The organism is Nitratireductor lacus, from assembly GCF_056431025.1.
On the sequence record NZ_JBWKMB010000025.1, the window covers coordinates 1 to 54,941 of the forward strand.

A 54,941-nucleotide genomic window follows, 5' to 3' on the forward strand; every position below is an offset into this window, starting at 1 on the left:
CGCAGGCACTCGACACTGGGCTATCTGAGCCCCGTGGAGTTCGAGGAGCGAGCTATGTTAGCTTAACCTCGTGTCCGAAAAACCGGCAGCAGGCCATAATGGAGGGCTATAGCGTAGACATAGTTCTCATCATCACCCGGTGCGGCGCGCCAGATACCGCCGATTACCCTCCGCAGTACACCATAGCCACCGAACCTACGCCCGCGCGAGGAACGGGAGACAGCGCCTGTATAAGAAGCGCAGAAACGGCGGGAGCGGACCTGGAAGTGCGTTGACTTACTTTAATCATCCATTATTTATACGATGTATAATTTGGAGGCTTAAATGATCACCGGACACGTATTCATCGCCACGAGCCTCGATGGCTTTATTGCCCGTGAAAACGGGGATATCGATTGGTTACTCGAGCACGATCAAGCGGGGGAGGATTATGGGTACGATGACTTCATTCGGGATATCGACGTCATTGTGATGGGGCGGGGCACCTACGAAGCGGTCCGGAGCATGGGCGCGTGGTTTTATACCCGGCCGGTACTGGTTCTGTCGGAACGGCTTGCGCGAGAAGAGGTGCCAAACGAGCTCCGCGGAAAGGTTCGCTTTTCGGACAAGTCTCCCGGAAGCGCGATGGCGATGCTGACGTCCGAGGGCGCTCGACGCGCCTATGTGGATGGCGGGCGTATCATTCAATCGTTCCTCGAACGCAACATGATCAGTGACATGGTGATCACGAGAGTGCCGATCCTGCTCGGTACTGGGCGCCCTCTTTTTGGCGGCGGTCGTCGCGATGTGGCCCTTGCGCATAAGGGCACAAGGTCCTTTCCTTCTGGATTGGTCCAGTCTCAATACGAAGTCATAAAATGACGGCAAGGGGGCGAGGTCGGCCACCAGCGGGCGGAATGCCGGTTTCGCCGGAGAGCATTCTTTCCGAGGCTTTGGGCATACTCGATGCCGACGGTCTCGACGGCCTGAGCATGCGCGCATTGGCAACACGTGTGGGCATTAATCCCATGACAATCTATCACCACTTCAAGGATCGAGATGGACTTATCAAGGCGCTTGCTGAACTTGTATATGCGGACGTCGCGGCGCCTGAAACGGGCGAAGCGCTTGCGCGAGTCCACAGTCTCCTCACAGCTTACTACTCGAAAGTTGTTCTCTATCCAGATTTGACCTTGGCCATATTTGCGCGGCCAGCGATTTTCCCCGATCATGCCTTGAGGATCACCAACGAGCTGACCCGCTTGTTGAGTGAGCGCAACAACGCCGTTCGCTGGACGCACATACTGGTCGACTACACGCATGGTGCAGCTCTCGCCGTGGCGAGCCAGGACGGAAACGAAAGGCGCCGGCGCTCACATGAAATCATGCTCAACGAGTATGAAATCGGACTTGCAGAACTGCTGGAGGCGTTTGGGAATTCTCCCGATCGCCGTAGCGCATAGATCGAGCGCATCAGCCTTCGAGATGACCGGTGCAAGCGATTCCCGAATGCAGTGGACTGCGCGCAAAAGCGTGAGCGGACGGAAACGCCGCTCCACTCTGTCCGTCCGTTTTCCGCAATTACGCGGATGTCAGGTGGTTCCACCTGACCGCAAGATATTCGTGCGGGTCGTCGATGGTGCGATGGCGCGCGCCTGCCAAAGCCATCGCCTTAAAGCTGCCGACATCGGCTGCGTCGCAGAGCAGCAGCGGCGATCCTCTAACGTGCAATCTGGCAAAACGCACGGCTGTTTCTTTGCTGCTCATGTCGCATTCTCCTCCTGCAGCATTTCCAGTGCCGGATGCATTCCGCGCCATCATTTTCGGATCAGTTCGAAGTCGGGAACCTGCGCGCTCAATGCGTCAAGAAAGTCGCCTGCCTCAAACACTGCGCCCGGAGCCCGGGCGCCGCTGCCGCGGCTTCTTCCGTCCAGCAGACGCTCGACGGCTTCGCAGATCAACGGTGCGGAAAAGGCGTAGATATCGCGGCCCCGTGCCGCAATCCGGCGCGTTTCGCCGCCCTTTCGGATAGCAGCGTCTATGGTGAATTGCTGCGGTGAACGGCCGGTTTCGTCGGTGGCCTTCGGGGCCGGGGTCGCGGCGTCACGGACATCGCGCAGCGCAGTCCGGTTCAGAAAGGAATGCAACTCGCGCGGCCGTAGATGGCGGGTAATGACGGGAATTTCGGAAAAGGGCAGCGCGACGACGTTCTGTCGGCCGAACGGCTCAGGAAAGTCCATTTCGAGATCGTCTGCGGCGGGTACGAGCGGCACCAGGCTGCCGTTTGAAACGACCAGCCGCTGCGCCGTGTTGCGCTCGCCCGTGATCCGCGTGCCTTTGGTCGGATGCCAGGTGTCGAGGGCGATGGCGATGCGAATGTCGTCCACATCCGTCCAGCCTCCGGCGGCAGCGGTCACCAGCAGATCGCCAAAACCGCCATAGAACCCCATTGCGGGAAGAATGAGCACACCCGCATTGCGCGCCGCTTCGTCGAAGGTCTCAAAAGTCGCCATTGCGCTCGGCTGCTCCGCGGTCACATCCAGATAATGCGCACCCGCACGAATGGCCGCTGCCGCGACAGGCCCTGCCGTATCCAGGAAAGGACCCGCGCAGTTGATCACCGCGTCCACGCCGGCAAAGGCGCGGTCGAGCGAGGCGTCGTCGTCGATGCCGGCTTCACGTATATCGACCTCTGGACCGAAGACGCCTTCCTGCTGGAGCGTCGCGGCACTTCGCACGACGGCCATTGGCGCGATGCCCCGCCGCGTCAGCTCCGCCATCACGAAACGGCCCGTATGACCGCCCGCCCCGAAAACGGCCACCGCCTTCGCCTGACCGCCCTTCACCGTATTTTCCTCAACGGTTTCCACTTGCCTGATCATTTTCCCGCTCCACGCTACAGACCTGTTTGTATCGACACAGTACGTACAGGTCTGTAGCGCGTCAAGCGCGATTGTGTTAGGGTCCTCTCGATGGAGGTGCCCGAATGGCGAAAACAGGCAGCAGCGTACCCGAAACGATAGCAGTAAACGGCACGGATGTCCGTGAACGGGTGCTGGAAACAGCCTCGAAGCTTTTTTATGCGCGCGGTGTCCACGCGGTCGGGGTCGATCTCGTTGTGGCGGAAGCCGGGGTCGCCAAGACCAGCCTCTACCGGCATTTCCGCACCAAGGATGATCTGATCGCCGCCTTCCTCAGACGCGAAGACGAAGACTTCTGGAGCACCTGGGACGCGGTGGCGCACGAAAACGCTGCAGATCCGGCCGCTGAACTGGATGCGCATCTTGCCTGGATCGGCGAACGCGCCGGTCGGCCGAATTACCGCGGCTGCCCGCAGATCAATGTCGCCGCCGAGTTTCCGCAAGCCGATCATCCGGCACGCAAGGTCGCGCACGATCACAAGGCGGAAATGCGCCGCCGCCTGACTGTCCTCGCCGAACGCCTTGGAGCAGGAAAGCCGGAAGAGCTCGGCGGACAGCTCGCCGTGCTCATCAACGGCGCTTTCGTCAGCTCCGGAATGCTCGATGGCCGGGAAGCGATCCCCCTATTGCAGCACATGGCGCGGGCACTGGTGGCCGCGAGCTGCGCATAGGTAGAAAGGACGAGGGCGACTTCCATTCCGTGCAGCTTTCGGCGATAGCGGGGGATGCTGCACACGCTTTCCCGACGCTTCGTCAGCGCTCACGCGGCCATGTGACATGCATGTCGTCGATGACATAGGCATGGGCATGGCGGTGGCCGTGCCCGGCGTCGGCAAGATGGGGATGATCTTCTGGAAGGTCGTCATGGGTGTGCTCGATGACCACCGGGTCGTCGGCCGGCCAGATCGCCAGGGCGATGCCGATGGCGATGGCGGCCACGGCGGCAAGGATGACCGCGGTGAACGGCAGGCCAAGCGCTGCACCCGCCCAGCCGGCAAGCGGATAGGCGATCAGCCAGCAGGCATGCGAGAGCGCGAACTGTGCCGCGAACAGCGCCGGGCGGTCCTCTGGATTGGCCGAACGCCTGAGAAGCCTGCCCGAAGGCGTCTGCGCGGTCGAGTACCCGATGCCAAGCACAAACCACAGCGGGAGCATCCAGCCATAGCCGGGCAGCACCGCAGCCAAGACTGTGCCGGCGGCCAGGAGCGAAGCCCCTGTCAGCATTGCAGTGCGGTCCGGCACGGTGTCCAGAAGCCGCGGCAGCGCCAGCGCCGCCGCCATCGAACCGCCGCCGAATGCCGCAAGCGCCAGCGCCGTCGCCTGGTTGTCGAGGCCGAAGGCGGCCTGCACATAGACCACCGTGTTGACGATCACCAGTGCACCTGCCGAGGCGACGGCAAGGTTGACCGCGAGAAGCCCGCGCAGGCGCGGCGTTGCCAGATAAATACGGATGCCGCGCGTCGTGCGGTCGTAGATGCCGCGCGGCCGGGCAGGCTTCGGGCTCGGCAGCGCCACCGACACGACAAGCGCGGCCGAGGCGAGAAACCCTATCACAGTTCCGGCGAACAGGCTGTGAAAGGTGATGAAGGAGAGCAGCGCCGCCGCCAGCATCGGGCTCACCACACTTTCCAGATCATAGGCGAGACGCGAAAGGGAAAGCGCGCGCGTATACGCTTTCTCATCCGGAAGGATATCTGGAATCGTGGCCTGGAAGGTGGGCGTGAAGGCCGCTGAGGCCGATTGCAGCATGAAGATCAGGATATAAACCTGCCAGATTTCCGTGACGAAGGGCAGAAACACCGCGACGCCGGCGCGCACCAGGTCGAGCACCACCAGCATGGCGCGGCGCGGCACCCTTTCTGCGAACGCCGAAGCGATGGGCGCAACGCCCACATAGGCGATCATCTTGATCGCCAGCGCCGTGCCCAGAACGGCGCCTGCGTTCTCGCCGGCCAGATCGAAGGCGAGCAGACCGAGGGCCACCGTCGCAAGGCCGGTTCCCACCAGTGCGATGATCTGGGCAGCGAAGAGATGACGGTAGGTGCGGTTTTTAAGGATTGCCAGCATCAAAGATACTTCGCTATTTCCCTGAATTCATCGATCGACTGCCGCCGCTCGCGCGTCATGGGGCCGACCACCGCCTCCAGACAATGATCGAGATGATCCTGAATCAGCGTCTTCTTTGCCTGGGCGATGGCCTTTTCGACGGCATGGAGCTGCTGGGCGATGTCGAGGCAGGGCCTGCCGGCTTCGATCATGTCAATGACACCGCGCAGATGCCCATCGGCGCGCTTGAGCCGCTTGACGATCTGGGGGTGGGTTTCGTGCAGATGGGGTTTTGTGTCCATTTGGATATGCTATCCCCCTGTAGAGGATATGCCAAGACATTGCGCCGGCAGACATTCGACCCGTAAGCATGCGCCCCGCCGAGCGACCCGCTCAGGTGCGACGCTCCCAGCCATGCCCAGGCGGCACAAAAAGCCGTACTGCACGTCATCCCTGCGTTGGCGCATCGCTGTATCGGTGCGGGGCCGGCTGCTACGCCGCGCTCCGCATGTTCTGTCGCCAGCGCCCGCATTTCCTGGAATTGCCCTGAAGAGCCGGACCGGCAATCCTGGCCGATCCGGTCCTCAACCATGTCGGCCGCGGGATCACCGGCTCGTTCTCCGGCTGGATCAGGAGCCTGAACATGTTTCAAATCGTTTCGCCACGAACGGCACTGTCGGCCCCGGCATTTTCCGCCAGGTCCGGCCCGGTATCGGAGAGCCGCGCCCATATCGCCCTGGCGACCGGCCCCAGCGCCTGATCGCGGCGTCGAATGGCAAAAAGTTCAGAGCGACGCGGTGGAAACGCTTCGACAGTCAGCGGCACCAGCGTTCCTGCGGCAATCTCATCCCTGATCAAGTGATCCGGCATGCCGCCCCAGCCCTGCCCGCTCAGGATAACCTGTTTCTTTGCAGCGAAGTCCGACACCGTCCATTTGCGCCCTCCTGGCAACAGGTCACGGCTTTGGTCGCCTTCCGGTCCCCCGGTACCTGCAACGACAATTTGCGGAATGGCCTGCAGCCCCGCCGCCGACTTTGCATCAGACCCCAGCCGGTCGGCCAGAAGCCGGCTGGCCACGGGGCGGATGGTGACTTCAGCCATGCGCCGGGTTTCCACCGCATCCATCGGCACGCCATCCAGCGTCGCCACGGCAAGATCGGCGTTGCCTTCCATCAGCCGTGCGATCGCACCGCCCATCATTTCAGTCGAGAGGCGCAGGTGCGTGGCGGCAAACCGTCGCCCGATTTCTTCAAGCAGCGGCAGGAGCCGCTCCAGCGGCAGGGTGGCGGTCACCGCGATCCGCAGTTCGGCTTCTTCGCGCGCCCTGAGCCGCGCCGCGATCTCGCCAAGCGCCTGCATCTGCGCCAGAGCGCGGCTGGTTTCACGAAAAAACACCTCCCCCTGCGCCGTCAGTTTCGGCCGGTAGCCATCACGAGAAAAGAGCCTCAATTCCAGTTCGTCCTCCAGCTGCCGGATCGCGTGGCTCACCGCACTCTGGGATTTGTTCAATCTCTCGGCGGCCTTGCGGAACGTGCCGGCCACAACGATCGCATCGAAAGCGAGAAGCTGGTCGTATTTCATGATGATCTATTTTATGCATCAAACTGTTTAAATCTTGATATTATCATTAGATCGAATTCGCGGCTAGAGAGAGTCATCCTGTCAACCGGAGACTCCAGAATGAAGCTTTATTACAAACCCGGCGCCTGCTCTCTGGCGAGCCACATCGCCCTTTATGAGACCGGCGCGGATTTCCAGATCGAGCGGGTGGATACCGAGGCCGGACGCACCGAGACCGGCAGCGACTATCGCGCAATCAACCCGAATGGCTACGTGCCCGCCCTGCACCTCAACGACGGGAATATCCTGAGTGAAGGTGCCGCCGTGCTTCAGCTCATCGCCGACCGTCACCCCACGGCCGGACTGGCACCGCAGGCGGGCACCTTTGAGCGATCCCGCCTGCACGAGGCGCTCAACTGGGTGGCGACAGAGTTGCACAAGGCGTTCGGACCTCTTTTCCGAACCGGCGCAAGCGTAGACGAGAAGGCGGACGCCAGGACGGCCGTGGCCACCAGGTTCGACCGGGTCGAACAGCAGCTGGCCAATGGCGGCGAATGGCTGGTGGCGGACCGGTTCTCGGTGGCGGATGCCTATCTCTTCGCCGTAGCCAGTTGGGCGAAGGTCACGGAGATCGACCTTTCCCCCTGGCCCTGTCTTGAAGCCTTCATCGAGCGCGTCGCCGCGCGCCCTTCCGCGCAGAGCGCCATGAAAGCGGAGGGCCTGATCCAGTGACCCCCGCCGATCACAGCGAAGTGGTGGCGCTGATGGCGTCCTATTTCGAGGGACTTTACCGGGCCGACAGCACGCTGCTGCGCGACGTTTTCCATCCGCGTCTTGCGTATGTCTGCGCAACGGAGGGAGACGAACTCTACCTCGACATCGACGCCTACATGGCCCGCATCGACAGGCGCGAACCACCGGTCAAACGCGGGGACCCGCGCGATGAAGCCATTCTCGAGATCACGTTCGGAGGCGATCGCATCGCCCGCATCACCGCGAGAATGAGCATGATGGGACGCGATTATCTGGACTATCTGACGCTCGTCCGGCACGCTGGCAAGTGGCGCATCGTAAGCAAGACCTTCTCTTACATTCCCCGAAAGGACTGACCCCATGCCCTATGTGAACATCAAGATCACGCGGGAAGGAGGTCCGGGCGGCACCGGCCCTTCAGCCCGGGACAAGGCCCGCCTGATTGCCGGCGTTACGGAGTTGCTCCGGGAGACACTTGGAAAGCATCCCGCGACAACCTTCGTCGTGATCGACGAGGTGGAGCTCGAGCACTGGGGAATCGGCGGGCTGCCCGTGGAAGACTACAGGGCAAGGCAATGAGGACCCGGCTTACGGAACGGTTCGGCCTCACGCTGCCGCTGATCCAGGCGCCGATGGCCTTCGTTGCGGGAGGCGCGCTTGCTGCAGCCGTCTCCCGCGCCGGCGGCCTCGGGCTGATAGGCGGCGGGTATGGCGACAGGGGCTGGATTGAAGATCAATTCGCCATTGCCGGCGATATGCCGGTCGGATGCGGCTTCATCTCCTTTGCCCTGGATGATCAGCCTGACCTGCTCGAAACGGTGCTGATGCTTCAGCCCCGTGCGCTGTTTCTGTCCTTTGCCGATCCTGCCCCGTTTCTTGCCACGGTGCGGAAAGCCGGCGTACCGGTGATCTGCCAGGTTCAGACCTTTCGCGATGCCTGTCATGCCATTGACCTTGGCGTTGATGTGGTGGTGGCCCAGGGGGGCGACGCGGGCGGGCACGGCCAGAGCAGAGGCACGATGGCCTTCGTTCCTGAAGTGGCCGATGAGATTGCCCGTCGCCGCAGCGAAACGCTTCTCTGCGCTGCCGGCGGCATTGCCGACGGACGTGGTCTCGTTGCCGCGATTGCGCTTGGTGCCGACGGCGTGGTGGTCGGGACGCGTTTCTGGGGCGCGGCAGAGTCCCTGGTCGACAGGAGGCTGATCCAGACGACCCTCGCACATACAGGCGACGATACGGTCCGAACCCGCGTGATCGACACAATCCGCCGCATCGACTGGCCCGAACGCTATTCAGGCCGGGTGTTGCGAACCGCCTTCGTGGACCGTTGGACCAATGACGAAGCCGGGCTCAGACGAGCGCTGCCGACAGAAGAGCAGCGCTGGCAAACCGCCGTTGAAGCCGCAGACACGTCAATTGTCGCACCTTTCGTCGGGGAGGCTGTCGGCCTTGTCGATACCGAGCAGAGCGCCTCGGATATCATCGCTTCGATAAGCGCTGAAGCGCAGGGAATTCTCGACCGCAGGCTGGGTCTCTCCTAGAAATGTCGACTGATGCCAGAGCACCGCACCGAAACGTGAAATCCGGTTTTCGGGTTGTTCCGTTGCTCCATCAATAGCCTGGATCGCCGTGCCTCCGAATGGACGCACGACGATCCAGGCCGCTGACCTGTCACGAGTGGCTGTCTCCGGCACCCATTGGCTTCATCAGCATTGGCGGCTGGCCTCTCGTGCGCTCGCCGATTCCGCCGCCCCTGCCATTCTGCGCCCTGCATAGGCGGCACGATTTACCGCCCAGCCGCTCCGGCTGCTATAGGGGGCAAAATCCCCCACTGCACCAAGCAGAGCCCCCATCACGGCAGCGCCGTCCTGTGATTGTCGTGCCTGTCCGCACGCGTCTTTCCGCGACGCATACTGAGCCGCACCCTTCTCGCCGGAGGCGGAAACGCTCCTCCCCGGGCCGTCCGATGTCGAACTGCAGGCTGCGATAGAAAGACAGAGCAAAACAGCCAAAATGATCTTCACAATACCCTCCAAGAACTTTCAGCCATCCTCGCGATAGCTGCCTTGTAAGGGGTTCATCACAGCAAAGTCGGGAAATCTACCTGTACAGGTGTACTATGCAGGGATGGGAACTCGTTCAAACCCGAGAGATCACTGCTGCTACGAGCGCGATAGCTGACAGACAATCGGAAGCGAGGCAATCGGATCGCGTTGCGCCTGCCGAATCTCCTGAGGGGCGCGTTGAGCGAACCGGAGCCACCTGGCAGAGCAGGCTTCGAACGCCGTATTCCCTGACCTCAAAACCGGTGCGCGGCATAGCGCAGAAAAATCAATGAAATCGAAGGCCGAAATTCAAGGTGGCGATCCCGGCAGGATTCGAACCTGCGACCATCGGCTTAGAAGGCCGGTGCTCTATCCAACTGAGCTACGGGACCGACGCGTGAACGCCGAATTCAGTGCGTCCACGGGGTCTTGCGGTCATAGCGGAAATTGTCCGCGTAGGAAACCTGGCGCCGCTTGGGCTGGTGCGGTTCTTCCACACGGAAGGGAATGCCGTTCCGCTCCGCGTAGGCCACGGCCTCTTCCCTGCTTTCAAAGGTCAGGCGAACCTGGCTCTTCATGTCGGAAGAAGACGTGTAGCCCATAAGCGGGTCGATCTTGCGCGGCACCTCGGGATCGAACTCCAGTATCCAGAGGCCGGTCTTGGCCTTGCCGGACTGCATGGCCGTCTTGGCCGGGCTGAAAATGCGCGCAGACACGTCGTAAACCTCGTTTCCAGCAGGCGTAAAAACGCCGAAACAGGCAGCATGCCGCAGTTCATGCGACATGCGGAAAGATGGTCGGAGCGGCAGGATTCGAACCTGCGACCCTCTGGTCCCAAACCAGATGCGCTACCAGGCTGCGCTACGCTCCGAGCGAGAGAACCCCTATAGTCTCAGAATTTTCCGCGCAAGCCCAAATTCATGATTTCCGCATGAAGCGCGACAACAAGTGTGGCTTCGCCCCGAGACGGCGGGCGACGGGAGGCATTATTGGGCTGGCTCGGGCGTCTCGATGATAACTTTCTCTGGCACATCGATATTGATGCCGCTGCCCTCGCCTCCTCCCAGGGCACCGCCGAAAAGCAGGAAACCTCCGATAATCAGGGCGACAATCAGCCCTCCGGCTATGAACCAGCCGGCCCCACCGCCGCCTGAAGTCACCACTGTGGTCCGTTCCTTGCGCTCATCCGTCATCATGCACTCCTTTGCCGCTTGTCTGGCCTGTGGAGAGCAAACAGAGACAGGCGCAATTGGTTCCCGGCAACCAACCGCGCAGCCGCGCAGCCGATTCGCGATACCGGTCAGCGGCTAATTTTCCGCAGGGTTTTCACCCGCTTCGAGTGCCGTCACCACCTCTGCCGCCAGGGGCCGGGTGATGCGCGTCTTGCGCTCGAGTGCGGCACGGTCGATGGCGTCCACCACCCGGATCGCGCTCGACAGAGAACGCTCGATGCGGCGCACGAGAAACTGCACCACATGCGGTTCCACATCCACCTGACGGTCGGCGAAGAGTTTCGTGATCACGCCGGCGAGCAGCATGTCGTCGGGTTCGTCGATCTCCACGGTCGCCGCGGCCTTGAGGCGCGACAGGAGATCCGGCAGTCTGACGCCCCAGGCGCCGGGAAAACTGCGCGCGGTCAGGAGCATGGGCTGGCCGCCGGCGCGCGCGGCGTTGATCAGGTGGAAAAGGCCGTTCTCGTCGATCGACCCGCTGTCGACATTGTCGATCAGGACCGGCCGCAGCCCCGCTTCTTCGATCGCCGCCGCCTCGATCCCGTCGCAGGCTATTTCGGCTGCGCCCGCTTCCTCGCGCCAGATGGCGGCGAGATGCGACTTGCCGCTGCCGGCGGGGCCGGCAAGAATGACCACCGGCGCCGGCCAGGAAGGCCAGTTTTCGATCAGGGCGGCTGCGCGCGCATTGGCCGGCGTCACCACCAGATCGTCGCGGCTCAGCGCTTCTCCCGGGGCCAAATCGAACGGTAGCTGGCGCGACGGCATGGCTTCAGCCCCGGGATTTCGGCGTTTTGGCCGGCGTTTCCGCGTGCCCGCTATAGAGCGGCGACGCGAGATACTGGTTGATGGCGAAGCGCACCAGAACCGCAACGGCCGCCGCCGCCGGAACGGCGATCAAAAGCCCCGCAAAGCCGAACAGATAGCCGAAGGCGAACAGCGCAAACATCAGCCACACCGGATGAAGGCCCACGCTCTTGCCCACCAGTTTCGGCTGCAGGATGTTGCCTTCCAGAAACTGACCGGAGAAGAAGATCGCCGCCACCGCGAGCACCCACCACCATTCGGGCCAGAACTGCACCAGCGCGATGCCGATCGACAGGCCGAAGCCGAGCAGCGAGCCCACATAGGGGATGAAGCTGATCAGCCCCGCAAAAAGCCCGATCAACAGCCCGAAATTGAGCCCGACCAGCGACAGGCCGACGGCATAAAAAATGCCGAGAATGAGACACAGCGTGCCCTGCCCGCGCACGAAGCCCGCCGTTGCGACATTGATGTCGCGGGCGATCTGGCGCACCGTCTCCACATGGTCGCGCGGCACCCAGCTATCCACCTTCTCCACCATGTGATCCCAGTCGAGCAGCATGTAGAACGCCACCACGGGCGTCACGACAAACAGGCTCGCCACGTTGACGATCGCCACGCCCGAACTCCAGACCGATTTGAAGAGCGTGCCGAGAAAGCCCGTCCCCTGCGCCAGGATCGAGCTCAGATTGTCGCGCACGGCGTCGGTCTCGCCATTGATGAAACTGTCGAGCCATGCCGGTTCGAGCCGGTTCGCAAGTTCCTGCAACCGTGTCAGATAGTCCGGCAGACGGCTTGCGAAGTCGGCTAGCTGGGTGCCCAGCACCGGCAGCACGATCATCAGGCCGAGCAACACCGCGATAATAAAGCCGATCAGGATCACAACGGTCGCAGCGATGCGCGAAAGCCCCATCTTCTCCAGCCGGTCGGCAACGGGATCGAGGAAATACGCCAGCACCATGCCCGCCAGGAAGGGCAGCAGAATGGAACTGAAGACGTAGAGAAACAGAACAAGCCCCAGCCCCGCCAGGCCCCAGAAGGCGATATGGCGCGCCAGCGTCGGACGGGCGATCACCGGCCCGGCCCCGTTTTCAGCGTCCTTCGGCGTCACTTTCGGCATAACCACTCATATGCTTGATCCAGGCGACGAGATAGGCCGCTCCGGAAGCCACGGTCAAGAGGCCGGTGGCGATGATCAGCGCAATCCGCACCGCCCCCGAACTGTATCCGAATGCGAGTTCGGCCAGAACCAGCAGCGCCAGCAATATCTGCGCCAGCGTGTTCGCCTTGGAGACGAAGAGCGGCTTCATGGCCACCGGATGCCCCATCACATTGGCCAGAAGCACGCCACCCACGATCAGCGCATCGCGCGACACGACCGCGATCACCAGCCAGAGCGGCAGTTCCATCATATAGCCGAACACCACGAAAACGCTCACCAGAAGCAGCTTGTCGGCGATCGGATCGAGATAGGCGCCAAGCTCGGTGCGCTGGTCGAAATGGCGCGCGATGAACCCGTCCACACCGTCGGAGATGCCCGCCGCCAGAAATCCGGCGAACGCCCAGCCATACTCCCCCGTCAAAAGGGCGAACACCACGCCCGGCACAAGGAAGAAGCGCATCAATGTGATGATGTTGGGTATCGTCAACGGATAATCTCCACCCTCGCCGCCCACTGCCCTGCCCTTTTCGTTGCGGTCGGAGGCATTTTCGGGACACACTTATCGCAGGCTTTGACACATTGGGGGAGAGCGGCGCGCTTTCAATAGGCCAGCCTGTTGATATCTCCCGCCTTGCGGAAGCGCCCCCTTCATGTCAGAAGCCCAAAAAAACGCGGCGGCGAGAACGAAATGGCTCAGGAACGTAAAAACGGCCTCACCTATGCCGATGCGGGCGTCGATATCGATGCCGGCAGCCGGATGGTGGAAAAGATCAAGCCCATGGTGCGCGCCACGCGCCGACCGGGCGCTGACAGCGAGATCGGCGGTTTCGGCGGCCTGTTCGATCTGAAAGCAGCCGGCTTCACCGACCCGATCCTCGTGGCCGCCAATGATGGCGTCGGCACCAAGCTCAAGATCGCCATCGACGCGGACCGGCACGACACGGTCGGCATCGACCTCGTCGCCATGTGCGTCAACGATCTTGTCGTTCAGGGCGCCGAGCCGCTCTTCTTCCTCGATTATTTCGCAACCGGCAGGCTCGATCCCGATCAGGGTGCGGCCATCGTTTCGGGCATTGCCGAGGGCTGCCGGCAGGCCGGATGCGCGCTGATCGGTGGCGAGACGGCGGAAATGCCGGGCATGTATCACGGCGAGGATTACGACCTGGCGGGCTTCGCCGTGGGCGCGGCAGAGCGGGACCGTCTTCTGCCCACGGGCGACATTGCCGAGGGTGACGTCCTTCTGGGCCTCGCCTCCTCCGGCGTTCATTCCAACGGTTTTTCGCTGGTGCGCCGCATCGTGTCCGATGCCGGCCTCGGCTGGGGCGACAAGGCCCCCTTCGCGCCGGGCCAGACACTCGGTGAAGCGCTGCTCGAGCCAACCCGCATCTATGTCAAACCCCTGCTCGCCACATTGAAGGCCGCCTGGGGCATCAAGGCGCTTGCTCACATCACCGGTGGCGGTTTTCCGGAAAACCTGCCGCGCGTGCTGCCCGATCATCTGGCCGCCGAGATCGACCTCGACGCAATCGATGTGCCGGCGGTCTTTTCCTGGCTCGCCAAGACGGGCGGTGTTGCCGAGAGCGAAATGCTCTCTACCTTCAATTGCGGCATCGGCATGGTTGTGGCGGTTGCCGCCGACGAGGCGGCACAGATCGCGGCAATCCTCCAGCAGGCGGGCGAGCATGTCACCATGCTTGGCCAGATCGTCCCGCGCCAGGCCGCCGGCGTCACCTATCGCGGTTCTCTCGCCCTATGACGCGCCGGACACGCAAAAGGGTCGCGGTCCTCATCTCAGGCCGCGGATCGAACATGGCGGCCCTCATCGCCGCCGCAATCGATCCGTCGTTTCCAGCAGAGATCGTCGGTGTGGTCTCCAACCGCGCCGATGCCCGTGGCCTTGAGATTGCCGCCACGCACAGCATCCCCACAAGAGTGGTTTCATCGCGCGATTATGATGGACGCGAGGCGCATGATGCGGCGATCCACAAGGCGCTGACCGAGCTCAAGGCGGAAATTGTCTGTCTGGCTGGTTACATGCGCCTTCTAAGCCCGGATTTCGTGCAGAAATGGAAAGGGCGTATGATCAACATCCACCCTGCCCTCCTGCCCAGCTTTCGCGGGCTTGATACGCATGCCCGCGCCCTTGCGACTGGCGTGCGCGTCCACGGATGCACCGTGCATTTCGTCACGCCGGAGATGGACGAGGGCCCGATCATCGCCCAGGCCGCCGTTCCCGTCCTCACCGACGACACGGAAGAGACGCTTGGCGAGCGGGTTCTCAAGCTTGAGCACCGTCTTTACCCGCTGGCACTCCGCCTTCTGGCTGAGGGTAGCGTGCGCATGTCCGACGGCGTCGCCGTCTTTTCCGGCGTCGATGACGAACGCCGCGACATTGCGATTGTCTCCCCCGGCGAACGCCGCGATTGAGGGGGAAGCCCCCACCTTCGTCATCCTCGGGCTTGACCCGAGGATCCATCCCGTAGCGCCGGGGATAAACCGCCGCCCTTCAAGGCGACACGCAATTTTTCTCACCCGCACCCCGTCACCACCGCAAAGGCATGGATCCCATGGTCAAGCCATAGGATGACGAGGCGGATGAAGCACATTCCCTACTCGCTATTCGCTACTCCCTATTCGCTCTTTTCTCCCCACCCCCAGAACTTCCGCTACACTCCCAGCCATCGCCCCTGTCGGGAACCGGGTCCGGAGCCGGGGATCAGGAGGGGCGACGGCAGCCTCCCCCTCGGGTTCGGTGACCCGGGGCCTGTGAGGGCCCGCGAAAGGCCGGCGGCCGGCATCATGTCGGTTGCGGAAAAGCCGCTAGGGCACAGATCGCCCGAGTGACCGGTCGGCAGACGGGACAGCGGCCGGCGGGGCGCGCTTTTCGCGCCACTTCAATTCCCAACAGAGAGGCACGAAAAACGCGCCCTGTTTCCCGAACGATCCAAACCCCGGCGGCAACCCCGCGCGGCAACGATGGAGCCTGCCTTGAAATGCCCACTCCCGTTATCCCGGGCCTGACCCGGGACCCATTGGCAGAACGTGCAAGAGCACGGCCCGGTTCTCGTCCATGCTCCGTTTGATGAGTGCACACCAACACCAAACGCCCCCTTCTCCCCGCGAGCGGGGAGAAGGTGAGGATGAGGGGCGAGCGCCATCACCTGCAAGGAAACCGACAGAGGTGGAGAAGACCGCAAGGCATCGCCCGCCCCTCATCCCCCTGCCGGGACCTTCTCCCCGCCCGCGGGGAGAAGGAAGCCGTCATCCCGGGCCTGACCCGGGACCCATTGGCAGAATGCGCAAGAGCACGGCCCGGTTCTCACCCCGGCACCACCGACGCCACCCTCTGCGTACACCGGCCGCGCCTCTCAATGGGTCCCGGCTCTCGCTCCGCTCGGCCGGGATGACGACGATGAGAACATCACCCCACCCCGTCATCCCGGAAGCCGCAGGCTATCCGGCCCCCAATAGCAAAACGCGCGAGCGCACGGCCCGGGGCTCACAAAGCGCGCACCCACACCTTCGTGTCGTGAAAGGCCGCGCCACCATATGGCGCGATGGAATCAGCACCCGTCAGCACATTGATGCCCTCACCGCGCTCATGCGCGCTGTTCGGCCAGATGCCCTCTGCGATCACCACACCACGTCGCACACCGTCGAAGAGCTTCACATGCAGAACCACCGCGCCACGCTGATTGCCGATCTCCACGCGATCGCCGGCCTGAAGCCCGAGCTCTGTCGCATCGTCTGGATGCAGCATCAGTTCGGGCCGCCCTTCCCGTTTCACCGAGCCCGGTGTCTCCGTAAAACTCGAATTCAGGAAGGTGCGCGCCGGCGAGGTCGCCAGCCGGTAGGGATGCTCCGGATCCGCCACTTCGATAAAATCCATATGGTCGGGAAAGTCCGGCATGCGCGCGTGCGGCCCCTGCAGGCCGATGGAGGCCGGCGGGCGGTTGGGCGCAGGCGTTCCCGTCCAGTCCGGCCGGAACCGATACCTGCCATCAGGATGACCGAAACCGTCGACGAAATGAGCGGTGTCGAAATCCGGCTGTACATCGGCCCAGCGATCGGCCTTGAAGCTTTCGAACGTACCAAGCCCGCGCTTCTCCAGCATGAATTCGACATGCTCGCGCGCCGTCAGGCCAAAACCGCCCTTGTCGGCAACGCCGAGACGCTCCGCAAGCTCCTCGATCACGAACAGGTTTTCGCGTGCTTCACCAGGCGCATCCACCAGTTTGGGGCCGAGAATGATGTGCTGGTGACCGCCACCTCGATAGATGTCGTCATGTTCCAAAAACATCGTCGCCGGCAGAACCACATCGGCAAGCTTCGCCGTGTCGGTCATGAACTGCTCGTGCACGCAGGTGAAAAGGTCCTCGCGCAGAAAACCCTTCTTCACCAGCCGCTGTTCCGGAGCGATGTTGGCCGGATTGGTGTTCTGGATCAGAAGTGCCGTGACGGGCGGGCCGCCATGCAGCGCTTCGTCGTCATTGGTCAGAATGCGCCCGATCTGCGCCTGGTCGAGCGAACGGATCGAGGGATCGCGCAGCGCACTGCCCTCGATCTGCGACTTGTCGAGGCGAAAAATGCCGGAATTGGAGTGAAACGCCCCTCCACCCTCATATTGCCAGCAGCCGGTAACGGCGGCAATGGAGAGGGCGGCGTGCATGTTCACAACACCGTTGCGATTGCGCGTGAACCCATAGCCCAGCCGGAAGAAGGTGCGCTTCGTCTCGCCCACCAGCCTGGCAAAGCCCTCGATTTCGTCAACCGAAAGGCCGGTGATGGCAGACGCCCATTCGGGCGTACGGGTCTTGAGATGCGCTTCAAGTCCCTTGGGGTCGTCCGTGTATTTGTCGAGAAATGCCCAGTCGGCCAAACCATCGCGGAAAAGGACATGCATGACCGCGCAGGCAAGGGCCGCGTCCGTACCCGGCTTCAGAACGAGGCCAAGATCGGCCTGTTTCATGGTGGCATTGTCGTAGACGTCGATGACAATGATCTTCGCGCCACGCTCCTTGCGTGCCTTGATCGCATGCGTCATCACATTGACCTGGGTCGCAACGGCGTTGGTGCCCCAGATCACCACGCAGTCGGACTTGGCCATCTCGCGTGGATCGGGCCCGCGCAGATCGCCCGCACCCATGACAAAGCCGGTCCAGGCGGCATTGGTGCAGACTGTGCCGAAAAAGCCGGAATAGCGTCTGGCGTGCCGCAGCCGGTCTATGGAATCGCGCTGCACCAGCCCCATGGTTCCGGCATAATAATAGGGCCAGACGGTCTCGGTTCCGTATTTTTCCTCCGCCTTCAGGAAGGCTTCGGCCACACGGTCGAGCGCGGCCTCCCAGCTCGCCTCCTTCCACTGCCCCTCACCCTTGGCGCCGGAACGGACCAGCGGCTTGAGCAGGCGGTCAGGGTGGTGGATGCGTTCGGCATAACGGGCGACCTTGGCGCAGATCACACCGGCGGTGTAGCTGTTGTCCTTGGCACCATGGACGCGGCCAATGCGGCCGTCCTTTATCTCGACATCGAGGGCACAGGTCGATGGACAGTCATGTGGACAGGCCGAATGGCCGATATGGATGTTTGCGTGTGTGTTCATGGCGGGAACACTAGCGATTTTTCGCGCGGACGCGTAGAGCCAGTGAGCAGAAAATCAGGTGCAGACCTCACCGAAGCGGGAAACATGAATTATCGCCACGCCTATCATGCGGGAAACTTCGCCGATGTGGTCAAGCACGCCATCGTGGCCCGCATCGTTGAATATCTGAAACGCAAGGACAAGGCTTTCCGCGTGATCGACACCCATGCGGGAATCGGTCTTTACGACCTCAGTTCGGAAGAAGCGCAGAAAACCGGCGAATGGCGCGACGGGATCGGCCGTCTCGTCGAGGCTTTCCTCGATGAGAAAAAATCGAACCTTTTGAATCCCTTGCTGGAAGCGGTTGAGAAAGAGAATCTCGGTCCGGGCATCCAGCATTACCCCGGTTCCCCGCGCCTCGTTCGCCATCTCTTGCGCAAACAGGATCGCCTGACAGCCATCGAACTACACCCACAGGATGCCGCGCGGCTGAAGGAAATTTTTGCCGGCGATTTCCAGACACGGGTCATCGAACTCGATGGCTGGCTGGCGCTGGGCGCGCATCTGCCGCCGAAAGAAAAGCGTGGACTGGTGCTGATTGACCCGCCCTTCGAGCAGGAAGACGAATTCGGACGGATTGTCACGAAACTCGAAAAGGCGCACCGGCGCTGGTCGGGCGGCATCTATGCGGTCTGGTACCCGATCAAGAACCATGACGCGGTTCAGGATTTCCGCAGACGCCTAGCCGAAAGCAGCATTGCCGATGTGATCGACATCCGTCTCGAATTGCGCCCACCCTCCAGTGAACCGCGCCTCGACGGGACCGGCATGATCGTGGTCAATCCACCTTTCGTGCTGCGCGAGGAGATGGAAACGCTGCTTCCGGTTCTTGCCGGCATTCTCGGCGAAGAGGGCAAGGGGCGCTGGGCACTCGAAAGGCTTACGGCAGAATAGCGTGACCATGCTTGACCCAAACCGCTCACTGGCGCAAAACTTCAACCCACCGCACCGCAACAATCCGGGAGACAGACCTATGGCGCGCTTTTTGGCTCTTGCAGCCGGCCTCACCGCATCGTTCCTTTCGATGCAGGCGATGGCAGCCGATCCGGTCGGCGTTTATGGCGCGGTGGACGATGTCTGCGCGGATGCGCGCGTTCATTCGACCATTCAGAAGCGCTTCCGCTATCAGGTCACCCATGTACCGAACCTGCCCGATGTCGACATCGTCGATTTCTACGGGTCCTACCAGACACGCTACAGCCCGTCCTCCTATGACAGCCCGATCGAGCGGCGCTATTGCCGCGCCACGGCGCGCCTCTCCGATGGGCGTGACCGCACGATCTGGTACCTGATCGAGTATGGCCAGGGCTTTGCCGGGCTCGGCAACAATGTTGAATTCTGCGTTTCCGGCTTCGACCGCTGGAACGTCTATGACGGCCACTGCCGCGTCCTGCGCTAGACGACGCGATTGCGGGGCGCGGACCATGCGTATCGCAAAGCGGCTTTCCGCCGCCCTTCTGGCATGTCTTGTGACATCACCTGCCCCGGCGATTGCCGGCGAGCGCGGCGCGCCGGCGGGTGAGTTCGATTTCTATGTGCTGTCGCTAAGCTGGTCGCCCAGCTACTGCGCCGCCGAGGGCGCGGAGGCCAACCGGCAGCAATGCGGACGCGAGCGCCCCTATGCCTTCGTGGTCCACGGGCTCTGGCCGCAATATGAGAAAAGCTACCCGGAATATTGCCAATCCAAGCGCCCGCAACGTGTGCCAAATGCGCTGGTGGAGCAATTCCGCGATATCATGCCGTCAGCGGGCCTGATGGGCCATCAATGGCGCAAGCACGGCATGTGTACGGGATTTGCACAGGAGGACTATTTCGCCCTCTCCCGCAAGGCGCGCGAGCGTGTGGAAACGCCGCCCGAGTTTCGCCGGCTCGCAAAGCCGGAGATGGTTTCGCCGAAACGTGTCGAAGACGCCTTCCTTGAAGCCAATCCCGGCCTGCCGAAAGACGCCATCGCCGTCACATGCGACAATCGCTATCTGCGCGAAGTGCGCATTTGCATGACCAAGGACCTGGAGTTCCGGTCCTGCGAAGCCGTGGACCGAAAGGACTGCAGGCGCGAGCGGGTTCTGATGCCACCGGCGCGGGGCGGATAAAGAAAAAGCCGGACACGGGGCCCGGCTTTTCCATTTCAGTCTGTCGCTTCGATCAGAACTGCATACCAAGGCCGAACATGACCTTGTTGGAGCTGTCGCTGACGTCCTGCGCACCACTGCCGGTGTTGAACGCTTCGTCACCGAACTTGGTGTAACGGTATTCGACGCGGCCGAAGACCTTGTCGGTCAGCTTCGCATCGACGCCGGCACCGGCCGTCCAGCCGAGCATGGTGTTGGTGTCGGAGCCGGCCGCATCCGTGATCTTCAGACGCTGCGCAGCGCCACCGGCCGTGCCGTAGATCAGGATGTTGTCGGTCGCGGCAACGCCGAGACGGGCGCGCAGCGTGCCGTCGACGCCGTGCTTGGATTCGACACCGGCATTGGTGCCCTTCATGCCGTTGTAGCCGACATCGCCTTCAACACCGTAGACGAAGCTGCCCGACTGGAAGTTCCAGCCGGCGAAGCCGTTGCCGACGAAGCCATCGGTGCCGATGTCATTGCCTGCGACCGGCTGATTGGCTGCGGTCTCACCGGAGAAGCCATAGCCAAGCGCGATACCGGCATAGCCACCTTCCCAATCGTTGATCGGGGTGGAGATCACCGGCGCGGCAGGCGGTGCGGGCGGCTGCTCCATGACTGCGTCAGCAGCCTGTGCGGCACCGGCCGCTGCAACAAAACCGACGGCTGCGGCCGCGGAAAGAATGACGTTCTTATGGGCTTTCATGGTCCATACTCCTTAAGCCACTAGCATTTTCATAGCTGTGGGCGCCCCTCTTGGCATCATGCCCGTTCAAACGCACCACGCTGGCGAGACCGGTCATCCTGGGAGGAAGCGGGCCGATCTCGCATGAGACCTATCTGGGCGCGAAATGAGGCTGAACGTGCCCGAAAAATGGGTCTTTCAGGGGCACCAATAAGGCGGAAAATTGACGTTGCAAAAGAGCAACATGCCGGGGCGGAGACCTTGGGGGCCGGCATTCGAGCACCTATATTCCGGCGGCTGTTCCGATTCTCACGAGGTTTCTCATGCTTTTCAGCCTGCTCATACTCGCGGCCGGTGTCGCCCTCCTAGTGGTGGCCGGTGACATATTCGTCAAGGGCGCTGTGGGACTGGCGGAAAACCTCGGCATCTCTCCGCTGATCATCGGTCTGACAGTGGTGGCCTTCGGAACGTCTGCGCCCGAACTCTTCACCTCCATCCAGGCGGCCCTTTCGGGCGCGCCTGGTCTGGCGGTCGGCAATGTGGTCGGCTCCAACATCGCCAACATCCTGCTGGTGCTTGGTCTGCCGGCGATCATCTATCCGATCGTATCGGACGGCAAAGGGCTGCGGCGCAATCTGGTGGCCATGCTCGTCTCGACCGTCATCTTCATGTGGATGCTTACGGGTGGCATCATCACCCGGATCGAGGGCGCAGTGCTTTTCGCGGGTCTCTGCGCCTTCATCGCGTGGCAGGCGCGTGATGCGGTGAACGGCAAGACACCGGCCGGCCACGACTTCCATGAAGAGATCGGCGAGGCCCCGCACGACCGCAAACGGATCACCGCCTACCTGATCGCCGGCGTGATCGGACTGCCGGTCGCAGCCCAGCTGACCGTGGCCGGTGCCGTCAGGATCGCCGAGAGTTTTGGCGTGAGCGATGCCGTCATCGGCCTGACGATCGTTGCCATCGGCACCTCGCTTCCCGAGCTCGCCACGAGCCTGGCGGCTGCATTGAAGCGTCATTCCACCGTTGCGCTGGGCAATATCGTGGGATCGAACATCTTCAACATCGCCTGCATCATGGGCCTGACGGCGTTGATTACGCCAATCGCCGTGGATCCGCGTATTGTATCCATCGACATGTGGGTGATGCTCGCCGCCGCCTGTGTGCTGGCACTTCTCGGCTTCCTGCGCATCGCGTCAGGCAAGCTCATGGGCAGCGCAATGCTTGCCGGCTTTGCAGGTTACATCGCCACGGTCTTTTGATCCTGCGCGAAAACCCGGTAGCGGAAAAAAATCGTGCACCTGTCAGCAGTGAAGGGTCGAACGCTCTGCGGGCTTGGACGTCATGGGCATTGGGCTTAAACAACGTTGTTGAATGCGATGACGCTTGGCGTCAGGATTCGCAGCTGAGTTGAACAAGACGGGAAAGACATGGCTCAATCGAGAGCAACGGCACTGATCACCGGAGGTGCGAAGCGCATCGGCGCGGCCATTGCGCGCGATCTGGCAGAGCATGGGTTCGCCGTTGCCATTCACTGCAGCCGTTCCCGCGAAGCTGCCGAGAACCTGGCCGATGAGATCGTCAGGACAGGCGGTGAAGCCCATGTGGTGCAGGCTGATCTGCAGGATGGCGCGGCCACCCGCGACCTGATCGGCCACACACGACGAGTGCTTGGCGTGCCATCCATTCTCATCAACAACGCCTCGGTATTTGAAGATGACGGAATTGCCGACTTTACCGACGAAAGCTGGGATGCGCACTTCGACCTGCATGTGAAAGCGCCGGCACTGCTCGCACAGGCCCTAGTGGGAGCGCTCGAGGACAATCAGGAAGCGTTGATCGTCAACATGATCGATCAACGTGTGTGGCGCCTCAATCCACGCTTCTTCAGCTACACGCTTTCAAAGTCGGCCCTCTGGACAGCCACGCGAACCATGGCGCAGGCGCTCGGGCCGAACATACGCGTCAACGCGATTGGCCCCGGCCCCACCCTGCCGAACCAGCGCCAGGAGCAGGCGGATTTCGACCGCCAGACGGACGCCCTTATTCTGGAGCGCGGCCCCGACCTGGCGGATTTCGGCCGCACCATCCGGTATCTGTGGGAGACACGCTCGATTACCGGTCAGATGATCGCACTCGACGGCGGGCAGCATCTGGCATGGGAAACGCCGGACGTGGCGGGAGTGCCCGAGTGAGCGCCAAAATCACATTGAAAGAGCCGGCGAACCTGGCGCTCGAATGGGACAGCGGCGAGACAACGGACGGTGTTGTGGGCATTGAGGTCATCCAGTCGGCCGTCAAGCGCCTGCCAAACGCGCCCGGCGTCTACCGCATGATGAATGCCGAAGGCGATGTCCTGTATGTGGGCAAGGCGCGCAGCCTCAAGAAGCGCGTGACCAATTACGCGCAGGGCCGCGGCCATACAAACCGTATCGGCCGCATGGTGCGCGAGACGGCGTCCATGGAATTCGTGGTTACGCGAACGGAAACCGAAGCGCTGCTTCTGGAAGCGAACCTCATCAAGCGGCTTCGGCCACGCTTCAATGTCCTTTTGCGCGACGACAAGTCGTTTCCCTACATCCTTCTGACCGGCGACCATCCGGCGCCCGGCATCTTCAAGCATCGCGGCGCACGTTCGAAGAAGGGCGATTATTTCGGCCCGTTCGCCTCGGCGGGGGCCGTCGGGCGCACGATCAATTCCCTGCAGCGCGCCTTTCTCCTTCGTACCTGCACCGATTCGGTGTTTGAAAGCCGCACGCGACCCTGCCTCCTCTTCCAGATCAAGCGCTGTTCCGGGCCCTGCACGGGCGAAATCAGCGAGGACGACTATGCCGAGCTGGTTTCGGAGGCCAAAGCCTTTCTTTCGGGCCGTTCCAGCAAGGTGAAAGCCGAAATCGCCCAGTCGATGCAGGAAGCCTCCGAGGCGCTGGATTTCGAGCGTGCCGCGATCTACCGCGACCGGCTTTCTGCCCTGAGCCATGTGCAAAGCCATCAGGGCATCAACCCGCAGGGTGTCGAAGAGGCCGATGTGTTCGCCATTCATCAGGAGGGCGGGCAGAACTGCATACAGGTCTTCTTCTTCCGGACCGGACAGAACTGGGGCAACCGGGCCTATTTTCCGAAGGCCGATCCGAGCCTTGAAGCGCAGGAAGTGCTTGGTGCCTTTCTTGCCCAGTTCTACGACGACAAGCCCTGCCCCCGCATGGTGCTCCTGTCGCACGAAATCGAGGAGCAGGATCTTCTGGCCGATGCACTCGCCACACGGGCGGGCAGGAAGGTGCAGGTCTCCTGCCCGCAGCGCGGCGAAAAGAAGGATCTGACCGATCACGCCCTGCAAAACGCCCGTGAGGCGCTGGGGCGGCGGCTGGCCGAGACCTCCTCGCAGGCGCGGCTGATGGAAGGGTTTGCCGAAACATTCGGCCTGGATGGCGCGCCGCGCCGTATCGAGGTCTACGACAACTCGCACATCATGGGAACCAACGCGGTAGGCGGCATGATCGTTGCCGGAGCCGAGGGGTTTGCGAAGAACCAGTACCGGAAGTTCAACATCCGTTCGACCGAGATCACGCCCGGCGACGACTACGGCATGATGCGCGAAGTGATGCAGCGGCGCTTCTCACGGCTGATCAAGGAGAACGGGCTGCCGGGCTCCGCGGATGCGCCTGACATCGATACGCAGGAAACGGATGCGGCGGAGATGCCTGCCTGGCCCGATGTCCTTCTCATCGACGGCGGTCAGGGCCAATTGGCTGCGGTCACGCAGGTTCTGGAGGAACTCGGGATTGCCGGCCTGGTGACGGCCATCGGTGTCGCCAAGGGTGTTGACCGAGATGCCGGGCGCGAGCGGTTTTTCATGGCAGGCAGAAACCCGTTCAGCCTGCCCGTGCGCGATCCGGTTCTCTATTTCATTCAGCGGCTGCGCGATGAAGCGCACCGGTTTGCCATCGGTTCGCACCGTGCCCGGCGCAAAAAGGAGATGGTGAAGAACCCGCTCGACGAGATCGGCGGCATCGGCCCCGGCCGCAAGCGCGCGCTTCTGCACCATTTCGGCACCGCCAAGGCGGTGAGCCGCGCCGGCATCGAGGACCTTACGGCGGTGGACGGCATTTCCGAGGCCATCGCACGCCAGATCTACAACCACTTTCACGAAAACGGCTGAAGCGGCGTTGTTTCGTCGCGCCCCGCAAGGTTGGCGCTTGCCGTGGGCGCCGGGTTCTGATTTGACAGGAGGTGATTGGCACGCCGCCGGTTCAAGCTGGCAGCGTCGAATTCAACAGACTGGGGCGCCCGCGGGTGCTCCGCGGCAGACCGGAGCAGGATTGCGCTTCATGGCCAGACGTAGCACACCGGCATTCAACATCCCGAACCTCCTGACCTATGGCAGAATTCTCGCGGTGCCGGCGATTGTCCTGTGCTTTTTTCTGGAAGGCAGGCTTCAATCGAGCGATTTCGCACGATGGTCAGCGCTGGCGCTGTTCATTGCGGCCAGCATCACTGACTATCTGGACGGCTATCTGGCCCGCATCTGGGAGCAGACTTCGAACATCGGCAAGATGCTCGATCCCATCGCCGACAAGCTGCTCGTTTCCACCTGCCTCCTGCTTCTTGCAGCCGACACGGACCGCACCATCGCCGGGTGGACGCTGTGGGCAGCCATCATCATCCTTTGTCGTGAAATTCTCGTTTCGGGTCTGCGCGAGTATCTTGCAGCCCTCAAGGTCAGCGTTCCCGTTACGCAGCTCGCAAAATGGAAGACCACGATCCAGATGGTCGCGATCGGCTTTCTGCTCGCAGGTCCCGCCGGTGACAAGGTCCTGCCCTACACCACGCAGCTCGGCATCGTGTTGCTCTGGATTTCCGCCATCGTCACGCTTTATACGGGCTATGACTATTTCCGCGCCGGGCTGAAGCACATCGTGGAGGAATGACGATGAAGCTGATTTATTTTGCATGGGTGCGCGAGCGCATCGGCCTGCCTGAAGAGACGGTGGACCTGCCTGCCGACGTCAAGACGGTGGCAGACCTGCTCAACTGGCTGAAAGAACGCGGCGAAAACTACGAGACCGCGCTGGAGCGCCCGGACATCATTCGCGTCGCTATCAACCAGGAGCATGCGGACCATGCGGCTCCCCTGCCCTCCAATGGTGAGGTTGCGCTCTTCCCGCCGATGACCGGGGGGTGACCATGACATCCGTCTGCCAGCCGCTGGTACGCGTTCAGGCCGGTGATTTCGACCTCGCCACGGAAACCCGGCGACTGACCGACGGACGGCGCGACGTGGGCGCCATCGTGAGCTTCACCGGGCTCTGCCGCGATGACGGCGGCCGGCTGGAAGCGCTTGAGCTGGAACATTATCCCGGCATGGCCGAGGCGGAGATTGGCCGCATTGCCGATGAGGCGGCGCAGCGCTGGCCGCTTACCGGCCTGACGGTTATCCACCGTTTCGGCAGGATCGCACCTGGCGAAAACATCGTCCTCGTGGTCGCGGCCTCCGCCCACCGGCGCGCGGCTTTCGAGGCCGCAGACTTCCTCATGGACTATCTCAAATCGCGCGCACCCTTCTGGAAGAAGGAACATGCCGCGGGCGAAACCGAGGCCGGCTGGGTGGAAGCCAAAGACCGTGACCAGGAAGACATGAAGCGCTGGAAGCGTTGAGGCCGGCGGCCTTTACGCCTTGCTAACGATAGCGATCATTTCTCTCAAGACTAGACGTTTCGACAAACCATTCAGGGTTATAGCTTCCTCAAGGTAACGCCGGTGGGAGAGCAATGTCGGAACCTTTCCAGACAATGCTGGTTGCGGGAGCACATCCCGCCTGGTTGATTGCGGCAGCAGGCATTCTGGGATGCCTGGGGCTTGGTTTTCAGTTGTTTCGCGTTAGCCGGCGCTATCGCGGCGTGCGCGACGAGCAGAAGAACCACCACGACCTGATCGAGCATCTCTCCGAAGGCATCTACCGGTCATCACCGGACGGGCGCCAACTGAGCGCGAACCCGGCACTTGTGCGCCTGAACGGCTACGGAAGCGAGGCCGAACTGCTTGCCGGTGTCAAGGACATCGCCAAGGAATGGTATGTAGACCCCACCCGGCGTGAGGCTTTCCGGGCCGAGCTTGAGACCAAGGGCAAGGTCGAGAACTTCATCTCGGAAGTCTATCGCCACAAGACACGGGAGCGCATCTGGATCAGCGAATCGGCACGCCTCGTGCGCGACCGGCGCACCGGCAAGGCGCTCTACTATGAAGGCTCCGTGCGCGAAATCACGGAGACGATGAAGCGCCTGAAACTGCAGGACATGTTCGAGAAGCTGACATCGCAGCTGCCGGGCGGGCTTTTCCAGTTGCTGCGGCGGGCCGACGGGGAGTTTTCCGTTCTCTACGTGTCAAAGGGCTTCCGCCACCTGCTCGGGTACGACGACCGCACCGTGCCGGAAAACCCGAACACGGTTCTCCACATGGTCCACAACGACGACCGCGCGCACTATCTGGAAACGTTGAGAGAATCGGGCACAAGGCTCGAACCCTGGGAATGCGAGTTCCGCATCCATGCAGCGGACGGGACGGAAAAGTGGCTGCGCGTTGCGGCCATGCCCGAAACCACCACTGAAGGCATTGTCTGGCATGGCTATCTTGCCGACGTCTCCCTGCGCAAGAAGAATGAAATGGAGATCGAGCGCCTGGCGTTCTACGATCCGCTGACCCGGCTCCCCAACCGGCGACGGCTTTTCGATCAAATTGGCCGGCAGATGGCGATGTGCTGCAAAGACGGGCACCGCGGGGCGATCCTCTTCATCGACCTCGACAACTTCAAAACCCTCAACGACACGATGGGACACGATGTCGGCGATACCTTCCTCAAGCAGGTTGCCGACCGCCTGCAGGCCGCCGTCGGCCCTCAAGATTCCGTAGGTCGAATCGGTGGTGACGAATTCGTCATTGTGCTGTCCCTGAACGACACCACTGCCGCAAGCGCGACCCGCAATGCGATCGTGGCCGCCAACCGGGTGCTTGCGGCACTGCGGCAGGAGTTCGTACTCGGGCAGATGATCCATCACACTTCGGCAAGTGTCGGCGTGCTCGTTTTCGACGGCCGCGAAAAGGGGCCCGAAGTCCTGATGAAAAATGCCGACATGGCGATGTATCAGGCCAAGAGCCTCGGGCGGAACAATGTCGCCCTGTTCGACCCGAAGGTTCTGCAGAAGGAACGCAGGCGCTTTCGCCTGTTGAGCGACATGCGCAGCGCGCTGGTCGACAACAATCTGGAACTGCACTACCAGCCGCAGGTCAATGCCGCCGGCCATGTGGTCGGCGCGGAGGCGCTGCTGCGCTGGAACCACGCCGAGCACGGGGCGCTTTCGCCAAGCGATTTCGTAGGGCTGGCAGAACAGCACGGGCTTGCGGAACTGCTCGGGCGCGGGGTGATCGAGACCAGCGTGCGGACGCTCGCGCTATGGAACCAGAACCCGCGCCTTGCGGACCTGCGGATGGCGGTCAACATCAGCCTCAAATCGCTGCGCGACCCGGATTTTCTCGATTTCCTGCACGACCGGCTCAACGCGCATGGCCTCGACCCGCAGCGTCTCACCCTGGAGATGACGGAACGGGTGCTGACCAGCGACCAGATGCAGATCACGCGGCGGATGAACGAGTTGAAGGCGCTTGGCGTGCGGCTTTCGCTGGACGATTTCGGGACAGGCTATTCGTCCATCGCCTATCTGAAGAAACTGCCATTTGACGAACTGAAGATCGACGGCAGCTTCATCACCGACATCGAAGGCAGCGAAAACAACCGCGCGCTTGTTCAGACCATGCTCGACATGGCGTCGACACTCGGCCTCTCGGCGGTGGCCGAGCATGTACAGACACCGCAGCAGGAAGCGCTTCTGAAATCGTCAGGCTGTGCGTATTTTCAGGGTTGGCTCTATGGCCGCGCGATGACGGGCAAAGACTTTTCCAAATTCGTCCTCGAGCGAAATCCCGCCTCGATACTCAAGTTTCCGAACTCGCGGCAGGGTGCATGAAAAAACCGGGGCCGAAGCCCCGGTTTCGAAAAGCAGCGTTCGATGAACGTTTGCTCTCAGCCGACGATTTCCGTGTCGGAGAACCAGTAGCGGATCTCCTCGGCTGCCGTCTCTGGTGCATCGGAACCGTGAACAGAGTTCTCGCCGATCGAGGTGGCGAACTCCTTGCGGATCGTGCCTTCGGCCGCTTCGGCCGGATTGGTGGCACCCATGACTTCACGGTTCTTCAGGATGGCGTTCTCGCCCTCGAGAACCTGAACGACGGTCGGGCCGGAGGACATGAACTCGCACAGCTCATCGAAGAACGGACGCTCCTTGTGCACGGCATAGAAGCCCTCGGCCTGACGGCGGCTCATCCACACGCGCTTCGATGCCACGACACGCAGGCCGGCATCCTCGAGCTTCTTGGTGATGGCACCGGTCAGGTTGCGCTTGGTGGCATCCGGCTTGATCATGGAAAATGTGCGTTCGATCGCCATGGTCTGTCCTTCGATTGTCTGGATTGAGAGCGTGAGCTCATTCGTGGAGATGGCGCGCTCTATAGCGGTCCGGAACGCACATGGGAAGGCCCTTCCCTTCAGGCGGCGGCGGGCACAGTCCGGCCGAGACCATCGTGAAGGTCCAGGCAGCGCCCGAACCACGCGGCGACCGGATCATCCGGGGAAAGAAGCTGGAATGGCGAGATGACGCGGGCCCACTGAAAAATGCCGGCCACGATATAGTCGGCGAAGAGGGGTCCCTGCCCGCCGATGAACGGCTGATCGGAGAGCATCAGGCGCAGCGGCGCCAGGCTCGCCCGAAAACCCTCAAGCCGATCCTCACGGCCCTTCGCCGTTTCCTCCAGGGTGCGCCCGAAACGTTTTTCACGGCTTTCGCGGAAATAGGCCTGATCGGCAGGCTCAAGTGCTGCATGGATCTCTAAAAGCAGGGAGGGGCCGATATAGCCGACAAGCGCGGTCTGCGCCCATTTTTCGATGAAGCGCGAAAGAGACCTGCCGCCTTCGCCGGCAAAAAGCGAGGGCCGGTCGGGATAAGTCTCCTCGAGATAAAGTGCGATCTGGAAGGAATCGGTCAACGCCCGCTCTCCATCCCGAATGACCGGAACGGTCCTGAACTCTCCAGCCTCGATGCCCGCGATCTGGGTGAAGCGCACGGGAACCGACCTGAAATCGAGCCCCTTGTGGGCCAGCGTAAAGGCAGTTTTCCAGCAATGCGGACTGAACGGACGCGTTTCGTCCGCGCCCACGAGATCGTACAATGCAATCGTCACGCTTGGTCCTTTCGGTTACGGGTGAGACCTGACAGGGTGCGTACGATTGCACATTCGGTTCATATGACAATGCGCCAAATGCAGGATTTCCTGCTCCAGATTCCGGACAAGAGACGATGAAACAGCACTTCGAAATGTTCGCTTCCTACAATCACTGGGCCAATGCCAGAATTTACGAAGCCGCACAGGCACTGGAAGCGGAGGCGCTCAACCGCGACGTGGGTGTCTTTTTCAAATCGCTGATGGGCACACTGAATCACATTCTGGTGGCCGATCTCATCTGGATGAAGCGTTTTACAGGTGAAGGGGCAGCCCCCGGTCGTCTCGACACGATCCTGCATTCAGCGCTGCCGGCCCTGCGCATTGCCCGGGAAGGTGAAGACCAGCGCATCATAAACTGGGTCGAAAGCCTTGAAGAAGAAGCTTTTTCCGGACGCTTCACCTATGTGACCGTTACCGATGTAAGAACCGTTTCCCAACGCCTTGCACCCGCATTGAGCCATTTCTTCAATCATCAAACGCACCATCGGGGGCACGCCCACGCCGCACTCTCCATCCTCGGAGCGGAAGCGCCCTCGATCGACTTGATTTATTTCCAGCGAACGAAGGCAGGCTCCCGATTTGGGTAAATGCACTTCCATTAAAACAAACAAAATGAGAATTACAATATTTTTATAAATAAGTTCTCTTACTTATTCGATAAACCATATCGATAATGTAAGTATTTATCAGAAAAGAAAACCCCTACCTTCCTCCTTGTTTGAAATATTTCGATCCGCAAGGAGGACGATAATGAATATTATACATAGAAACATACTCGCCATCATGGCGAGCGGAGCGATTGCACTCGCGATGGCACTGCCGGCTGCCGCAATCGACATTGGCGGCGTAAGCGTTGGCGGGAATGACAATGGCGGCGTCAGCGCCAGTGTCGGCGGCGTCTCAGCGTCGGTGGGAACCAGCGACGGCGTATCGGCCAACGTAGGTGCAGACCTCGGATCGACCTCAGCCAGTGTCGGCGCTTCGGTCGGCGGAGGCGGCGGCCTGGCTGACGTCAGCGCAGACGCGAATGTCGGTGGAGCTGTCAGCGCCACGAGCAGCACGACGGTCGGTGGCGGTGGCGGCCTCCTCGGCTCAAGCACCTCTGCATCCATCAACGGCGGCAGCGGCCTGAATGCCAATGTCGGCGCAAACATTGGAAGCGGCGGCGTGAATGCGGGCGTCGGTGCGAATGTCGGGACCGGAGGCCTCGGCGCACTTTTCAGGTTCGGCCTCGGCAGGCGCAACAACCCCGATGACAATGGTCCGAATGCAGGCAATCCAGGCGGACAGAACCCGGGCAATGGCGGCGGCATCTCTGGCGGCGGCAATCGCGGCAGCAAGAACTTTGGACGCCGCTCTCTCAGCGGCCTCAGCGATCAGCAGCTCGCCGTCTACCGCAAACGCTGTGTGAACATTCTGCGCGATCCGAACGCGTGGGACTACGATCTCGTGCAGTTGTGCAAATTCCTTCGCCAGGCTGCAGCCCGGTGAGGAGCGCGAACAATAGCGGTGTGGCCCATTTTTCCTGGGCCACACCTGTCTGCTTTCGGCAACACCAGACATTTTCCGACACGGCACGGCATCAGCTTTGACGGTCGCGGCTTGCCAGGCCGGCGGCGAGCCGTCAAAACGCCGTCATGTTGACGATTTCAAACCTATCGCTGCGCATCGCAGGCCGACTTCTGATCGACCAGGCGTCGCTTACCCTCCCCGCTGGAACCAAGGCTGGCCTTGTCGGCCGCAACGGCACCGGCAAGACCACGCTTTTTCGCGCCATCACCGGGGACCTCGTTTCAGAGACCGGTACCGTCAGCGTGCCGAAAGGAACCCGGATAGGCCAGGTTGCACAGGAAGCGCCGGGCACGGACGAACCGCTGATCGATATCGTGCTGCGGGCGGACACCGAACGCGAAGCTCTGTTGAATGAGGCCAAAACGGCAACAGACGCTCATAGAATTGCGGAAATCCAGACGCGATTAACCGATATCGACGCCCATTCGGCAGAGGCCCGGGCAGCATCCATCCTGTCCGGCCTCGGTTTCGACGCGGACGCGCAGAAGCGTCCCGCATCTTCGTTTTCCGGTGGCTGGCGCATGCGCGTGGCGCTGGCGGCCGTGCTCTTTACCCAGCCTGACCTCTTGCTGCTCGACGAACCGACGAACTATCTCGACCTCGAAGGCACGCTCTGGCTCGAGAACTATCTTTCGCGCTATCCGCACACGGTTCTTCTCATCAGCCACGATCGCGATCTTCTGAACCGGGCCGTTTCGTCCATCGTGCATCTGGAGCGCAAGAAACTGACCTTCTGGCGCGGCGGTTACGACCAATTCGCCCGGCAATATGCCGAGAAGGCGGAGCTTCAGGAAAAGATGCGCGTGAAGCAGGACGCGCAGCGCAAGCACATGCAGTCCTTTGTCGACCGCTTTCGCTACAAGGCTTCGAAGGCTCGCCAGGCACAGTCACGCCTGAAGGCGCTGGAACGCATGTCGCCCATGGCCGCGGTGGTGAACGAGACAGTGCTGCCGTTCCGCTTTCCCAATCCGGAGAAGGCGGTCGCCTCCCCGATCATCGCGCTCGATGGCGGCGCCGTCGGCTATACGCCCGGCAAGCCCGTTCTGCGCGGGCTTTCGCTGCGCATCGACAATGACGACCGGATCGCGCTTCTTGGCGCGAACGGCAACGGCAAGTCGACATTCGCAAAACTGATTGCCGACCGGCTGACGCTGGAAAAGGGCTCAAAGACCGTCGCGCCCGGGCTGAAAGTCTCGATCTTCGCCCAGCATCAGCTTGACGACCTGCGCCCGGACGAGGATGCCTATCAGCACCTGAGACGGCTGATGCCCGACGCGCCAGAAGCGAAAGTGCGGGCACGGGTGGCGCAGTTCGGCCTGACCACCGAAAAAATGTCGACGCCTGCCCGCGACCTGTCAGGCGGCGAGAAGGCACGGCTTCTGATGGGGCTCGCCACGTTCGAGGCCCCGCATCTGCTCATCCTTGACGAGCCGACGAACCACCTGGACATCGACAGCCGCGAGGCGCTTGTCGAGGCGCTGAACATGTTCGACGGGGCCGTGATCCTCATCAGCCACGACCGCCACCTGATCGAGGCAACGGCCGACCGGCTGTGGATCGTCGGTGACGGGACGGTCTCGTCTTACGATGGTGACATGGACGACTATCGCGCCCGCATGACGGGCGGGGCGAGCCGCAATCGGGAGAAGCGGGAAACGGACAAGGCCTCCAAGGCGGACAAGCGCAAGGAGGCGGCGCGCAAGCGCGCAGCCCTCGAGCCGCTTGCCAAGGAAATCAAGGCAACCGAGGGGTTGATCGAGCGGACACGCAAGCGGATCGATGCCATCGAGGCGCGGCTTGCCGATACGAGCCTTTACGACAAGGAGCCGAAAAGGGTTTCGGAACTGGCCAAGGAGCGCTCCGATCTTGCCACCATGCTGGCAAGGCACGAAGATCGGTGGCTGACGCTTTCCAGCGAATATGAGGAAGGAATGGCCTGATGGCACCGCCGCTCACCATTGGCTTCGACGCGGACGACACGCTCTGGCACAATGAGCGCTTCTACCGCCTGACCGAGGCCCGTTTTGCCGAACTTCTCGCCGATTTCGCCGACGCCGGGCACCTGACCGAGCGGCTTCTTCAGGCCGAGAAGCGCAATCTCGGCAAATACGGTTTTGGCATCAAGGGGTTTACCCTCTCCATGATCGAGACCGCTGTCGAGGTGACGGACGGGCGTGTGCCCGCCGCGACGATCCGCGACATTCTCGACGCAGGCCGCGAAATGCTCGATCATCCCGTCGAGACGCTGCCCCACGCAAAGGAAGCGCTGGAAGCGCTTTCCGGGCGCCATCGGCTGGTGCTGATCACCAAGGGCGACCTTTTCGATCAGGAACGCAAGCTGGCGGCTTCGGGTCTTGGCGATTATTTCGATGCCGTCGAGATCGTCAGCGACAAGTCGCGCGGGACCTATCAGCGGATTTTCGCGACCCATGGCGACGGGCCGGACCATGCGATGATGATCGGTAACTCGCTCAAGTCCGATGTGATCCCGGCAATCGAGGCAGGCGCCTGGGGGGTGTTCGTGCCGCACGACCTGACCTGGTCGCACGAGCACGCGGACGAACCGGACACCGCACCCCGCTTCCGAAAAATCCCACATTTGGGTGAAATCGAAGCGGTTCTGGCGGAAATCGGTTAGCGATTTCGGTGGATTGGCGGTGCGGGCGCCCTCGCCCTTCGACAAGCTCAGGGTGAGGGTTTTTTTGTAAGGCAGGGCGCTGACGCGCCGAAAGCCAGTCGTCCGCCTACGCCTTTTTCTGCCAGCGTCTGTCCGGCCCCTGCTGCCAGTAGGTGACGGCATGGCCTGCAGATTTAAGCGCTTTCCAGTGTCCGCGCGCTGCATCGAGCTGGGAAGCATCGTGGCCGTCGAACATCACGACGGCACGTTCATATCCGTCCACACCGGTCGGATCGGCTCCGTCAACGAAAAAGCGGATCTGCGCGCCATTCGGATTGGATGCGGCATCGGTCAAAAGCACGGGCTGATGCCCGGGATGCGCGTCACGGTCCGTGCCATGAGCGAGGAAGGCTTCCTCGCGCCATGTCCACAGCCAGTTATCGAGCGCGTCGCAACGCTCGCGGGTGCCCGTCTGGATCACCACCCTCCACCCCCGCTCGAGGCTTTTCTCCACCAGAGGCGGCAGCGCCTCCTCCAGGGTCGATTCGGTCAGGTGGTAGAAGAGGACATCCATCGGCCTATTCGTAGCTGTCGGCCACCAGGCGGTCGAGCAGGCGCACGCCGAAGCCCGAACCCCAGGACCGGTTGATCTCATCGAGCGGCGCGCCCATGGCCGTGCCGGCGACATCCAGATGCGCCCAGGCACCGTCCTTGACAAAGCGCTTCAGGAACTGGGCCGCGGTGATGGAACCGGCCATGCGGCCGGCGGAGTTCTTCATGTCCGCATTCTTGGAATCGATCTGCTTGTCATATTCCTCGCCAAGCGGCAGGCGCCAGACCTTCTCGCCCGTTGCCTCACCGGCAGAGAAAAGCCGCTCGGCCAGCGTGTCGTCATTGGAAAACAGGCCCGCCCGGTGGTGGCCGAGCGCCACCATGACGGCGCCGGTAAGCGTGGCGAGGTCCACCATGAACTGCGGCTTGTAGCGGTCGTTGCAGTACCAGAGCACATCGGCCAGGACGAGACGCCCTTCCGCATCGGTGTTGATGACCTCGATGGTCTGGCCCGACATAGAGGTGACAATGTCACCGGGGCGCTGGGCATTGCCGTCTGGCATGTTTTCGACCAGGCCGATCAGGCCGACGACATTGACCTTTGCCTTGCGGGCGGCGAGCGCGTGCATGACGCCGACGACGGCGGCGGCACCGCCCATGTCGCCCTTCATGTCTTCCATACCGCCAGCCGGCTTGATGGAAATGCCGCCCGTGTCGAAGACAACGCCCTTGCCAACGAAGGCGACCGGCTTTTCCTTCGCCTTGCCGCCGTTCCACTCAATGATCGCCAGACGCGGCGGGCGCACCGAGCCCTGGGCAACACCCAGAAGCGCGCCCATGCCGAGCTTCTTCATCTCCTTCTCGGTCAGAATCTCGACCTTTGCGCCTAGCTTTTCCAGTTCCTTCGCCTTCGCGGCGAACTCGACCGGGCCCAGAACATTGGCTGGTTCGTTAACGAGGTCACGCGCAAGCACGACGCCATTTGCGACAGCCTCGGCGCGTGCAAAGGCCTTTTTCGCCGCCGACGGATCGGCACACTGGACGGAAATCTTCAGCTTCTTGGCCGGCTTGTCGTTTCCATTGTCGCGATTCGTGGTCTTGTATTTGTCGAAGCTGTAGGCACGCAGAAGCATTCCAAGCGCGATGCCGGCGGCTGCTCCGGCATCGATTTCGGCACCGTCAACATCCGCCACGACGGTGATCTCGGAAGCGGACTTGCCGGCGGCCAGCGCCGCACCACCGATTTTCAAAAGCGCCTCTTCCGCGAGCTCATCAGGCTTGCCGACGCCAACGGCCGTCAACCGGTCGAGCTGCGAGCCGGAGGGCGCCAGAACTTCGACGCTCTTTGCCAGTTTGCCCGAAAAACCCGACACCTCGAAAGCCCGCGCGAGAACCCCCTCCGGATCGCAGACCTTCGCGTTTTTCCCCAGACCGCCGCCTTCGGACGCCAGAACGATGACGGTGCCCTTGCCGGGCATTGCGAATTTGGCGAAGGAGACGGTCGGTCTGTCGGTCATGATATTTCCCAGATTTCCGTGATTGGTCGATAGAAGGCGCCGGCGATCTTGGAGGTTTTATGCGAATTGGCAAGGCCCGCACGCGGGGGCGTCCGGATTTTTCACCGGTGCGTGCGATCCGTGCGACGTGGTTATCTCTCCGTAAGCAAGCTGTTAACCGCGTTTGTTTCGCATTTTCTAACCAATCCCACCCAAAGTCTCGCAAGGGACAAGAAATGGTGGGCCGCCCTTCAAAGCCGGCAGTTGCGCATTGTGCGCGCGCGTCAGGACCGTTAGGTTCGCGCGCGCCTTTAAAGGGCTGTTCCAACGAAACGGATTGTCGATATCCATGCGGGTGATCGAACTTTACATCATGCGTCGCACCTTCGCGCTTTTCGCGGCGGCGTTGCTGTGGGTGCTCGCACTGGTGTGGACGACGCAGGTGCTGAACCGGATCGACCTCGTGACCGACAGTGGCCAGTCCGCCGGCACGTTCTTTTTCGTTGCCGCCCTGGTTCTGCCGTCCGTGATCCCCATCGTGATTCCCTTCGCACTCGGGATCGCCATCGCCCAGACGCTGGCGACGATGAATTCCGATTCCGAGCTGGTGGTCATCAACGCGTCGGGCGCGCCGCGCGCCACCATCATCCGCCCGATCCTCATCATCGCCATCGGCGCCAGCCTTGCCTCCTTCCTGATCAACAACACGCTGGAACCGGCCTCACGGCAGGCTTTCCGGTCGGTGCTCGCCAACGCCCGCGCGGACCTGATCACCACCGTGCTGCAGGAGGGGTCTTTCCAGAAAGTGGATGACGGGCTTTTCGTGCAGGTTTCGGAGCGCCTGCCCAACGGGCTGCTCGGCGGCATTTTCGTGGCCGATTCGCGCGATGAGAACACCAAGCTCGTCTATCACGCACGAACCGGCGCTGCCGTGGAGCGCGAAGGCGGTTCCATTCTCGTGATGCAGGACGGCATGGTGCAGCGGCAGTCGGCCAATGGCGACGTGTCGACGATCCGTTTCGATTCCTACGCGTTCGATCTTTCGCAGTTCTCAAGCGGGGGTGGTGGAGAACCCACCCTGCACCCCAAAGACCGGTCGCTTGCCTTCCTGATGAACCCGGATGTGAACGACAGTTTCTACAAGAAGTCACCGCAGATCATCCGCGCGGAACTGCATATGCGCCTTTCCGAATGGCTCTATCCGCTCGTTTTCGCCATGGTGGCGCTGGCGGTCGCGGGCGATGCGCGGTCGTTCCGTGAAGCGCGGCTGCACCCGATCGTCACCACGATGGCGATTGCGCTGATCGTTCGGTGGGTCGGGTTCTATTCGGGTACGGAAGCCGAAAGCTCCCCATTCTTCTCCTTCGTGCTCTATGCCGCTCCGCTTTTGATGATTGGACTATGTGCGGTGTTCATCGCCACCAATCGCGTGATGGAACTGCCAACGCACTGGGTCGAGAAGCTGAACGCGCGCATGCAACGACTGACCGACGGTATGACGCACTGGCGCGTCCGGTTCGCGAACAGGCGGGCCCCGGCCGGGAGGCGCGGATGATCGGTCTGACCCTTGGCGGCTACTTCTTCCGCCGATACGCCTCGATAGCGGCATGGAACTTCTTCGGCATCGGCCTGCTGATCTTCATCGTGACGTTCGCAGAAGTGTCGAGCCGTTCGGCCGGATTGCCCGGCTATACGGCACAATGGGCTTTTTCACTCGCCGCGCTGCAGACGCCGATCATCCTGCTCCAGGCGATTCCCTTTATCGGACTCATCGCGGCAATGGCGACGCTGATCAGCCTGAACCGCAAATACGAGCTGGTGGTGGCGCGGGCCGCCGGTGTTTCGGCCTGGCAGTTCCTGACGCCGATCGCGTTCGGCTCCTTCCTGTTCGGTGTCCTTGCCGTGGCGGCGCTCAACCCGCTGGCGGCCAATGGCTTCGCCCAGGCACAGAGCGTCGAAGCCGAAGTGCGCGGGGCCAAGAGCAGCACCAATTCCGAAGCCGAGCAGTGGATCAAGCAGCGCTCGGGCGACGAGGAAACCATCATCGGATCGAGTGCCGTTCTGAACGGCGGCCAGGTGCTGGTGCGCCCGACCTTCTTCCGAATCGATGCCGAGGGCAGGATATTCGAGCGCCTCGACGCAGAGCGGGCATTCCTGCGCGACGGATACTGGGATCTGCAGGCCGTGGCACGTCGACGCGGTACCGCTGCGGCAGAAAAAATCGAGAGCATCCAGATCGAGACCAACCTGCAGCCGGAGTTCGTCGGCGAGCAACTCGCCCGGCCGGAAGCGACATCGATTTACGCACTGCCCGGGAAGATTGAAGTTGCCCGCTCCTTCGGGCTTAAAGCGAACGCGTTTGCCACGCATTTTCATTCACTTGTGGTGTTGCCCCTGCTCTTGGTCGCCATGACCCTGATTGCCGCTACGGTATCGATGAGATTTACCAGAATGGGACAGTCAGCAACGGTGATTCTGGGTGGAATCCTCGCCGGGTTTCTGCTTTATGTGGTTTCGGTCCTGGTCAAGGCGTTCGGCAGCGCCGGAGTTGTTCCTCCGGTTGTGGCTGCTTGGACGCCTGTGGTCGTGGCGATGTTCTACGGGGTGACTTTCCTATTGTACAAGGAGGACGGTTAGTGGGGGTTGCGGCAAACAGAGCCGGCATGTCCGCATGGTTAGCGCATTTGATGGGCGCGACCGCGCTGGCAACCTTGTGCACCTATACATTGCTCCCGCAGGCCCCTGCCCTGGCGCAGACGGGTGGTCTGGACGTTGCCGATCTGCCGCAGGACGCCCAGATGCTCCTGACGGCCGACAATCTCATTTACGATAACGATCTCAACACGATCACCGCCGCAGGCGGCGTGCAGATTGAATATGCCGGCAACAGCCTTGTCGCAGACCGCGTCGTCTATGATCGCAGGACGTCGCGCGTGGTGGCGCGCGGACGCGTGCAGATCATCGAAGAAGATGGCAACAAGATTTTTGCCGACGAAATCGATGTGACCGACGATTTCCGCGATGGATTCGTCAATGCCCTGCGAATCGAGACCGTCGACAAGACCTACTTCGCTGCTGAAAGCGCGGAGCGTTCAGGCGGGCAACTGACGACCTTCAACAATGGCGTCTATACCGCGTGCGAGCCCTGCCGCGAAAAACCCGGCAAGCCACCGATCTGGCAGATCAAGGCCCAGAAGATCATCTGGAACGGCGAATCGAAAACCGTCCGGTTTGAAGGCTCGCGCTTCGAATTCTTCGGCATGCCGATCGCCTACCTGCCCTTCTTCGAAGTCGCAGACCCGACGGTGAAGCGGAAGTCCGGCTTCCTCATTCCCGGCGCCTCCTACAAAAAGGAAATGGGGGTTGGCGTCAGCGTCCCCTACTATTTCGCATTCTCCCCTACCTACGACCTGACCGTCACCGGAACCTACTACACCAGGCAGGGCTTTCTGGGCGAAGCCGAGTGGCGCCAGCGCTTCGACAACGGCCAGTACAGCATCAAGATCGCGGGCATCAAACAGCAGGAACCGGAAGCCTGGGGCGCAAACAGCGTCAATGGCAGCGAAACCGGCCGCGGCATGATCGGTTCGAAAGGGCAGTTCCGCATCAATCCGCGCTGGACATTCGGCTGGGATGTCCTGGCGCAGACCGACAAGAATTTTTCGCGCACCTATGGCATCGATGGATTTTCCGACACGGTTCAGACATCGCAGCTCTACCTGACGGGCCTCGACGACCGGAATTTCTTCGACCTTAGAGCCTATCATTTCGACATTCAGGAAGATGTTCTGGATACCTCGCCCAACGCGCGGAACGACAAGCAGCCCTGGGTGCTGCCGAGCTTCGATTATTCCTACACACCGGATGAGGCCGTTGCCGGCGGCGAGCTGAATTTCGATGTGAACGTGCAGAACGTCTATCGGGACAGCCTTAGCCAATCGATCGTCAACGGAGATTCCACAAGAATCGACGGCGTCGAAGGGCTGGCCAGCCGCATGACGGCCGAGGCCGAGTGGAAACGTTCCTTCGTCAGCACGGGCGGTCTGGTGGTGACGCCGATCCTTCAGGCACGCGGCGACGCCATCTATACCGACTATGATGCGACGACCGTCAACGGCGTCACGAGTTTCGAGCTGAACGGAACCGCCGTCGGCAGTGACGTGCGCTCTTCCTACTACCGTTACATGGCGACGGCCGGTCTCGAGGCCCGCTGGCCGATCCTCTTCTCCACCTCGAGCGCCAGCCATGTTCTGGAGCCGATGGCGCAGATTTTCCTGCGCCCGGACGCCCCCTATCAGGACAGGCTCGGCATTCCGAACGAAGACGCCCAGTCGCTTGTCTTCGACGCAACGACGCTGTTCGAGCGCGACAAATTCTCCGGTTATGACCGGATCGAAGGCGGCACGCGCGCCAATGTCGGTATCCGCTATTCCGGCAGTTTCGCCAATGGATGGACCACGCAGGGGCTGTTCGGCCAGTCGTATCATCTGGCCGGCGCCAACCCGTATGCCCAGACGGATCTTGTTCACGCCGGCGCCTATTCCGGCCTGGAAACCGATGTCTCGGATTTTGTCGGCATGATCGGCATTGCCAGCCCGAACGGATTCGCGTTTTCCGCCGGTGCACGGTTTGACGAGAAAACATTCGACATTCGCCGCACCGACCTGAAAACGGCCGCCACCTTCGGGCAGCTCACAACATCGCTGCAATATGCATATATCGAAGCGCAGCCGCTCTACGGCTTCGAAGATGATCGTCAGGAAGTCACCGGTGTGGCCAAGGTTCGCTTTGACGAAAACTGGAGCGGCTTTGCTTCGGGCACATATGATATCGAAAGCCAGACCCTGGTGAAAAACAACTACGGGTTCTCCTACGGGGATGAGTGCTTCATCTATTCGATGACCTATTCGCGCAGCAAGAACCGCGACACGCAGGAAGTCAGCCAGTCCTTCGGCTTCCGTATATCGTTGCGCACGATCGGCGACTTCGGAACGAGCAGTGGCGATCTGAACACCAGCTTCTAGTATTTTTCTGAAAGGCCCCGTTTGATCGACGGGGGCCGCCTTCATGACCGTCTATGACCTGCCGCGGCGTCAAAGGTCATGTTTTTGCCCCACGCGCTGTCGATAAAAACAGCCTAAGGGACTGTAGCTCCCGTGCATTTGCTGTTATCTCAGTCGCAATTGCGGGGTGCAAAGATGAGAAAAATGACGATGTTTAGCAATTGCAGACGCTTCCTGCGCACAGGCGTTCTGACGCTGGCCATGGCGGCGGCAATGCCTCTGTTCAATGGGGCCGGCGCACTGGCGACGGAAATTCGCTACGTGGTGAACAACGTTCCGATCACCAGCTACGATATCGACCGCCGCGTGGCGTTTCTGAAGCTTCAGCGTGAAGGCGGCAATCTGCGCCAGAAGGCTACGGATCAGATGATCGAGCAGACGCTGAAGCTGCAGGAAATGCAGCGCCGCAATGTCAACATTCCCGACGAGATGGTGAATCAGGCCTATGCCCGCTTTGCCAACGGCAACCGGATGTCGACAAGCCAGCTGAACACCGTGCTTGCGCAAAGCGGTGTGACTTCCGATCACTTCAAGGAGTTCATCCGCTCCCAGATCGGCTGGGGCCGTGTCATGCAGGCCCGCACCAGCTCGACCGGCCGCATGAGCGAGCAGGATGTCGTCGCCAAGATGCTCGAGCAGGGCGGCAGCAAGCCCAGCGCGACCGAATACATGCTCCAGCAGGTGATTTTTGTCGTTCCATCAGGCGAGCGTTCGAGCCTGCTTGGCAAGCGCAAGCGTGAGGCGCAGGCAATGCGCGACCGGTTCCAGGGCTGCGACAGCACGCGCCAGTTTGCCAAGGGGCTGATCGACGTGACGGTGCGCGACCTGGGTCGTGTTCTTGAGCCGGAACTTCCCACGGACTGGAAAGACCAGATCAAGAAGACCTCCCCCGGCAATGCGACGGGTGTGCGCGAGACCGATCGGGGTGTCGAGTTCATCGGCGTGTGCAGCACGCGCGAGGTCTCCGACGACCGGGTTGCGCAGATGGTGTTCCAGAACGAAAATTCCGGGAACGACGCCATGGAAAAGGAAGCGCAGGCGTATCTCGCCGAGCTGCGCAAGAACGCACGTATCAGCCAGCGCTGATCAGTCGAGGGCCCGGACTGACCAGGCCCCTTTCTTTCAACCAGATGTTTCTCCAGGAGGAGATGGCTCGTGCTTCCGCTCGCGCTCAGCATCGGCGATCCTTCCGGGATAGGCCCCGAGATCATCCTTCAGGCCTGGCTTGAGAGGAACAGGCTCGGGCTGCCCCGGTTCTATGTGCTGGGCGATCCCGGCCTGCTCGCAGCGCGTGCACGCCGCCTGGGGCTCGACGTTCCGCTCTCAGAAGCAGATCCGGAAGCGGCTTCCGCCGTCTTTTCCGAGCGTCTGCCCGTGTCGCCGCTCCAGAACAGGCTGGCAGACAATCCAGGGCATCCCGAAACGGTGAATGCCGCAGGCGTGATCGAGGCGATATCGCGCGCCGTCGACGACACGATGCAGATGCGCGCGGCGGCTGTCGTCACCGCGCCCATCGCCAAGAAGCCGCTCTATGACGCCGGTTTCCGTTTTCCCGGCCATACCGAGTATCTCGGCCATCTCGCCGAGGAGATCACCGGACGCGCGGCCACACCCGTGATGATGCTTGCCGGGCCTGAACTGCGCACCGTGCCTGTCACCGTGCATGAGGCTCTGGCGGGTGTTCCCGCGACCCTCACGCAATCGCTGGTGGAAGAGACGGCCCGGATTGCGGCGCGTGACCTCAGGGAACGCTTCGGCATTTCCGCACCCCGTCTTGCCGTTGCCGGTCTCAACCCGCATGCGGGCGAAGGCGGAGCGATGGGAACGGAAGACCGCGATGTCATCGCACCGGCAATCAACGCATTGCAGGCTGAGGGCATCAACGCATTTGGCCCCCTGCCCGCCGATACGATGTTCCACGCACGTGCGCGCCAAGGCTACGACGCAGCACTGTGCATGTATCACGATCAGGCACTGATCCCGGTCAAGACGATCGCCTTCGACGAGACGGTGAACGTCACGCTTGGTCTTCCCTTCATCCGCACCTCTCCCGACCATGGCACGGCCTTCGACATTGCCGGGAAGGGCATCGCAAGGGCCGAAAGCATGATTGCGGCGATCAGGCTCGCGCGCGAGCTGGCGGACAATGCCGGTGGCGCGCGATGAGCGCGGACGGGCTTCCGCCGCTGCGCGAGGTGATCTCCCGCCATGGCCTTGCGGCGAAGAAATCGCTCGGCCAGAATTTTCTACTCGATCTCAATCTGACGGCCAAAGTGGCGCGTGCCGCCGGCAATCTCGAGGGTGCGACGGTGATCGAGGTCGGGCCCGGCCCCGGAGGGCTGACGCGTGCATTGCTGATGGCGGGCGCGGAGCGGGTTATCGCCGTGGAGCGTGATGAGCGCTGCCTTGACGCGCTGGCGGAGGTCGCCGCGCGCTATCCGGGACGGCTCGACGTTGTGAGTGGCGATGCCATGGAGACGGATTTCGCCGCTCTGGCTTCGAACGCGCAGGGCGAGGTGCGGATCGTGGCGAACCTGCCCTATAACATTGGCACCGAGCTTCTGGTGCGCTGGCTTACGCCCGAGAGATGGCCACCCTTCTATGCGTCGATGACGCTGATGTTCCAGCGCGAAGTCGCGCAACGCATCGTTGCCAGTGCCGGCGACAAGGCCTATGGCCGGCTTGGAGTTCTGGCCGGGTGGCGCACCGAGGCAAAGATTGCTTTCGACCTGCCGCCACAGGCCTTTACGCCGCCGCCCAAGGTAACCTCGTCGGTGGTGCATATCGTCCCGCGCGCGGCGCCGCTGGCCGTGGAGCCGGCGAAACTGGCGAAGATCACCGAAGCAGCCTTCGGGCAGCGCCGCAAAATGCTGCGCCAGAGCCTGAAATCGCTCGGCGGCGAGACGCTTCTGGCACGGGCGGGCATCGATGCAACGCGCCGGGCAGAAACGCTTTCGGTGGCGGAATTCGTGGCGCTTGCAAACAACACCTGAGTGTCAGCTTGGTTCTTCCGCGAGAAGCCCCGCCACGAAATCAAACAGGCCGGGACGCCGGTCGCGGCGCAGACGCTCCGCCTCGACAATGGAGCGGACGGCCGAAAAGGCCGGGTCGAGCTGTTCGTTGATGACCACGTAGTCGTAATCGATCCACTTCTCGATCTCGGTGCGCGCGTTCCTGAGACGGGTCTGGATGATCTCCGGCGTATCCTCGGCCCGGCGTGTCAGGCGACCGAGAAGCTCCTTCATCGTCGGCGGCAGGATGAAGATGGACACGACATCTCCGCGCATTTTCTCGCGCAACTGCTCAGCGCCCTGCCAGTCGATGTCGAACAGCATGTCGCGGCCCTCGGTCAGCGCCTTTTCAACCGGCGCACGGGGCGTGCCGTAAAAATTGCCGTGAACCTCTGCCCATTCGAGCAGGTCGTCATTGTCGCGCATGATCTCGAACTCGCGCTGCGACTTGAAATGATAATGCACGCCCTCGATTTCGCTGCCGCGGCGCGCGCGGGTCGTCACGCTGACGGAAAGCTCGAAACCGGGAACCTGCGCCAGAAGCGTGCGCGCGATGGTGGATTTTCCGGCACCCGAGGGCGAGGACAACACCAGCATCAGGCCGCGGCGTGCGACGTCTGTCAAAACGGCAGGAGATGTTTCCGAGGACATGGTCTACTCCAGATTTTGCACCTGCTCGCGAAACTGATCAACCACGGCCTTCAACTCAAGGCCGATGGCCGTCACCGTTGCCGCGTTGGATTTTGAGCAAAGCGTGTTGGATTCGCGGTTGAATTCCTGGCCCATAAAATCAAGCTTTCGGCCGATGGGACCGCCGGACGCGATCAGGGCCCGCGCGGCTGCAATGTGCGTGCGCAGGCGATCGATCTCCTCGCGGATGTCGGCCTTGGCGGCAAGGATGGCGGCTTCCGCATGCAGTCGGTCCGCATCGAAGCCGGTGGTCGCATCCATGAGACGGGCCACCTGCTCCCGCAGACGCTCCCGGATGGCCTCCGGCGAGCGCGAGCGGTCGGCCTCAACCTGATCAGACAGCGTTTCGATGCGCGACACCTGATCGAGCAATATGGCTTCCAGTGCGCCACCTTCCGCGCAGCGGGCTTCTTCAAGCCCCCGGAGAGCATCGTCGAGAGCGGCGAGAATCGCCTCGTCGAGGGAGGCGCGCAGGTCTTCGTCAGCCACGGGATCGGCAAAATCGAGGACCCCGCGCAGGGCAAGGAGCCCGTCGGCTGTCGCCGGGGCCGCGCCGAACTGCTCATGAAGCCGGCCGGCAAGTGCTGCAACCTCTTTCAGGAAATCCTCGTCTACGACCGGACGGCGCAGGGCATCGCTCTGCTTAAAGGTCAGGGAAGCCTGTACATTTCCACGGGCAAAGCACTTTTGCAGGCGTTGGCGGGCCATCGGCTCGATACGCTCGAACCCAGGCGGCAGACGAAAACGGGCTTCAAGGCTCCGTCCATTGACCGACTTGATCTCCCAGACGATGCCGCCGGCCTCATGATCACGCGCGGCGCGGGCAAAACCCGTCATGCTCTGGAGCCTGCTCATGCGTCCCCTCGTGCAGTCGTTCCCTGCGCGCATGTCCGGCTCAGTTCGAACCGTTCTCGCCCGCGTTTTCTTCCTCTGCCCGACGCTCGCGCTCAATCTTGCGCCAGCGTGCGACATTCTCGTTGTGCTCCTTGAGCGTCCTGGCGAAAACGTGTCCGCCCGTTCCGTCAGCGACGAAATAGAGTTCGTCCGTCTTGGACGGATTGGCCACCGCCTCCAGCGCTGCCCGGCCTGGATTGGCGATGGGTGTGGGCGGGAGACCGTCGATCAGATAGGTGTTGTAGGGCGTCTTCTTGTCGAGATCGGAGCGATAGATCGGCCGATCGGATGGTTTCCCCTGCCCGCCAAACAGCCCATAAATGATGGTGGGGTCCGACTGGAGCCGCATGCCCTTGCGCAGACGGTTGATGAACACGGCCGCGACGCGCGGACGCTCGTCGGCAATGCCGGTTTCCTTTTCGACGATCGAGGCCAGCGTCACGAACTCGTTCTTGTCCTTGACGGGCAGGTCCTCGTCGCGGCGCGCCCAGATGCTGTCCACCAGCTCCTGCTGGTCCTCAAGCAGTTTTTCAACAACCGCGCCACGGTCCATACCGCGTGTAAAGCGCAGTGTGTCGGCGGCGAGACTGCCCTCTGCCGGCATCTCCTCGGGCAGCGAGCCGGAAAGCTCTTCGGTTTCGCGGATCCGCTCGAACACCTGGAACACGGTCTGCCCCTCGGGAATGGTGAGCGAATAAAGAACGCTCTTGCCGCTCTTCAGGAGTTCCATGATCTCGTGCATCGAAGCACCGGCATCAATGGCGTATTCACCCGCTTTCAGTTCAGAATCCGCCCCATAGGCACGAACGCCGAGCGAAAAGATGCGGGCATCGGAAATGACGCCTTCCCGCTCAAGCAGGCTCGCGATCTGGCGCACACCTGTGTTCGGCTTGATCATCACGGTCTCGGCCGTGCGCGACGGGCCGGGCTGATGAAACTCCCGGTTGCCGAAGTAGAAGGCGAAACCGGCGAGAATGACCAGGAACACAATGGAGGAGAAGACGAAGTTCAGGAAAACCACGAACTGACTGCGCGCACGTTTCGAACGCCGTGGCGGCGGTGTGCCGGCCTCCGGTCGCAAAGTCTGGTTGGCCGATTTGAACGTGCGACCACGTTCTTCGCCTGCCTGACGGCCGAAGCCGGAATTGTCGCCGGAAGTCCCTGTCATGCCTCTTGGACCGCTCCCTTCAGAACGGCGCCAATGGTCGCCGGTCCTGTCCTAAATATTCGTGCGTTGAACGTTCACGCAGGCTTCGGAAAAAAGCATCTCCTGGGCCTGGCGCCCGCCATTTCGATTCGTGTCCGTCAGACTGAATTGCGAAAATGGCAAAACTGCAAGCCCGTTAGTGGAAAGCTTCAGGCGTCATAACGCCTGAAAACGAGAGACGCGTTGGTGCCGCCAAAGCCGAACGAGTTGGACAACGCCACGTCAATCTGCCGCTCACGCGGTTTGTTGGGCACCAGATCAATAGGCGTTTCCGCCTGTGGATTGTCGAGATTGATGGTCGGCGGCGCGATGTTGTCGCGGATGGCGAGAACGGAGAAGATGGCTTCTGCCGCACCGGCTGCACCCAGCAGATGACCGATCGACGATTTGGTGGACGACATCGACACCTTGCTCGCGGCATCGCCCAGAAGACGCTCCACGGCACCAAGTTCGATCGTGTCCGCCATGGTCGATGTGCCATGTGCGTTGATATAATCGAGATCGTCCGCGGTCAGGCCGGCGCGGTTCAGCGCTGCCTTCATGCAGCGATAGGCGCCGTCACCATCCTCGGCGGGAGCGGTGATGTGATAGGCGTCGCCCGTGAGGCCGTAGCCGACCACTTCCGCATAGATCTTTGCGCCACGCGCCTTTGCGTGTTCCAACTCTTCCAGAACGACAACGCCGGCGCCCTCGCCCATGACAAAACCATCACGGTCGCGGTCATAGGGCCGGGAAGCCTTTTCCGGCGTGTCGTTGAAGCTGGTGGAAAGCGCCTTGCAGGCCGAAAAGCCGGCAATGGAGAGGCGGGTGATCGGTGCTTCCGCACCACCTGCCAGCATGACGTCTGCGTCGCCGAGCATGATAAGGCGAGCTGCGTCGCCGATGGCATGTGCGCCTGTGGAACAGGCGGTCACCACCGCATGGTTCGGTCCCTTTAACCCGTGGCGGATCGACACCTGGCCCGAGACCAGGTTGATGATGTTGCCAGGGATGAAGAAGGGGCTGATGCGGCGCGGGCCGCGCTCAGCAAGCGTCAAGGCGTTTTCAGCAATGCCCTCGATGCCGCCGATCCCCGAGCCGATAAGCACGCCGGTGGCATATTTCTCATCGTCGGTTTCCGGTTTCCAGCCCGAATCCTCAAGCGCCTGGTCTGCCGCAGCAATGCCGTAGGTGATGAATTCACCGATCTTGCGCTGCTCGCGCGGCTCCAGAAAGGCATCGGGGTCGAATGCCCCCTCGCCTTCACGCGGGATCGAATTGGCGATCTTGCAGGCCAGGTCATCGACCTCGAAACGATCGATGCGGCTGGCCGCACTCTTGCCCGAAAGCAGGCTCTTCCACCCATGTTCAACACCGAGGCCGAAGGGTGAAAGAAGCCCCATACCGGTGACGACAACGCGTCTCATATGCTGATTATCCGCCTTGACTACGTTTCGTAGCGAAAACGCCGGACGGCGTCAGGCGGTCGCCTTGTCGATGTACTTCACAGCGTCGCCGACGGTGAGGATCGTCTCGGCTGCATCGTCCGGGATTTCAACGCCGAACTCTTCTTCGAACGCCATGACCAGCTCGACCGTGTCGAGGCTGTCTGCGCCAAGATCATCAATGAAGCTTGCGCCTTCGGTCACCTTGTCGCCTTCGACGCCCAGATGTTCGACAACGATTTTCTTAACGCGTTCTGCAGTATCGCTCATGAGAGAACCCTCGACTTTCTGAATTTCCGATCTTCGTTAGCCGCACGAATGCCGCTAATCAAGCGAAATGACGACTAAAGCGCCGATACGATCGACGCCCAGTCTGTTATGCTCCGATGACGATGCACAGCGTGCATGCGGCGGGCGGAACGGCTTCGAGCGGGCGCTTATCACGATTTTGGCGCGCGCGCCAAGCGTTATTCCACGTCCCGCCACTCCTGCGACCAGTCGCATCAGTCCCCAGACCCGGAGCGCCAGTCACGGCGCAGGAAACGCCAAACGACAGGCTCCACCGGGGTCTCGATCCCTTTGTTTCCATGTCGTACAGGTCTTTCGAGACGAGCGCCAAGAAAGGAAGCAAGCCTTGCCGCCTGATGGTTTTCTGCGGTGGTTTCACCAAATATCTCGCACAGGGCGAGTGTGGAGAAACCGAAGTCGAGCAGGCCGCGCGTGATCTCGGCGGCACTGCCGTAGCGCCCCCACATATCCGGCGAAAGCTCTATACCCAGCTCACCACTGCCCTGTGGACAATTTGCCGTGCGGACACCGGCGCAGCCGACGAGCCGGCCGGTTTTGCGCTCGATGACGGCAAACTGGTGGTTCCGGCGCGGGCGCTCCTGTGCCCATGTGCGGAAGAGCGCCACGAGTTCGGCGGGATCGCCCGCTTCCTGCCCGGCCTTATTGCGGGCGGAAACGAAGCGCGGGTCGGACTGGTAGGCGGCCAGTGCCGGAACGTCGGCGGGCTCGAAGTCGCGCAGCACAAAGCGCCTTGTGGCAAGCCCGTCCATCGTTCCTCCTGCCCGAACCGCGCTCAGATCATCGCCATGCCGCCATTGACATGCACGGTCTGGCCCGTGACGTAGGAGGCCTCATTGGATGCCAGATATGCGACGGCGGATGCGATTTCATCACCGCTGCCCATCCGTTTCATGGGAATGGCGCCCATGATCGCGTCGCGCTGCTTGTCGTTGAGCTTGTCGGTCATGGCCGATTCGATGAAGCCTGGAGCAACGCAGTTGACGGTGATCGACCGGCTGGCGATTTCCTGGGCAAGCGACTTGGAGAAGCCGATCAGACCTGCCTTGGAAGCACAGTAATTTGCCTGACCGGGATTGCCGGTGACGCCCACAACGGAGGTGATGTTGATGACACGGCCGAATCGGCGGCGCATCATCGGGTGTGTCAGTTCGCGGGTCAGCCTGAAAACAGAGCCGAGATTGATCTCCAGCACCTGATCCCAGTCATCGTCGCTCATGCGCACGAAAAGGCCGTCGCGGGTAATACCGGCGTTGTTGACGAGGATATCGACACCCTCAAGTTCCGATTCCGCCTTCTCGGCCAACTGTTTGACTTCATTGCGGTCCGACAGGTTGGCCGGGAACAGCCTGACACGATCGCCAAGATCGGCAGCCAGCGTTTCCAGCTTTTCAACCCGCGTGCCGTGCAGGCCGACAATGGCGCCCTGGGAATGCAGAATGCGTGCGATGGCCTCGCCGATGCCGCCGGATGCCCCCGTCACCAGTGCCTTGCGGCCGCTCAGATCAAACATGGCCTTGTCCTTTTCAATCACCTGAATTCCTGCTTTCGATTTGGCGGGCTCAGCCGAGCGCCGCCATTGCCGCTTCTATGTCTGCCGGCGTGTTGACCGGAACTGCGGCAAGATCGCGGTTGATGCGACGGGCGAGACCGGAGAGCACCTTGCCGGAGCCGATCTCATAGAGTGTTTCCACACCATTCTCGCCGAACCAGCCGACGGTTTCGCGCCAGCGCACCCGGCCCGTGACCTGCTCGACCAGCCGTTCGGCGATCTCTTCGGGATCACTCAAAGGCGAAACCGTGACATTGGCCACCACCGGAACAGCCGGGGCGTGCTTCCTGACATCGGCGAGTGCTTCGCGCATCGCCTCGGCCGCCGGCTGCATGAGCGCGGAATGGAAAGGGGCGGAAACCGGCAGCATGATCGCGCGCTTGGCGCCCTTCTCGGAGGCGAGCTTCGCGGCCTCTTCCACGGCGCTCCTGGCACCGGAGATCACGAGTTGTCCGCCGCCATTGTCATTGGCAATCTGGCAGACGCCCTCCTTGCCGGCAGCGGAGCAGACCGCTTCCACGTCGGCCGCCTCAAGACCGATGATCGCGGCCATCGCCCCCTCGCCCACCGGCACCGCAGCCTGCATGGCATTGCCGCGAATGCGCAGCAGCCGAGCGGTATCGGCCAGGGAGAATGTGCCGGCAGCGCAGAGCGCGGAATATTCGCCAAGCGAGTGACCGGCCACGTAGGACACCCTGTCCTTGAGGGAGAGACCGCCCTTTTCCATCACCCGCATCGCGGCGATGGAAACGGCCATAAGCGCAGGCTGCGCATTGGCCGTGAGTGTCAGTTCGTCCTCCGGGCCTTCCCACATGACCTTGGAAAGCTTCTGGCTAAGCGCGTCATCGACCTCCTGGAACACGTCCCGCGCTTCAGGAAATGCATCGGCCAGATCGCGCCCCATGCCGACAGCCTGACTTCCCTGACCTGGAAAGGTGAAAGCGATGCTCATCGCCAAATCTCCGGTATTCGTCCTTATCGGGCGCATCTGGTGACGCAACACAACCGGCGCGTCAAGCTTTTTGGGCGTTTTCGGCATCCGGCGTCCGATGACATGAAAACTCCATAATTGAAGAGAGATGTATCGCTGCTCCGCCCCACTTCCGGTGGCGTGTATGGGTATTTTTCAGACATGTCTTTTGAATCAGAAGAGCCGCGACCGCAGGAAATTGCGCCTCGTCGCAGGCTGACGCTTGCGCAGGTTGTCGGCTTTGTTTCCGTAACCCTCTTTATTTCCACGGAGGTGGCCGCCGCTTCGGCCGCGGGCATCTGGGGGCTCTCCGGACTGCTGCACCTTCAGCCCCTCGGCGAGATCATTCTGACGGCGATCGTCGGCATTCCGGCGCTCTTTGCGATGGTGCGCTGCGGGCAACTCGCCTTCGCAGCGGAGACCGACCCCGAAAACAACTGATCCGGTCACGGGAAACGAAAACGTCCGGCATGTCAGGAAATGTCAGCGAGCGAGCGAGCGCGCTGGCAAGCGGGCTGCATATTGCCTATATGTGCGCGGCCTGCCAAAGCCCCCGACATGACGGACTTTTCCCATGACGACAGCTCTTTCCATCAAAGACCTTTCAAAGACCTATGACACCGGCCTGACGGCCCTGAATTCGGTCGATCTCGACATCAAGCGCGGGGAGATACTCGCCCTGCTCGGCCCGAACGGGGCCGGTAAAACGACAATGATCTCCATCATCTGCGGTCTGGTGAAACCCACCACCGGCACGGTGACGGTAGAGGGCAACGATATTGTCCAGAACTACCGCCAGGCGCGCCAGCTCATCGGTCTGGTGCCGCAGGAGCTGCACACCGAAACCTTCGAGACGGTCTGGGCGACGGTCAGCTACAGCCGCGGCCTTTTCGGCAAGAAGCCGGCGCCGGCGCTGGTCGAACAGATCCTGCGCGACCTCTCGCTCTACGACAAGAAGGACAGCCAGATCATGGCGCTCTCGGGCGGCATGAAACGGCGCGTGATGATCGCCAAGGCTCTCGCACATGAACCGCGCATCCTGTTCCTCGACGAGCCGACGGCAGGCGTCGACGTGGAACTGCGCAAGGATATGTGGCGGCTGGTCAAGCGCCTGCGCGACACGGGCGTCACCATCATCCTGACAACGCATTATATCGAAGAGGCGGAAGAGATCGCCGACCGCGTGGGCGTCATCAACAGGGGCCGGCTGCTTCTGGTCGAAGAAAAGGCCGAGCTGATGCGCAAACTCGGACAGAAGCAGCTTACGCTCGACCTGCAGAAGCCGCTGGAACATCTGCCGGACCAGCTTTCCGAATATGACCTGGAGCTCGCCGATGGCGGCGAGCGGGTGATTTATCACTATGACACACAGGCGAAGCGAACGGGCATTGCGTCCCTGCTTTCGGCGCTGAGCGAAGCCGGGATCACCGTCAAGGATCTCGACACGGAGCAACGCTCGCTCGAAGACATTTTCGTGAGCCTCGTGGTGGAGGAAAACCAGTGAATTTCGAAGCCGTCAAATCCATCTATCTCTTCGAGATGGCGCGCATGAAACGCACGCTTCTGCAAAGCGTGATTTCGCCCGTGCTCTCCACCTCGCTTTATTTCATCGTCTTCGGCGCGGCCATCGGCTCGCGCATCGAGGAGATCGACGGCGTCCAGTATGGCGCCTTCATCGTTCCCGGGCTGATGATGCTGACGCTGTTGCAGAACTCCATCTCCAACGCATCGTTCGGCATCTATTTTCCAAAGTTCATCGGCACGATTTACGAGGTCCTCTCCGCGCCGATCTCCTTTTTCGAGATCGTGCTTGGCTATGTGGGGGCGGCGGCAACCAAGTCGCTGATCCTGGGCCTGATAATCCTGGCAACGGCGCATCTCTTCGTCCCCATAGAGATAAGACATCCCTTCTGGATGCTGTTCTTTCTGGTGATGACGGCGATTACCTTCAGCCTGTTCGGCTTCATCATCGGCATCTGGGCCGACAATTTTGAAAAACTTCAGCTGATACCGCTTCTGGTGATCACGCCGCTCGTCTTCCTTGGCGGCTCGTTCTACTCCATCGAGATGCTGCCGGAATTCTGGCAGAAGGTGACGCTTGCCAACCCGGTGCTTTACCTCATCAGCGGCTTCCGCTGGAGCTTCTATGAGACTGCGGATGTGGGGATCGGCGTGAGCATCGCCATGATCACCTTCTTCCTTGCGCTTTGCCTTGGCGCCATCTGGTGGATTTTCAAGACCGGTTACAAGCTCAAGACGTGAACGCTAAAGCGCGTCGCGATCTTTCAGATTCGCTCTGTGCGCTTTAGGTTCTTGATTTGACGCATGTCTCCCGAAACCGGTGCCCACTTTCGGGAGACATGCGTTAACGCAGGGTCTTCAGGTAGTCCTTGAATTCCCTGCCAGCCTCTGGCGCAAAGCGGTCGCCAGTTTCGGCGACCGTCAGCAGCCGATCGATGCGAAAGTTGCGAAAGTCGTCGCGCTCCTCGCACCAGGCCGTCAAAAGCCAGACATTGTCGAACGCGGTCAGTCCCAACGGGCGGACCCTGCGCGTGCTCTGCCTCTCCTTCAGGTCGAGATAGACGATTTCAAGACGCCGGCGCCCGCGTACCGCACGGCGAAGAGCAGCGAGATGGCGTTGTGCATCCGACGCCCTTGAATATGCGATCATGTCCCCTTGCCGCACACGCCCATGCTGACCGTCGGGTGCTATTGCATCAACCTTTGCGGCCACGCGGGCGGCAGCCTGCTTCAGATCGCCATCGCCGCGCGCTGAAATCAACTGCATGCCAAGCGTGATCGCGTCGAGCTCATCGGCGTCGAAGTGCAGGGGAGGCAGGAAATAGCCGCGCTCGATCTGATAGCCGACACCGCCCTCGCCCCGGATGGGAGCCCCCATGGACTGAAGCGTGGCGATGTCGCGGTAGAGGGTGCGGACCGAGACACCCAGCGTCTCGGCCAATCGAGCAGCGCTGACCGGCTGGCGGTGCATCCGCAATTGTTCAAGCAATCCGAAAAGTCGTGATGCGCGCATGCTCCACCCTGACAGAAACTGTCAATCCTTCGGGATAGCTACGGCACGTCGGCCTGTTCGGCAAGCCCGACCGCAGCCGCTGCCCCTATGAAGAGGAAAACAGTCAATGTTGAGAAAATCCGAAGGCCCTGTGAGGGTGATGGGCTTTGCCCGATACCAAAAGCGCGCGGACGTTGAAGCGGCCCGCCTGATCGACGCCGCGCTGGCCTGGCAGGAAACCTTTCTGCGCCCGATGGACGGCATCCTCCTTCATGCGTTTCTCGGCAATCTGAACGGCGGTTTTG

At 61.7% G+C, this 54,941-nt stretch carries 58 protein-coding genes and 2 tRNA genes (1 of these 60 running past the window's edge); 33 read left to right on the top strand and 27 right to left on the bottom strand.

What is annotated here, in order from left to right; all coding sequences use genetic code 11:
* Positions 1 to 324: 324 nt before the first annotated feature.
* Positions 325 to 861, top strand: a complete 537-nt coding sequence (locus AC07E3_RS18185; protein ID WP_065817739.1) for a dihydrofolate reductase family protein — start codon at positions 325 to 327, stop codon at positions 859 to 861.
* Positions 862 to 896: 35 nt separating this feature from the next.
* Positions 897 to 1,442: a TetR/AcrR family transcriptional regulator gene (locus AC07E3_RS18190; protein ID WP_478363852.1), complete on the top strand. Its 546-nt coding sequence runs from the start codon at positions 897 to 899 to the stop codon at positions 1,440 to 1,442.
* 118 nt (positions 1,443 to 1,560) lie between these two features.
* Here AC07E3_RS18190 and AC07E3_RS18195 read toward each other — a convergent pair whose 3' ends face one another.
* Together AC07E3_RS18195 and AC07E3_RS18200 are read right to left on the bottom strand one after the other, a co-directional pair.
* Positions 1,561 to 1,746 carry a hypothetical protein gene (locus tag AC07E3_RS18195; RefSeq protein ID WP_459439479.1) on the bottom strand — a complete coding sequence of 62 codons (186 nt, stop codon included), beginning with the start codon at positions 1,744 to 1,746 and terminating at the stop codon, positions 1,561 to 1,563.
* 50 nt (positions 1,747 to 1,796) lie between these two features.
* Positions 1,797 to 2,861: a saccharopine dehydrogenase family protein gene (locus tag AC07E3_RS18200; protein ID WP_478363854.1), complete on the bottom strand. Its 1,065-nt coding sequence runs from the start codon at positions 2,859 to 2,861 to the stop codon at positions 1,797 to 1,799.
* A gap of 104 nt (positions 2,862 to 2,965) precedes the next feature.
* Between AC07E3_RS18200 and AC07E3_RS18205 the strand changes: the two genes are divergently transcribed.
* Positions 2,966 to 3,571 (top strand): TetR/AcrR family transcriptional regulator, encoded by a 606-nt coding sequence (locus tag AC07E3_RS18205; protein ID WP_478363856.1) that lies wholly within the window; start codon positions 2,966 to 2,968, stop codon positions 3,569 to 3,571.
* 82 nt (positions 3,572 to 3,653) lie between these two features.
* Here AC07E3_RS18205 and AC07E3_RS18210 read toward each other — a convergent pair whose 3' ends face one another.
* From AC07E3_RS18210 to AC07E3_RS18220, 3 genes are all read right to left on the bottom strand, one after another.
* The gene (locus AC07E3_RS18210) at positions 3,654 to 4,967 is read right to left on the bottom strand and encodes an MFS transporter (protein WP_478363858.1); all 1,314 of its coding nucleotides are present in this window, start codon (positions 4,965 to 4,967) and stop codon (positions 3,654 to 3,656) included.
* Positions 4,967 to 5,248 (bottom strand): metal-sensing transcriptional repressor, encoded by a 282-nt coding sequence (locus AC07E3_RS18215; RefSeq protein WP_223004379.1) that lies wholly within the window; start codon positions 5,246 to 5,248, stop codon positions 4,967 to 4,969. Before AC07E3_RS18215 ends, AC07E3_RS18210 begins: the two co-directional genes overlap by 1 nt.
* 346 nt (positions 5,249 to 5,594) lie before the next feature.
* A complete protein-coding gene (locus AC07E3_RS18220; RefSeq protein WP_478363860.1) occupies positions 5,595 to 6,527 on the bottom strand; it encodes a LysR family transcriptional regulator in 933 nt (310 codons plus the stop codon).
* 99 nt (positions 6,528 to 6,626) lie between these two features.
* On the opposite strand from AC07E3_RS18220, the gene gstA reads away from it, so the two are divergent.
* Genes gstA through AC07E3_RS18240 form a run of 4 tightly spaced genes read left to right on the top strand, consistent with a single transcriptional unit; the run spans position 6,627 to position 8,800 of the window.
* Positions 6,627 to 7,238 carry a glutathione transferase GstA gene (gstA, locus tag AC07E3_RS18225; RefSeq protein WP_478363862.1) on the top strand — a complete coding sequence of 204 codons (612 nt, stop codon included), beginning with the start codon at positions 6,627 to 6,629 and terminating at the stop codon, positions 7,236 to 7,238.
* Positions 7,235 to 7,615: a nuclear transport factor 2 family protein gene (locus AC07E3_RS18230; protein ID WP_478363864.1), complete on the top strand. Its 381-nt coding sequence runs from the start codon at positions 7,235 to 7,237 to the stop codon at positions 7,613 to 7,615. The genes gstA and AC07E3_RS18230 overlap by 4 nt, the downstream gene beginning before the upstream one ends.
* Before the next feature lie 4 nt (positions 7,616 to 7,619).
* The gene (locus AC07E3_RS18235) at positions 7,620 to 7,838 is read left to right on the top strand and encodes a tautomerase family protein (RefSeq protein ID WP_065817749.1); all 219 of its coding nucleotides are present in this window, start codon (positions 7,620 to 7,622) and stop codon (positions 7,836 to 7,838) included.
* Positions 7,835 to 8,800: an NAD(P)H-dependent flavin oxidoreductase gene (locus AC07E3_RS18240; RefSeq protein WP_223004383.1), complete on the top strand. Its 966-nt coding sequence runs from the start codon at positions 7,835 to 7,837 to the stop codon at positions 8,798 to 8,800. Before AC07E3_RS18235 ends, AC07E3_RS18240 begins: the two co-directional genes overlap by 4 nt.
* 819 nt (positions 8,801 to 9,619) lie before the next feature.
* Here the strand turns inward: AC07E3_RS18240 and AC07E3_RS18245 are convergent.
* The 7 genes from AC07E3_RS18245 to AC07E3_RS18275 all read right to left on the bottom strand — a co-directional run bounded on the left by AC07E3_RS18245 (position 9,620) and on the right by AC07E3_RS18275 (position 12,986).
* Positions 9,620 to 9,696, bottom strand: a tRNA-Arg gene (locus tag AC07E3_RS18245).
* A gap of 18 nt (positions 9,697 to 9,714) precedes the next feature.
* Complete coding sequence (locus AC07E3_RS18250; RefSeq protein ID WP_007010323.1) at positions 9,715 to 10,020, bottom strand: ETC complex I subunit; 306 nt, start codon at positions 10,018 to 10,020, stop codon at positions 9,715 to 9,717.
* A gap of 78 nt (positions 10,021 to 10,098) precedes the next feature.
* Positions 10,099 to 10,175 (bottom strand) — tRNA-Pro (locus tag AC07E3_RS18255).
* A 115-nt stretch (positions 10,176 to 10,290) separates the two neighbouring features.
* Complete coding sequence (locus AC07E3_RS18260; RefSeq protein WP_349366738.1) at positions 10,291 to 10,500, bottom strand: hypothetical protein; 210 nt, start codon at positions 10,498 to 10,500, stop codon at positions 10,291 to 10,293.
* A gap of 111 nt (positions 10,501 to 10,611) precedes the next feature.
* Positions 10,612 to 11,301 carry a DnaA regulatory inactivator HdaA gene (gene hdaA, locus AC07E3_RS18265; RefSeq protein ID WP_478363866.1) on the bottom strand — a complete coding sequence of 230 codons (690 nt, stop codon included), beginning with the start codon at positions 11,299 to 11,301 and terminating at the stop codon, positions 10,612 to 10,614.
* Positions 11,302 to 11,305: 4 nt separating this feature from the next.
* Positions 11,306 to 12,457 carry an AI-2E family transporter gene (locus tag AC07E3_RS18270; protein WP_336065507.1) on the bottom strand — a complete coding sequence of 384 codons (1,152 nt, stop codon included), beginning with the start codon at positions 12,455 to 12,457 and terminating at the stop codon, positions 11,306 to 11,308.
* Positions 12,429 to 12,986: a CDP-alcohol phosphatidyltransferase family protein gene (locus AC07E3_RS18275; RefSeq protein ID WP_065818646.1), complete on the bottom strand. Its 558-nt coding sequence runs from the start codon at positions 12,984 to 12,986 to the stop codon at positions 12,429 to 12,431. Before AC07E3_RS18275 ends, AC07E3_RS18270 begins: the two co-directional genes overlap by 29 nt.
* Positions 12,987 to 13,187: 201 nt before the next feature.
* Here AC07E3_RS18275 and purM point away from each other — a divergent pair, with 201 nt between their 5' ends.
* Complete coding sequence (purM, locus tag AC07E3_RS18280) at positions 13,188 to 14,255, top strand: phosphoribosylformylglycinamidine cyclo-ligase (protein ID WP_478363868.1); 1,068 nt, start codon at positions 13,188 to 13,190, stop codon at positions 14,253 to 14,255.
* Positions 14,252 to 14,926 carry a phosphoribosylglycinamide formyltransferase gene (gene purN, locus AC07E3_RS18285; RefSeq protein WP_025031518.1) on the top strand — a complete coding sequence of 225 codons (675 nt, stop codon included), beginning with the start codon at positions 14,252 to 14,254 and terminating at the stop codon, positions 14,924 to 14,926. The genes purM and purN overlap by 4 nt, the downstream gene beginning before the upstream one ends.
* 1,072 nt (positions 14,927 to 15,998) lie before the next feature.
* Here purN and AC07E3_RS18290 read toward each other — a convergent pair.
* The gene (locus AC07E3_RS18290) at positions 15,999 to 18,101 is read right to left on the bottom strand and encodes a molybdopterin-containing oxidoreductase family protein (RefSeq protein WP_478363870.1); all 2,103 of its coding nucleotides are present in this window, start codon (positions 18,099 to 18,101) and stop codon (positions 15,999 to 16,001) included.
* Between the two features lie 84 nt (positions 18,102 to 18,185).
* Here AC07E3_RS18290 and AC07E3_RS18295 point away from each other — a divergent pair, with 84 nt between their 5' ends.
* The 3 genes from AC07E3_RS18295 to AC07E3_RS18305 all read left to right on the top strand — a co-directional run bounded on the left by AC07E3_RS18295 (position 18,186) and on the right by AC07E3_RS18305 (position 20,233).
* Positions 18,186 to 19,034 (top strand): 23S rRNA (adenine(2030)-N(6))-methyltransferase RlmJ, encoded by an 849-nt coding sequence (locus tag AC07E3_RS18295; protein ID WP_478363915.1) that lies wholly within the window; start codon positions 18,186 to 18,188, stop codon positions 19,032 to 19,034.
* Between the two features lie 79 nt (positions 19,035 to 19,113).
* Complete coding sequence (locus AC07E3_RS18300; protein WP_007010312.1) at positions 19,114 to 19,539, top strand: hypothetical protein; 426 nt, start codon at positions 19,114 to 19,116, stop codon at positions 19,537 to 19,539.
* A 25-nt stretch (positions 19,540 to 19,564) separates the two neighbouring features.
* Entirely contained in the window at positions 19,565 to 20,233 is a 669-nt protein-coding gene (locus tag AC07E3_RS18305) for a ribonuclease T2 family protein (RefSeq protein WP_478363872.1), read from the top strand.
* A gap of 52 nt (positions 20,234 to 20,285) precedes the next feature.
* Here the strand turns inward: AC07E3_RS18305 and AC07E3_RS18310 are convergent, their stop codons facing one another.
* Entirely contained in the window at positions 20,286 to 20,957 is a 672-nt protein-coding gene (locus AC07E3_RS18310) for an outer membrane protein (RefSeq protein WP_336065523.1), read from the bottom strand.
* 302 nt (positions 20,958 to 21,259) lie between these two features.
* Here AC07E3_RS18310 and AC07E3_RS18315 point away from each other — a divergent pair, with 302 nt between their 5' ends.
* The 7 genes from AC07E3_RS18315 (at position 21,260) to AC07E3_RS18345 (ending at position 28,957) form a co-directional block, all read left to right on the top strand.
* Entirely contained in the window at positions 21,260 to 22,201 is a 942-nt protein-coding gene (locus AC07E3_RS18315) for a calcium/sodium antiporter (RefSeq protein ID WP_478363874.1), read from the top strand.
* A 168-nt stretch (positions 22,202 to 22,369) separates the two neighbouring features.
* Positions 22,370 to 23,134 carry an SDR family oxidoreductase gene (locus AC07E3_RS18320; RefSeq protein WP_478363876.1) on the top strand — a complete coding sequence of 255 codons (765 nt, stop codon included), beginning with the start codon at positions 22,370 to 22,372 and terminating at the stop codon, positions 23,132 to 23,134.
* Between the two features lie 14 nt (positions 23,135 to 23,148).
* Positions 23,149 to 25,098, top strand: coding sequence for an excinuclease ABC subunit UvrC (gene uvrC, locus AC07E3_RS18325; RefSeq protein WP_478363917.1), 1,950 nt, complete (start codon positions 23,149 to 23,151; stop codon positions 25,096 to 25,098).
* Positions 25,099 to 25,267: 169 nt separating this feature from the next.
* Entirely contained in the window at positions 25,268 to 25,867 is a 600-nt protein-coding gene (gene pgsA, locus AC07E3_RS18330; protein WP_007007669.1) for a CDP-diacylglycerol--glycerol-3-phosphate 3-phosphatidyltransferase, read from the top strand.
* Positions 25,864 to 26,121 carry a molybdopterin converting factor subunit 1 gene (moaD, locus tag AC07E3_RS18335; protein WP_336065536.1) on the top strand — a complete coding sequence of 86 codons (258 nt, stop codon included), beginning with the start codon at positions 25,864 to 25,866 and terminating at the stop codon, positions 26,119 to 26,121. Before pgsA ends, moaD begins: the two co-directional genes overlap by 4 nt.
* Before the next feature lie 2 nt (positions 26,122 to 26,123).
* A complete protein-coding gene (locus AC07E3_RS18340; RefSeq protein WP_478363878.1) occupies positions 26,124 to 26,594 on the top strand; it encodes a molybdenum cofactor biosynthesis protein MoaE in 471 nt (156 codons plus the stop codon).
* A 113-nt stretch (positions 26,595 to 26,707) separates the two neighbouring features.
* Positions 26,708 to 28,957, top strand: coding sequence for a putative bifunctional diguanylate cyclase/phosphodiesterase (locus AC07E3_RS18345; protein WP_478363880.1), 2,250 nt, complete (start codon positions 26,708 to 26,710; stop codon positions 28,955 to 28,957).
* A gap of 56 nt (positions 28,958 to 29,013) precedes the next feature.
* Here the strand turns inward: AC07E3_RS18345 and ndk are convergent, their stop codons facing one another.
* The gene (ndk, locus tag AC07E3_RS18350) at positions 29,014 to 29,436 is read right to left on the bottom strand and encodes a nucleoside-diphosphate kinase (RefSeq protein ID WP_229447338.1); all 423 of its coding nucleotides are present in this window, start codon (positions 29,434 to 29,436) and stop codon (positions 29,014 to 29,016) included.
* A gap of 98 nt (positions 29,437 to 29,534) precedes the next feature.
* The gene (locus AC07E3_RS18355) at positions 29,535 to 30,227 is read right to left on the bottom strand and encodes a glutathione S-transferase family protein (protein WP_336065543.1); all 693 of its coding nucleotides are present in this window, start codon (positions 30,225 to 30,227) and stop codon (positions 29,535 to 29,537) included.
* Between the two features lie 116 nt (positions 30,228 to 30,343).
* On the opposite strand from AC07E3_RS18355, the gene AC07E3_RS18360 reads away from it, so the two are divergent.
* From AC07E3_RS18360 to AC07E3_RS18375, 4 genes are all read left to right on the top strand, one after another.
* A complete protein-coding gene (locus AC07E3_RS18360; RefSeq protein ID WP_336065545.1) occupies positions 30,344 to 30,856 on the top strand; it encodes a DinB family protein in 513 nt (170 codons plus the stop codon).
* A gap of 163 nt (positions 30,857 to 31,019) precedes the next feature.
* Positions 31,020 to 31,760 carry a hypothetical protein gene (locus AC07E3_RS18365; protein ID WP_478363883.1) on the top strand — a complete coding sequence of 247 codons (741 nt, stop codon included), beginning with the start codon at positions 31,020 to 31,022 and terminating at the stop codon, positions 31,758 to 31,760.
* A gap of 146 nt (positions 31,761 to 31,906) precedes the next feature.
* Entirely contained in the window at positions 31,907 to 33,781 is a 1,875-nt protein-coding gene (locus AC07E3_RS18370; protein ID WP_478363885.1) for an ABC-F family ATP-binding cassette domain-containing protein, read from the top strand.
* On the top strand, positions 33,781 to 34,479 hold the full coding sequence (locus AC07E3_RS18375; RefSeq protein ID WP_336065555.1) for an HAD family hydrolase: 699 nt from the start codon (positions 33,781 to 33,783) through the stop codon (positions 34,477 to 34,479). Before AC07E3_RS18370 ends, AC07E3_RS18375 begins: the two co-directional genes overlap by 1 nt.
* A gap of 106 nt (positions 34,480 to 34,585) precedes the next feature.
* Here AC07E3_RS18375 and AC07E3_RS18380 read toward each other — a convergent pair whose 3' ends face one another.
* Together AC07E3_RS18380 and AC07E3_RS18385 are read right to left on the bottom strand one after the other, a co-directional pair.
* Positions 34,586 to 35,032: a DNA polymerase III subunit chi gene (locus AC07E3_RS18380; protein WP_065818300.1), complete on the bottom strand. Its 447-nt coding sequence runs from the start codon at positions 35,030 to 35,032 to the stop codon at positions 34,586 to 34,588.
* Between the two features lie 4 nt (positions 35,033 to 35,036).
* Positions 35,037 to 36,527 (bottom strand): leucyl aminopeptidase, encoded by a 1,491-nt coding sequence (locus tag AC07E3_RS18385; protein ID WP_478363887.1) that lies wholly within the window; start codon positions 36,525 to 36,527, stop codon positions 35,037 to 35,039.
* 328 nt (positions 36,528 to 36,855) lie between these two features.
* Here AC07E3_RS18385 and AC07E3_RS18390 point away from each other — a divergent pair, with 328 nt between their 5' ends.
* The 6 genes from AC07E3_RS18390 (at position 36,856) to rsmA (ending at position 44,562) form a co-directional block, all read left to right on the top strand.
* Positions 36,856 to 38,061 carry an LptF/LptG family permease gene (locus tag AC07E3_RS18390; RefSeq protein WP_478363889.1) on the top strand — a complete coding sequence of 402 codons (1,206 nt, stop codon included), beginning with the start codon at positions 36,856 to 36,858 and terminating at the stop codon, positions 38,059 to 38,061.
* Positions 38,058 to 39,143 (top strand): LPS export ABC transporter permease LptG, encoded by a 1,086-nt coding sequence (gene lptG / locus AC07E3_RS18395; RefSeq protein WP_065818303.1) that lies wholly within the window; start codon positions 38,058 to 38,060, stop codon positions 39,141 to 39,143. Before AC07E3_RS18390 ends, lptG begins: the two co-directional genes overlap by 4 nt.
* Positions 39,144 to 39,169: 26 nt before the next feature.
* Positions 39,170 to 41,530, top strand: coding sequence for an LPS-assembly protein LptD (locus AC07E3_RS18400; protein WP_478363891.1), 2,361 nt, complete (start codon positions 39,170 to 39,172; stop codon positions 41,528 to 41,530).
* A 189-nt stretch (positions 41,531 to 41,719) separates the two neighbouring features.
* Complete coding sequence (locus tag AC07E3_RS18405; protein WP_007007684.1) at positions 41,720 to 42,655, top strand: peptidylprolyl isomerase; 936 nt, start codon at positions 41,720 to 41,722, stop codon at positions 42,653 to 42,655.
* A 69-nt stretch (positions 42,656 to 42,724) separates the two neighbouring features.
* On the top strand, positions 42,725 to 43,735 hold the full coding sequence (gene pdxA, locus AC07E3_RS18410; RefSeq protein ID WP_478363893.1) for a 4-hydroxythreonine-4-phosphate dehydrogenase PdxA: 1,011 nt from the start codon (positions 42,725 to 42,727) through the stop codon (positions 43,733 to 43,735).
* On the top strand, positions 43,732 to 44,562 hold the full coding sequence (gene rsmA, locus AC07E3_RS18415) for a 16S rRNA (adenine(1518)-N(6)/adenine(1519)-N(6))-dimethyltransferase RsmA (protein ID WP_478363895.1): 831 nt from the start codon (positions 43,732 to 43,734) through the stop codon (positions 44,560 to 44,562). The genes pdxA and rsmA overlap by 4 nt, the downstream gene beginning before the upstream one ends.
* A 3-nt stretch (positions 44,563 to 44,565) precedes the next feature.
* On the opposite strand, the gene gmk is transcribed toward rsmA, so the two are convergent.
* From gmk to fabD, 8 genes are all read right to left on the bottom strand, one after another.
* Positions 44,566 to 45,231, bottom strand: coding sequence for a guanylate kinase (gene gmk, locus AC07E3_RS18420; protein WP_478363897.1), 666 nt, complete (start codon positions 45,229 to 45,231; stop codon positions 44,566 to 44,568).
* Between the two features lie 3 nt (positions 45,232 to 45,234).
* Entirely contained in the window at positions 45,235 to 46,125 is an 891-nt protein-coding gene (locus tag AC07E3_RS18425; protein WP_478363899.1) for a YicC/YloC family endoribonuclease, read from the bottom strand.
* Between the two features lie 40 nt (positions 46,126 to 46,165).
* Entirely contained in the window at positions 46,166 to 47,332 is a 1,167-nt protein-coding gene (gene mltG / locus AC07E3_RS18430; RefSeq protein ID WP_478363901.1) for an endolytic transglycosylase MltG, read from the bottom strand.
* A gap of 188 nt (positions 47,333 to 47,520) precedes the next feature.
* A complete protein-coding gene (fabF, locus tag AC07E3_RS18435; RefSeq protein ID WP_478363903.1) occupies positions 47,521 to 48,777 on the bottom strand; it encodes a beta-ketoacyl-ACP synthase II in 1,257 nt (418 codons plus the stop codon).
* A 51-nt stretch (positions 48,778 to 48,828) separates the two neighbouring features.
* Positions 48,829 to 49,065, bottom strand: coding sequence for an acyl carrier protein (locus tag AC07E3_RS18440; RefSeq protein WP_007007691.1), 237 nt, complete (start codon positions 49,063 to 49,065; stop codon positions 48,829 to 48,831).
* A gap of 233 nt (positions 49,066 to 49,298) precedes the next feature.
* The gene (locus tag AC07E3_RS18445; protein ID WP_478363905.1) at positions 49,299 to 49,853 is read right to left on the bottom strand and encodes a GNAT family N-acetyltransferase; all 555 of its coding nucleotides are present in this window, start codon (positions 49,851 to 49,853) and stop codon (positions 49,299 to 49,301) included.
* Between the two features lie 23 nt (positions 49,854 to 49,876).
* Complete coding sequence (gene fabG / locus AC07E3_RS18450; RefSeq protein WP_478363907.1) at positions 49,877 to 50,614, bottom strand: 3-oxoacyl-[acyl-carrier-protein] reductase; 738 nt, start codon at positions 50,612 to 50,614, stop codon at positions 49,877 to 49,879.
* Positions 50,615 to 50,663: 49 nt separating this feature from the next.
* On the bottom strand, positions 50,664 to 51,605 hold the full coding sequence (fabD, locus tag AC07E3_RS18455) for an ACP S-malonyltransferase (RefSeq protein ID WP_336065583.1): 942 nt from the start codon (positions 51,603 to 51,605) through the stop codon (positions 50,664 to 50,666).
* A gap of 180 nt (positions 51,606 to 51,785) precedes the next feature.
* Here fabD and AC07E3_RS18460 point away from each other — a divergent pair, with 180 nt between their 5' ends.
* The 3 genes from AC07E3_RS18460 to AC07E3_RS18470 all read left to right on the top strand — a co-directional run bounded on the left by AC07E3_RS18460 (position 51,786) and on the right by AC07E3_RS18470 (position 53,885).
* A complete protein-coding gene (locus AC07E3_RS18460) occupies positions 51,786 to 52,064 on the top strand; it encodes a hypothetical protein (protein ID WP_336065585.1) in 279 nt (92 codons plus the stop codon).
* A gap of 133 nt (positions 52,065 to 52,197) precedes the next feature.
* Positions 52,198 to 53,127 (top strand): ABC transporter ATP-binding protein, encoded by a 930-nt coding sequence (locus AC07E3_RS18465; protein ID WP_065818314.1) that lies wholly within the window; start codon positions 52,198 to 52,200, stop codon positions 53,125 to 53,127.
* Positions 53,124 to 53,885, top strand: a complete 762-nt coding sequence (locus AC07E3_RS18470) for an ABC transporter permease (protein WP_336065589.1) — start codon at positions 53,124 to 53,126, stop codon at positions 53,883 to 53,885. The genes AC07E3_RS18465 and AC07E3_RS18470 overlap by 4 nt, the downstream gene beginning before the upstream one ends.
* A 103-nt stretch (positions 53,886 to 53,988) precedes the next feature.
* Here AC07E3_RS18470 and AC07E3_RS18475 read toward each other — a convergent pair whose 3' ends face one another.
* Positions 53,989 to 54,657, bottom strand: a complete 669-nt coding sequence (locus AC07E3_RS18475; protein WP_478363909.1) for a helix-turn-helix transcriptional regulator — start codon at positions 54,655 to 54,657, stop codon at positions 53,989 to 53,991.
* 106 nt (positions 54,658 to 54,763) lie between these two features.
* Between AC07E3_RS18475 and AC07E3_RS18480 the strand changes: the two genes are divergently transcribed.
* Positions 54,764 to 54,941, top strand: partial view of a hypothetical protein gene (locus tag AC07E3_RS18480; RefSeq protein ID WP_478363911.1) — the start only. Its footprint extends 461 nt past the window's final position; 178 of the gene's 639 nt are visible here — the first part of the coding sequence; the start codon lies at positions 54,764 to 54,766; the stop codon falls past the right edge of the window.

Excerpts from the sequence above, each read along its gene's own strand:
- AC07E3_RS18185 (WP_065817739.1), top strand. The coding sequence starts at position 325 with ATGATCACCGGACACGTATTCATCGCCACGAGCCTCGATGGCTTTATT.
- AC07E3_RS18190 (WP_478363852.1), top strand. The coding sequence starts at position 897 with ATGCCGGTTTCGCCGGAGAGCATTCTTTCCGAGGCTTTGGGCATACTC.
- AC07E3_RS18195 (WP_459439479.1), bottom strand. The coding sequence starts at position 1,746 with ATGAGCAGCAAAGAAACAGCCGTGCGTTTTGCCAGATTGCACGTTAGA.
- AC07E3_RS18200 (WP_478363854.1), bottom strand. The coding sequence starts at position 2,861 with ATGATCAGGCAAGTGGAAACCGTTGAGGAAAATACGGTGAAGGGCGGT.
- AC07E3_RS18205 (WP_478363856.1), top strand. The coding sequence starts at position 2,966 with ATGGCGAAAACAGGCAGCAGCGTACCCGAAACGATAGCAGTAAACGGC.
- AC07E3_RS18210 (WP_478363858.1), bottom strand. The coding sequence starts at position 4,967 with ATGCTGGCAATCCTTAAAAACCGCACCTACCGTCATCTCTTCGCTGCC.
- AC07E3_RS18215 (WP_223004379.1), bottom strand. The coding sequence starts at position 5,248 with ATGGACACAAAACCCCATCTGCACGAAACCCACCCCCAGATCGTCAAG.
- AC07E3_RS18220 (WP_478363860.1), bottom strand. The coding sequence starts at position 6,527 with ATGAAATACGACCAGCTTCTCGCTTTCGATGCGATCGTTGTGGCCGGC.
- gstA (WP_478363862.1), top strand. The coding sequence starts at position 6,627 with ATGAAGCTTTATTACAAACCCGGCGCCTGCTCTCTGGCGAGCCACATC.
- AC07E3_RS18235 (WP_065817749.1), top strand. The coding sequence starts at position 7,620 with ATGCCCTATGTGAACATCAAGATCACGCGGGAAGGAGGTCCGGGCGGC.
- AC07E3_RS18240 (WP_223004383.1), top strand. The coding sequence starts at position 7,835 with ATGAGGACCCGGCTTACGGAACGGTTCGGCCTCACGCTGCCGCTGATC.
- AC07E3_RS18260 (WP_349366738.1), bottom strand. The coding sequence starts at position 10,500 with ATGATGACGGATGAGCGCAAGGAACGGACCACAGTGGTGACTTCAGGC.
- hdaA (WP_478363866.1), bottom strand. The coding sequence starts at position 11,301 with ATGCCGTCGCGCCAGCTACCGTTCGATTTGGCCCCGGGAGAAGCGCTG.
- AC07E3_RS18270 (WP_336065507.1), bottom strand. The coding sequence starts at position 12,457 with ATGCCGAAAGTGACGCCGAAGGACGCTGAAAACGGGGCCGGGCCGGTG.
- purM (WP_478363868.1), top strand. The coding sequence starts at position 13,188 with ATGGCTCAGGAACGTAAAAACGGCCTCACCTATGCCGATGCGGGCGTC.
- purN (WP_025031518.1), top strand. The coding sequence starts at position 14,252 with ATGACGCGCCGGACACGCAAAAGGGTCGCGGTCCTCATCTCAGGCCGC.
- AC07E3_RS18290 (WP_478363870.1), bottom strand. The coding sequence starts at position 18,101 with ATGAACACACACGCAAACATCCATATCGGCCATTCGGCCTGTCCACAT.
- AC07E3_RS18295 (WP_478363915.1), top strand. The coding sequence starts at position 18,186 with ATGAATTATCGCCACGCCTATCATGCGGGAAACTTCGCCGATGTGGTC.
- AC07E3_RS18300 (WP_007010312.1), top strand. The coding sequence starts at position 19,114 with ATGGCGCGCTTTTTGGCTCTTGCAGCCGGCCTCACCGCATCGTTCCTT.
- AC07E3_RS18305 (WP_478363872.1), top strand. The coding sequence starts at position 19,565 with ATGCGTATCGCAAAGCGGCTTTCCGCCGCCCTTCTGGCATGTCTTGTG.
- AC07E3_RS18310 (WP_336065523.1), bottom strand. The coding sequence starts at position 20,957 with ATGAAAGCCCATAAGAACGTCATTCTTTCCGCGGCCGCAGCCGTCGGT.
- AC07E3_RS18315 (WP_478363874.1), top strand. The coding sequence starts at position 21,260 with ATGCTTTTCAGCCTGCTCATACTCGCGGCCGGTGTCGCCCTCCTAGTG.
- AC07E3_RS18320 (WP_478363876.1), top strand. The coding sequence starts at position 22,370 with ATGGCTCAATCGAGAGCAACGGCACTGATCACCGGAGGTGCGAAGCGC.
- pgsA (WP_007007669.1), top strand. The coding sequence starts at position 25,268 with ATGGCCAGACGTAGCACACCGGCATTCAACATCCCGAACCTCCTGACC.
- moaD (WP_336065536.1), top strand. The coding sequence starts at position 25,864 with ATGACGATGAAGCTGATTTATTTTGCATGGGTGCGCGAGCGCATCGGC.
- AC07E3_RS18340 (WP_478363878.1), top strand. The coding sequence starts at position 26,124 with ATGACATCCGTCTGCCAGCCGCTGGTACGCGTTCAGGCCGGTGATTTC.
- AC07E3_RS18345 (WP_478363880.1), top strand. The coding sequence starts at position 26,708 with ATGTCGGAACCTTTCCAGACAATGCTGGTTGCGGGAGCACATCCCGCC.
- ndk (WP_229447338.1), bottom strand. The coding sequence starts at position 29,436 with ATGGCGATCGAACGCACATTTTCCATGATCAAGCCGGATGCCACCAAG.
- AC07E3_RS18360 (WP_336065545.1), top strand. The coding sequence starts at position 30,344 with ATGAAACAGCACTTCGAAATGTTCGCTTCCTACAATCACTGGGCCAAT.
- AC07E3_RS18365 (WP_478363883.1), top strand. The coding sequence starts at position 31,020 with ATGAATATTATACATAGAAACATACTCGCCATCATGGCGAGCGGAGCG.
- AC07E3_RS18370 (WP_478363885.1), top strand. The coding sequence starts at position 31,907 with ATGTTGACGATTTCAAACCTATCGCTGCGCATCGCAGGCCGACTTCTG.
- AC07E3_RS18375 (WP_336065555.1), top strand. The coding sequence starts at position 33,781 with ATGGCACCGCCGCTCACCATTGGCTTCGACGCGGACGACACGCTCTGG.
- AC07E3_RS18380 (WP_065818300.1), bottom strand. The coding sequence starts at position 35,032 with ATGGATGTCCTCTTCTACCACCTGACCGAATCGACCCTGGAGGAGGCG.
- AC07E3_RS18385 (WP_478363887.1), bottom strand. The coding sequence starts at position 36,527 with ATGACCGACAGACCGACCGTCTCCTTCGCCAAATTCGCAATGCCCGGC.
- AC07E3_RS18390 (WP_478363889.1), top strand. The coding sequence starts at position 36,856 with ATGCGGGTGATCGAACTTTACATCATGCGTCGCACCTTCGCGCTTTTC.
- lptG (WP_065818303.1), top strand. The coding sequence starts at position 38,058 with ATGATCGGTCTGACCCTTGGCGGCTACTTCTTCCGCCGATACGCCTCG.
- AC07E3_RS18400 (WP_478363891.1), top strand. The coding sequence starts at position 39,170 with ATGTCCGCATGGTTAGCGCATTTGATGGGCGCGACCGCGCTGGCAACC.
- AC07E3_RS18405 (WP_007007684.1), top strand. The coding sequence starts at position 41,720 with ATGTTTAGCAATTGCAGACGCTTCCTGCGCACAGGCGTTCTGACGCTG.
- rsmA (WP_478363895.1), top strand. The coding sequence starts at position 43,732 with ATGAGCGCGGACGGGCTTCCGCCGCTGCGCGAGGTGATCTCCCGCCAT.
- gmk (WP_478363897.1), bottom strand. The coding sequence starts at position 45,231 with ATGTCCTCGGAAACATCTCCTGCCGTTTTGACAGACGTCGCACGCCGC.
- AC07E3_RS18425 (WP_478363899.1), bottom strand. The coding sequence starts at position 46,125 with ATGAGCAGGCTCCAGAGCATGACGGGTTTTGCCCGCGCCGCGCGTGAT.
- mltG (WP_478363901.1), bottom strand. The coding sequence starts at position 47,332 with ATGACAGGGACTTCCGGCGACAATTCCGGCTTCGGCCGTCAGGCAGGC.
- fabF (WP_478363903.1), bottom strand. The coding sequence starts at position 48,777 with ATGAGACGCGTTGTCGTCACCGGTATGGGGCTTCTTTCACCCTTCGGC.
- AC07E3_RS18440 (WP_007007691.1), bottom strand. The coding sequence starts at position 49,065 with ATGAGCGATACTGCAGAACGCGTTAAGAAAATCGTTGTCGAACATCTG.
- AC07E3_RS18445 (WP_478363905.1), bottom strand. The coding sequence starts at position 49,853 with ATGGACGGGCTTGCCACAAGGCGCTTTGTGCTGCGCGACTTCGAGCCC.
- fabG (WP_478363907.1), bottom strand. The coding sequence starts at position 50,614 with ATGTTTGATCTGAGCGGCCGCAAGGCACTGGTGACGGGGGCATCCGGC.
- fabD (WP_336065583.1), bottom strand. The coding sequence starts at position 51,605 with ATGAGCATCGCTTTCACCTTTCCAGGTCAGGGAAGTCAGGCTGTCGGC.
- AC07E3_RS18460 (WP_336065585.1), top strand. The coding sequence starts at position 51,786 with ATGTCTTTTGAATCAGAAGAGCCGCGACCGCAGGAAATTGCGCCTCGT.
- AC07E3_RS18465 (WP_065818314.1), top strand. The coding sequence starts at position 52,198 with ATGACGACAGCTCTTTCCATCAAAGACCTTTCAAAGACCTATGACACC.
- AC07E3_RS18475 (WP_478363909.1), bottom strand. The coding sequence starts at position 54,657 with ATGCGCGCATCACGACTTTTCGGATTGCTTGAACAATTGCGGATGCAC.